This is a genomic window from Brevibacillus sp. 7WMA2, assembly GCF_010748895.1.
GTDB classification, from domain to species: Bacteria; Bacillota; Bacilli; order Brevibacillales; family Brevibacillaceae; genus Brevibacillus_B; species Brevibacillus_B halotolerans.
Map to the genome: position 1 here is coordinate 4175001 of NZ_CP048799.1, position 57671 is coordinate 4232671.

At 42.0% G+C, this 57671-nt stretch carries 56 protein-coding genes, 11 tRNA genes and 1 rRNA gene (2 of these 68 cut by a window edge); 63 read left to right on the plus strand and 5 right to left on the minus strand.

Going from position 1 to position 57671, the window contains the following annotated elements; all coding sequences use genetic code 11:
- From GOP56_RS17790 to GOP56_RS18020, 47 genes are all read left to right on the plus strand, one after another.
- Positions 1-1491 (plus strand): 23S ribosomal RNA (locus GOP56_RS17790) (it extends 1439 nt beyond the left edge of the window).
- Positions 1492-1537: 46 nt separating this feature from the next.
- A tRNA-Met gene (locus tag GOP56_RS17795) sits at positions 1538-1614 on the plus strand.
- A 12-nt stretch (positions 1615-1626) separates the two neighbouring features.
- Positions 1627-1703: transfer RNA gene (locus tag GOP56_RS17800), tRNA-Glu, on the plus strand.
- A gap of 7 nt (positions 1704-1710) precedes the next feature.
- Positions 1711-1786, plus strand: a tRNA-Val gene (locus GOP56_RS17805).
- A gap of 18 nt (positions 1787-1804) precedes the next feature.
- Positions 1805-1881, plus strand: a tRNA-Met gene (locus GOP56_RS17810).
- Positions 1882-1887: 6 nt separating this feature from the next.
- A tRNA-Asp gene (locus GOP56_RS17815) sits at positions 1888-1964 on the plus strand.
- Between the two features lie 36 nt (positions 1965-2000).
- Positions 2001-2076, plus strand: a tRNA-Thr gene (locus GOP56_RS17820).
- Positions 2077-2083: 7 nt separating this feature from the next.
- A tRNA-Gln gene (locus GOP56_RS17825) sits at positions 2084-2158 on the plus strand.
- A gap of 6 nt (positions 2159-2164) precedes the next feature.
- Positions 2165-2240, plus strand: a tRNA-Lys gene (locus tag GOP56_RS17830).
- Positions 2241-2343: 103 nt separating this feature from the next.
- Positions 2344-2419, plus strand: a tRNA-Gly gene (locus tag GOP56_RS17835).
- Positions 2420-2427: 8 nt separating this feature from the next.
- Positions 2428-2504, plus strand: a tRNA-Arg gene (locus GOP56_RS17840).
- Positions 2505-2508: 4 nt separating this feature from the next.
- A tRNA-Gly gene (locus GOP56_RS17845) sits at positions 2509-2582 on the plus strand.
- A 522-nt stretch (positions 2583-3104) separates the two neighbouring features.
- A complete protein-coding gene (locus GOP56_RS17850) occupies positions 3105-4232 on the plus strand; it encodes a hypothetical protein (protein ID WP_163246191.1) in 1128 nt (375 codons plus the stop codon).
- 652 nt (positions 4233-4884) lie between these two features.
- Positions 4885-5439 carry a signal peptidase I gene (lepB, locus tag GOP56_RS17855; RefSeq protein ID WP_121473312.1) on the plus strand — a complete coding sequence of 185 codons (555 nt, stop codon included), beginning with the start codon at positions 4885-4887 and terminating at the stop codon, positions 5437-5439.
- A gap of 215 nt (positions 5440-5654) precedes the next feature.
- Positions 5655-6479 carry a sensor histidine kinase gene (locus GOP56_RS17860; RefSeq protein WP_163246192.1) on the plus strand — a complete coding sequence of 275 codons (825 nt, stop codon included), beginning with the start codon at positions 5655-5657 and terminating at the stop codon, positions 6477-6479.
- Positions 6458-7108: a response regulator gene (locus GOP56_RS17865; protein WP_003333590.1), complete on the plus strand. Its 651-nt coding sequence runs from the start codon at positions 6458-6460 to the stop codon at positions 7106-7108. The genes GOP56_RS17860 and GOP56_RS17865 overlap by 22 nt, the downstream gene beginning before the upstream one ends.
- A gap of 316 nt (positions 7109-7424) precedes the next feature.
- Positions 7425-7670 carry a hypothetical protein gene (locus GOP56_RS17870; RefSeq protein ID WP_003344882.1) on the plus strand — a complete coding sequence of 82 codons (246 nt, stop codon included), beginning with the start codon at positions 7425-7427 and terminating at the stop codon, positions 7668-7670.
- Between the two features lie 109 nt (positions 7671-7779).
- Positions 7780-7956 carry a cold-inducible protein YdjO-related protein gene (locus tag GOP56_RS17875; RefSeq protein WP_003333588.1) on the plus strand — a complete coding sequence of 59 codons (177 nt, stop codon included), beginning with the start codon at positions 7780-7782 and terminating at the stop codon, positions 7954-7956.
- An 80-nt stretch (positions 7957-8036) separates the two neighbouring features.
- Entirely contained in the window at positions 8037-8417 is a 381-nt protein-coding gene (locus GOP56_RS17880; RefSeq protein ID WP_003344880.1) for a cupin domain-containing protein, read from the plus strand.
- 48 nt (positions 8418-8465) lie between these two features.
- A complete protein-coding gene (locus GOP56_RS17885) occupies positions 8466-9569 on the plus strand; it encodes an NAD(P)H-dependent flavin oxidoreductase (RefSeq protein ID WP_163246193.1) in 1104 nt (367 codons plus the stop codon).
- A gap of 19 nt (positions 9570-9588) precedes the next feature.
- Positions 9589-10488 (plus strand): LysR family transcriptional regulator, encoded by a 900-nt coding sequence (locus GOP56_RS17890; RefSeq protein ID WP_003333585.1) that lies wholly within the window; start codon positions 9589-9591, stop codon positions 10486-10488.
- 425 nt (positions 10489-10913) lie between these two features.
- Positions 10914-12014 carry a citrate synthase/methylcitrate synthase gene (locus tag GOP56_RS17895; protein ID WP_003344875.1) on the plus strand — a complete coding sequence of 367 codons (1101 nt, stop codon included), beginning with the start codon at positions 10914-10916 and terminating at the stop codon, positions 12012-12014.
- Between the two features lie 443 nt (positions 12015-12457).
- Positions 12458-14038: a sensor histidine kinase gene (locus tag GOP56_RS17900; RefSeq protein ID WP_121473315.1), complete on the plus strand. Its 1581-nt coding sequence runs from the start codon at positions 12458-12460 to the stop codon at positions 14036-14038.
- Complete coding sequence (locus tag GOP56_RS17905; RefSeq protein ID WP_041751910.1) at positions 14010-14633, plus strand: response regulator; 624 nt, start codon at positions 14010-14012, stop codon at positions 14631-14633. The genes GOP56_RS17900 and GOP56_RS17905 overlap by 29 nt, the downstream gene beginning before the upstream one ends.
- Before the next feature lie 45 nt (positions 14634-14678).
- Complete coding sequence (locus GOP56_RS17910) at positions 14679-15863, plus strand: HD-GYP domain-containing protein (RefSeq protein WP_163246194.1); 1185 nt, start codon at positions 14679-14681, stop codon at positions 15861-15863.
- Positions 15864-16154: 291 nt separating this feature from the next.
- Positions 16155-16628 carry a hypothetical protein gene (locus GOP56_RS17915; protein WP_163246195.1) on the plus strand — a complete coding sequence of 158 codons (474 nt, stop codon included), beginning with the start codon at positions 16155-16157 and terminating at the stop codon, positions 16626-16628.
- Positions 16629-16672: 44 nt separating this feature from the next.
- Positions 16673-17452, plus strand: a complete 780-nt coding sequence (locus tag GOP56_RS17920) for a hypothetical protein (protein ID WP_254068450.1) — start codon at positions 16673-16675, stop codon at positions 17450-17452.
- 68 nt (positions 17453-17520) lie between these two features.
- Positions 17521-18540: a hypothetical protein gene (locus GOP56_RS17925; protein WP_163246197.1), complete on the plus strand. Its 1020-nt coding sequence runs from the start codon at positions 17521-17523 to the stop codon at positions 18538-18540.
- A 49-nt stretch (positions 18541-18589) separates the two neighbouring features.
- Positions 18590-19168 carry a signal peptidase I gene (lepB, locus tag GOP56_RS17930; RefSeq protein ID WP_003333574.1) on the plus strand — a complete coding sequence of 193 codons (579 nt, stop codon included), beginning with the start codon at positions 18590-18592 and terminating at the stop codon, positions 19166-19168.
- Positions 19169-19562: 394 nt separating this feature from the next.
- The gene (locus GOP56_RS17935) at positions 19563-20879 is read left to right on the plus strand and encodes a cytochrome ubiquinol oxidase subunit I (protein WP_163246198.1); all 1317 of its coding nucleotides are present in this window, start codon (positions 19563-19565) and stop codon (positions 20877-20879) included.
- Positions 20880-20898: 19 nt separating this feature from the next.
- Entirely contained in the window at positions 20899-21918 is a 1020-nt protein-coding gene (locus tag GOP56_RS17940; protein WP_163246199.1) for a cytochrome d ubiquinol oxidase subunit II, read from the plus strand.
- Positions 21919-22038: 120 nt separating this feature from the next.
- Positions 22039-22350 carry a rhodanese-like domain-containing protein gene (locus tag GOP56_RS17945; RefSeq protein ID WP_003333570.1) on the plus strand — a complete coding sequence of 104 codons (312 nt, stop codon included), beginning with the start codon at positions 22039-22041 and terminating at the stop codon, positions 22348-22350.
- 19 nt (positions 22351-22369) lie between these two features.
- Positions 22370-22792: a hypothetical protein gene (locus tag GOP56_RS17950; RefSeq protein ID WP_003344855.1), complete on the plus strand. Its 423-nt coding sequence runs from the start codon at positions 22370-22372 to the stop codon at positions 22790-22792.
- Between the two features lie 10 nt (positions 22793-22802).
- On the plus strand, positions 22803-23423 hold the full coding sequence (locus GOP56_RS17955) for an SCO family protein (protein WP_003333568.1): 621 nt from the start codon (positions 22803-22805) through the stop codon (positions 23421-23423).
- A gap of 257 nt (positions 23424-23680) precedes the next feature.
- Positions 23681-24613 carry a phosphate ABC transporter substrate-binding protein gene (locus GOP56_RS17960; RefSeq protein WP_163246200.1) on the plus strand — a complete coding sequence of 311 codons (933 nt, stop codon included), beginning with the start codon at positions 23681-23683 and terminating at the stop codon, positions 24611-24613.
- 110 nt (positions 24614-24723) lie between these two features.
- Positions 24724-25650: a phosphate ABC transporter permease subunit PstC gene (pstC, locus tag GOP56_RS17965; RefSeq protein ID WP_051876135.1), complete on the plus strand. Its 927-nt coding sequence runs from the start codon at positions 24724-24726 to the stop codon at positions 25648-25650.
- A complete protein-coding gene (pstA, locus tag GOP56_RS17970) occupies positions 25650-26540 on the plus strand; it encodes a phosphate ABC transporter permease PstA (RefSeq protein WP_163246201.1) in 891 nt (296 codons plus the stop codon). The genes pstC and pstA overlap by 1 nt, the downstream gene beginning before the upstream one ends.
- 18 nt (positions 26541-26558) lie before the next feature.
- A complete protein-coding gene (pstB, locus tag GOP56_RS17975) occupies positions 26559-27335 on the plus strand; it encodes a phosphate ABC transporter ATP-binding protein PstB (protein WP_003333564.1) in 777 nt (258 codons plus the stop codon).
- Between the two features lie 377 nt (positions 27336-27712).
- Positions 27713-29311, plus strand: coding sequence for a ribonuclease J1 (gene rnjA / locus GOP56_RS17980; protein ID WP_254068742.1), 1599 nt, complete (start codon positions 27713-27715; stop codon positions 29309-29311).
- Positions 29312-29391: 80 nt separating this feature from the next.
- Complete coding sequence (locus tag GOP56_RS17985; RefSeq protein ID WP_003333562.1) at positions 29392-29823, plus strand: BrxA/BrxB family bacilliredoxin; 432 nt, start codon at positions 29392-29394, stop codon at positions 29821-29823.
- 215 nt (positions 29824-30038) lie between these two features.
- Positions 30039-30686 (plus strand): sporulation membrane protein YtaF, encoded by a 648-nt coding sequence (ytaF, locus tag GOP56_RS17990; RefSeq protein ID WP_003344843.1) that lies wholly within the window; start codon positions 30039-30041, stop codon positions 30684-30686.
- A 202-nt stretch (positions 30687-30888) separates the two neighbouring features.
- Positions 30889-33654 carry a calcium-translocating P-type ATPase, SERCA-type gene (locus tag GOP56_RS17995; protein WP_174250734.1) on the plus strand — a complete coding sequence of 922 codons (2766 nt, stop codon included), beginning with the start codon at positions 30889-30891 and terminating at the stop codon, positions 33652-33654.
- Between the two features lie 51 nt (positions 33655-33705).
- Positions 33706-33984 carry a hypothetical protein gene (locus GOP56_RS18000; protein WP_003344839.1) on the plus strand — a complete coding sequence of 93 codons (279 nt, stop codon included), beginning with the start codon at positions 33706-33708 and terminating at the stop codon, positions 33982-33984.
- A 126-nt stretch (positions 33985-34110) separates the two neighbouring features.
- A complete protein-coding gene (locus tag GOP56_RS18005) occupies positions 34111-35145 on the plus strand; it encodes an LCP family protein (protein WP_163246204.1) in 1035 nt (344 codons plus the stop codon).
- 227 nt (positions 35146-35372) lie between these two features.
- Positions 35373-36404, plus strand: coding sequence for a methionine ABC transporter ATP-binding protein (locus GOP56_RS18010; RefSeq protein WP_035319065.1), 1032 nt, complete (start codon positions 35373-35375; stop codon positions 36402-36404).
- Entirely contained in the window at positions 36404-37087 is a 684-nt protein-coding gene (locus GOP56_RS18015) for a methionine ABC transporter permease (RefSeq protein ID WP_003333555.1), read from the plus strand. Before GOP56_RS18010 ends, GOP56_RS18015 begins: the two co-directional genes overlap by 1 nt.
- A gap of 31 nt (positions 37088-37118) precedes the next feature.
- Complete coding sequence (locus tag GOP56_RS18020; protein ID WP_163246205.1) at positions 37119-37973, plus strand: MetQ/NlpA family ABC transporter substrate-binding protein; 855 nt, start codon at positions 37119-37121, stop codon at positions 37971-37973.
- 124 nt (positions 37974-38097) lie between these two features.
- On the opposite strand, the gene GOP56_RS18025 is transcribed toward GOP56_RS18020, so the two are convergent.
- Together GOP56_RS18025 and GOP56_RS18030 are read right to left on the minus strand one after the other, a co-directional pair.
- Complete coding sequence (locus tag GOP56_RS18025) at positions 38098-39321, minus strand: PqqD family protein (RefSeq protein WP_163246206.1); 1224 nt, start codon at positions 39319-39321, stop codon at positions 38098-38100.
- Between the two features lie 15 nt (positions 39322-39336).
- The gene (locus GOP56_RS18030; protein ID WP_163246207.1) at positions 39337-40497 is read right to left on the minus strand and encodes a HesA/MoeB/ThiF family protein; all 1161 of its coding nucleotides are present in this window, start codon (positions 40495-40497) and stop codon (positions 39337-39339) included.
- A 581-nt stretch (positions 40498-41078) separates the two neighbouring features.
- Here GOP56_RS18030 and GOP56_RS18035 point away from each other — a divergent pair.
- The 6 genes from GOP56_RS18035 (at position 41079) to GOP56_RS18060 (ending at position 47900) form a co-directional block, all read left to right on the plus strand.
- On the plus strand, positions 41079-42716 hold the full coding sequence (locus GOP56_RS18035) for a peptide ABC transporter substrate-binding protein (RefSeq protein WP_163246208.1): 1638 nt from the start codon (positions 41079-41081) through the stop codon (positions 42714-42716).
- Positions 42717-42897: 181 nt separating this feature from the next.
- Positions 42898-44514 (plus strand): peptide ABC transporter substrate-binding protein, encoded by a 1617-nt coding sequence (locus tag GOP56_RS18040; protein ID WP_163246209.1) that lies wholly within the window; start codon positions 42898-42900, stop codon positions 44512-44514.
- 147 nt (positions 44515-44661) lie between these two features.
- Entirely contained in the window at positions 44662-44919 is a 258-nt protein-coding gene (locus GOP56_RS18045; RefSeq protein WP_003333548.1) for a stage VI sporulation protein F, read from the plus strand.
- Positions 44920-44990: 71 nt separating this feature from the next.
- A complete protein-coding gene (locus GOP56_RS18050; protein ID WP_035319063.1) occupies positions 44991-45416 on the plus strand; it encodes a hypothetical protein in 426 nt (141 codons plus the stop codon).
- Positions 45417-45682: 266 nt separating this feature from the next.
- Positions 45683-47356: an N-acetylmuramoyl-L-alanine amidase family protein gene (locus GOP56_RS18055; protein WP_163246210.1), complete on the plus strand. Its 1674-nt coding sequence runs from the start codon at positions 45683-45685 to the stop codon at positions 47354-47356.
- A gap of 22 nt (positions 47357-47378) precedes the next feature.
- The gene (locus GOP56_RS18060) at positions 47379-47900 is read left to right on the plus strand and encodes a GerMN domain-containing protein (protein WP_003344815.1); all 522 of its coding nucleotides are present in this window, start codon (positions 47379-47381) and stop codon (positions 47898-47900) included.
- A gap of 107 nt (positions 47901-48007) precedes the next feature.
- Here the strand turns inward: GOP56_RS18060 and GOP56_RS18065 are convergent, their stop codons facing one another.
- On the minus strand, positions 48008-48202 hold the full coding sequence (locus tag GOP56_RS18065) for a DUF378 domain-containing protein (RefSeq protein WP_003333543.1): 195 nt from the start codon (positions 48200-48202) through the stop codon (positions 48008-48010).
- 194 nt (positions 48203-48396) lie between these two features.
- Here GOP56_RS18065 and pstB (GOP56_RS18070) point away from each other — a divergent pair, with 194 nt between their 5' ends.
- The 9 genes from pstB (GOP56_RS18070) (at position 48397) to GOP56_RS18110 (ending at position 56622) form a co-directional block, all read left to right on the plus strand.
- Positions 48397-49149 (plus strand): phosphate ABC transporter ATP-binding protein PstB, encoded by a 753-nt coding sequence (pstB, locus tag GOP56_RS18070; RefSeq protein WP_035319060.1) that lies wholly within the window; start codon positions 48397-48399, stop codon positions 49147-49149.
- Positions 49150-49334: 185 nt separating this feature from the next.
- The gene (locus GOP56_RS18075; protein WP_003333541.1) at positions 49335-49667 is read left to right on the plus strand and encodes an ArsR/SmtB family transcription factor; all 333 of its coding nucleotides are present in this window, start codon (positions 49335-49337) and stop codon (positions 49665-49667) included.
- 210 nt (positions 49668-49877) lie between these two features.
- The gene (locus tag GOP56_RS18080) at positions 49878-50204 is read left to right on the plus strand and encodes a gamma-type small acid-soluble spore protein (RefSeq protein ID WP_121473327.1); all 327 of its coding nucleotides are present in this window, start codon (positions 49878-49880) and stop codon (positions 50202-50204) included.
- A gap of 321 nt (positions 50205-50525) precedes the next feature.
- A complete protein-coding gene (locus GOP56_RS18085) occupies positions 50526-51557 on the plus strand; it encodes a DUF4367 domain-containing protein (RefSeq protein ID WP_003333538.1) in 1032 nt (343 codons plus the stop codon).
- A 225-nt stretch (positions 51558-51782) separates the two neighbouring features.
- Complete coding sequence (locus GOP56_RS18090; RefSeq protein ID WP_163246211.1) at positions 51783-52226, plus strand: hypothetical protein; 444 nt, start codon at positions 51783-51785, stop codon at positions 52224-52226.
- A gap of 3 nt (positions 52227-52229) precedes the next feature.
- A complete protein-coding gene (gene alr, locus GOP56_RS18095) occupies positions 52230-53435 on the plus strand; it encodes an alanine racemase (RefSeq protein WP_163246212.1) in 1206 nt (401 codons plus the stop codon).
- Positions 53436-53579: 144 nt separating this feature from the next.
- Entirely contained in the window at positions 53580-53879 is a 300-nt protein-coding gene (locus GOP56_RS18100) for a CopG family ribbon-helix-helix protein (protein ID WP_003333535.1), read from the plus strand.
- A gap of 3 nt (positions 53880-53882) precedes the next feature.
- A complete protein-coding gene (locus tag GOP56_RS18105; RefSeq protein ID WP_003333534.1) occupies positions 53883-54233 on the plus strand; it encodes a type II toxin-antitoxin system PemK/MazF family toxin in 351 nt (116 codons plus the stop codon).
- Positions 54234-54462: 229 nt separating this feature from the next.
- A complete protein-coding gene (locus tag GOP56_RS18110) occupies positions 54463-56622 on the plus strand; it encodes a Tex family protein (RefSeq protein WP_163246213.1) in 2160 nt (719 codons plus the stop codon).
- A 71-nt stretch (positions 56623-56693) separates the two neighbouring features.
- On the opposite strand, the gene cmpA is transcribed toward GOP56_RS18110, so the two are convergent.
- Together cmpA and GOP56_RS18120 are read right to left on the minus strand one after the other, a co-directional pair.
- A complete protein-coding gene (gene cmpA / locus GOP56_RS18115) occupies positions 56694-56819 on the minus strand; it encodes a cortex morphogenetic protein CmpA (protein WP_003333532.1) in 126 nt (41 codons plus the stop codon).
- Positions 56820-56930: 111 nt separating this feature from the next.
- Positions 56931-57266: a hypothetical protein gene (locus GOP56_RS18120; protein WP_022586369.1), complete on the minus strand. Its 336-nt coding sequence runs from the start codon at positions 57264-57266 to the stop codon at positions 56931-56933.
- Positions 57267-57384: 118 nt separating this feature from the next.
- Here GOP56_RS18120 and GOP56_RS18125 point away from each other — a divergent pair, with 118 nt between their 5' ends.
- Positions 57385-57671, plus strand: the 5' portion of a protein-coding gene (locus GOP56_RS18125) for a SprT family protein (protein ID WP_003333530.1). The gene runs 178 nt beyond the window's last position; the window shows 287 of its 465 coding nt (coding positions 1-287); the start codon lies at positions 57385-57387; the stop codon falls past the right edge of the window.

Here is a 57671-nt window from a genome sequence, read left to right on the forward strand (position 1 = left end):
AGTACCACCTCTGTTCCGCTTGAGCAATGGCGTGACGCAGGAGGATAGGGTGAGCGGCCTATTGGATGGCCGTCTAAGCAGTAAGTGTGGTGTGTAGGCAAATCCGCACACCAATAAGCACAAGCTGTGATGGCGAGGGAAATATAAGTACCGAAGTCCCTGATTTCACACTGCCAAGAAAAGCGTCTAGCGAGGAACAAGGTGCCCGTACCGCAAACCGACACAGGTAGGCGAGGAGAGAATCCTAAGGTGCGCGGGATAACTCTTGCTAAGGAACTCGGCAAAATGGCCCCGTAACTTCGGGAGAAGGGGCGCCTCGGTAGGGTTTATAGCCCGAGGAGGCCGCAGTGAAAAGGCCCAAGCGACTGTTTAGCAAAAACACAGGTCTCTGCGAAGCCGCAAGGCGAAGTATAGGGGCTGACGCCTGCCCGGTGCTGGAAGGTTAAGGGGATGGGTTAGCGCAAGCGAAGCTTTGAACCGAAGCCCCAGTAAACGGCGGCCGTAACTATAACGGTCCTAAGGTAGCGAAATTCCTTGTCGGGTAAGTTCCGACCCGCACGAAAGGCGTAACGACTTGGGCGCTGTCTCGGCAAGAGACCCGGTGAAATCATAATACCTGTGAAGATGCAGGTTACCCGCGACAAGACGGAAAGACCCCATGGAGCTTTACTGTAGCCTGGTATTGAAACTTTGTGCATCATGTACAGAATAGGTGGGAAGCTGTGAAGCGAGGGCGCCAGCCTTCGTGGAGCTGTCGTTGGGATACCACCCTTGATGTACGGAGTTTCTAACTTGCCGCCCTTATCGGGTGGAAGGACCATGCCAGGTGGGCAGTTTGACTGGGGCGGTCGCCTCCTAAAGAGTAACGGAGGCGCCCAAAGGTTCCCTCAGAATGGTCGGAAATCATTCGTAGAGTGTAAAGGCACAAGGGAGCTTGACTGCGAGACCTACAAGTCGAGCAGGGACGAAAGTCGGGCTTAGTGATCCGGTGGTTCCGCATGGAAGGGCCATCGCTCAACGGATAAAAGCTACCCTGGGGATAACAGGCTTATCTCCCCCAAGAGTCCACATCGACGGGGAGGTTTGGCACCTCGATGTCGGCTCATCGCATCCTGGGGCTGAAGTAGGTCCCAAGGGTTGGGCTGTTCGCCCATTAAAGCGGTACGCGAGCTGGGTTCAGAACGTCGTGAGACAGTTCGGTCCCTATCTGTCGCGGGCGTAGGAAGTTTGAGGAGAGCTGTCCTTAGTACGAGAGGACCGGGATGGACGCACCTCTGGTGCACCAGTTGTCACGCCAGTGGCACAGCTGGGTAGCTATGTGCGGACGGGATAAGCGCTGAAAGCATCTAAGCGTGAAGCCCCCTTCAAGATGAGACTTCCCATAGCGCAAGCTAGTAAGACCCCTTATAGACGATGAGGTTGATAGGTTCGGTGTGGAAGTGCAGTAATGCATGGAGCTGACGAATACTAATCGGTCGAGGACTTATCCACATTGCCTTTATGCTGACTTCATTATCTAGTTTTGAAAGAACAATATGGCGGTGTAGCTCAGCTGGCTAGAGCGCTCGGTTCATACCCGAAAGGTCGGGGGTTCGACTCCCTCCGCCGCTACCATTACAATTACAAGGCCCGTTGGTGAAGCGGTTTAACACAGCAGCCTTTCACGCTGTCATACAGGGGTTCGAATCCCCTACGGGTCACCATTTATTTGGAGGATTAGCTCAGCTGGGAGAGCATCTGCCTTACAAGCAGAGGGTCGGCGGTTCGATCCCGTCATCCTCCACCATTTTTATTTTCCCATTATCGCGGGGTGGAGCAGCTCGGTAGCTCGTCGGGCTCATAACCCGAAGGTCGCAGGTTCAAATCCTGTCCCCGCAACCAAAGTATGGAGCTGTGGTGAAGTTGGAGTTCACGCCGGTCTGTCACACCGGAGGTCGCGGGTTCGAGTCCCGTCAGCTCCGCCATTTTTAATTGAATAGGCTGTTGGTTATATTAAAAATGCCGGTGTAGCTCAATTGGTAGAGCACCTGACTTGTAATCAGGGGGTTGTGGGTTCAAGTCCTATCGCCGGCACCATTTTTATTGGGGTATAGCCAAGCGGTAAGGCAACGGACTTTGACTCCGTCATTCTCAGGTTCAAATCCTGATACCCCAGCCATTATATGAGCCATTAGCTCAGTTGGTAGAGCATCTGACTTTTAATCAGAGGGTCGAAGGTTCGAGTCCTTCATGGCTCACCACTTTTTTTATTTAGCGGTCATTATTGGTTTGAGAGACGAACTAGGTTGAGATTAAAGTGGTATATAGGTAACAAAAGCTTTAAGCAAATCATACAAAACATGTGCGGACGTAGCTCAATTGGTAGAGCGTCGCCTTGCCAAGGCGAAGGTCGCGGGTTCGAGACCCGTCGTCCGCTCCATATATTATGTGCCCTTAGCTCAGCTGGATAGAGCGTTTGACTACGAATCAAAAGGTCGGGAGTTCGAATCTCTCAGGGCACGCCATTACGCGGGTGTAGTTCAATGGTAGAACTCCAGCCTTCCAAGCTGGTCGCGTGGGTTCGATTCCCATCACCCGCTCCATAGCAAAAAGTCTTGTGAAGCAAGGCTTTTTTTATTTTTCGAGATACTTAGCGTATCATCTTAATTGTTGCCAGAAGTGGGACGGAAATTTTTTCAATAAAGTGAGTCGAGCTGTTATGATTCACGTATAGGGTTTACTGGCATGGTTGGATGCAAAAAAATTATATCTTTATGTGAATAAATATTAAACCCTGTTATTGGGTATCTTTTTCATAAGTAGAACACGTGAGAACGCCTGTCTCGTTTGAGAGGGGCGTTTTTTTATACCAAAATCTAAAACAGAGCAAGACTTTGACAAATGAATTGGTGCTTCATAAATCTTGTAAAACAAAACTCTTGGAAGTATATTTTTCATGGCCTGTACCGTCAGCCTCTATTTTTTAAGGGCAATTCATTTTTAGCTCTTTCAGAAATAATTAAAGTTCATCTCCAAATTTTTTAACCAATCATTTGAAATGAGGAATAACGAATTCACCAATTCCTACATATTATGGTATATGACATATAGGGAGGTGTGTTTTTTTGTTTAACGACAATCACGATGATTTACAAGGGATATTAAATAAAATTAATGAGCCTGATTTGCTTGACTTTATGAAACGGGATCCAATTAGTAATAACAAGTTCCTTGCACGTAGAAAACGGTCTTCCTCCTCAACGTCCTCCTCAACTTCTTCCTCAACTTCTTCCTCCTCATTTTCTTCTTGCTCAGACTTTACTACTCGTTGCCCAATTACAGGGATAACAGGTCCAACAGGTTCAACGGGAGCGACAGGAGTCACGGGGGCAACAGGAACAACGGGAGCAACGGGAGCACCAGGAACACCAGGAACACCAGGAGCACCAGGAGCACCAGGAGCAACGGGAGCACCAGGAACACCAGGAGCACCAGGAGCACCAGGAGCACCAGGAGCAACGGGAGCACCAGGAACACCAGGAGCACCAGGAGCACCAGGAGCAACGGGAGGAACAGGAGCAACGGGAGCGACAGGAGGAACAGGAGCAACGGGAGCACCAGGAACACCAGGAGCACCAGGAGCAACGGGAGGAACAGGAGCACCAGGAGCACCAGGAGCACCAGGAGCAACGGGAGGAACAGGAGCACCAGGAGCAACGGGAGCACCAGGAACACCAGGAGCACCAGGAGCAACGGGAGGAACAGGAGCACCAGGAGCACCAGGAGCAACGGGAGGAACAGGAGCACCAGGAGCAACGGGAGCGACAGGAGCGACAGGAACCACGGGACCAGGTTTGAATAGTTTTATTAGTGTATTTAGAAGTTTCACTGGAACAGGAACCGATACGGTAGCTGCCTTTTCTCCAATCACTTTTACAAACCTAAGTAGCAATGTTGGTGGAGCGTTTGTCTTTTCTCCTCCATCTGATACAATTTTAATTTTACAACCAGGTATTTACCTGTTTGATCTTGTCATTCATAATCAGGGGAATGCTTTATTTGACTTGAAAATAGGTGGGGTTAATCAAACGCCAACACCTCTCGCTGGAGATGGGGGAGGTCCAATTGCTGCAAGTATAATTATAAATGTTACTACTGCTCCGACTACTGTACAACTCGTGAATGCAAATAATACGCCAGCACAGCTTCATAACAATACAAACGCTACACTTACTATTATCAAACTAACTTAAACATAATACTAAGGTTCAGAATTATATACATCCTCGTAAGATAAACTGAAATGAACGACGATCGTTTTTATGAGTTGTAAAGCTGAACAATCATCCTAGGATTCCTGATTGATACGTGGAAAGCTTCTTTATACTAGATGTAAACGACCAGGGGTGGAACTTGCCCGCCAGTTATGCAACCAGACAAGAGACGCAAAACCTCTTCATGTAAACTTTAGCAATGCCACATATTCAATGGTGAGCCACCAAGCAAAATTGCAAGGTGGCTTATTTTAAGGTCTATTTCCTTCATCTAATCAGGATACATAAATATCGTTAGAACGACTGTATAAGACAATGCAGTTATAGTTTTTTATCGAAATAGAAGATAGGACTTTTCTTTGAGAATAGTTAGAGCATATAAGGCTAGAATAAAAAAATTCATGTTACATCTGGCTTATTGAAACCCTCATCCACTACTAGAAGTTCACGAACAGCCCATTTTAGCTGAATCTCGTGAATGAGTTCCGCTCACAAATTCCATCCCCCGTCCCCCGAACCATATACGTCAAAAGAGGGCAAAAGCACTATCTTTTTATAACGTTTTGAAACCTTTTTTTAGGAAGTACGTCCTTTATAATAAGACTAACCAAAAGGAGGCTGTTAATTCTTTATGAATCAGACAGAACCTCGCTCCGGATGGGGTAGAGCAATTAAGGAGTGGCTTACTTCCATCATAACAGTTTTTATTGTCACATTTGCTTTGTACACGTGGCTGGGAGCACCCTATGTTGTGTATGGAGAATCCATGCAAAGCACTTTGCAAAATAATGAGAAGGTCGTTGTAAATAAGGCGGTATACCGCTTGCATGAACCACAACGAGGAGAGATTGTTGTATTCCATGCGAACCAAAAGGAAGACTACATCAAACGTGTAATCGCAATAGCGGGCGATCGGGTAGAAATGCGTAACGATCAGCTATTTATTAATGGAAAACCTGTAGAAGAACCTTATTTAGAGGAGCAAAAAAAGAAAGCTCATGCAGAAGGTAAAAAGGTAACGGAGGATTTTCCGCCAGTAACGGTTGAGGCCGGTTATATGTTTGTCATGGGAGACAATCGACAAAATAGTAAGGATAGCAGAATGATTGGTCCTGTACCGATTACACAGGTTGTTGGCAGAGCCGATTTCGTGTATTGGCCACTTTCGAATGTGAGATCACCATAAGCTGTACTTCATAAGAGACTCAGTGAAAAGTTCTATTGCAAACTACTGCATAGGACTTTTTTTCTTTTGGCGATAAAAACGGCATGTAATTGTGGATAGTATTTGCTTTATTCAAAAAATCGACCCTACATGCTAATAAAGCGCTTCCTCTATAATAGAGTAGGGCATGATTATTGGTTATGATTGTAAATTACAGGTCAGTCAGGAGGATACGCTTGAATTATCGATGGCTAAAATTAACGAGCATTATGTTACCTACCATTATGATAGGCGGCTTTGAATATGCGCGACACGAGTTTTTGCTGCCTTATTTTACGATGGATGAAGGAAATGTCATCATTACGATTATGACTTTGGTTCTTTCATTTATATTTGCCACCTGGGTTTTTGGAAAAATCAAAAGAATGAGTGAGAAATTAGCAAAGGAAAAAGCCAAGCATGCAGTGTATGAGGAACGAGAACGCTTAGCCCAGGAGCTACATGATAATATTGCACAAGCGATTTTCTTTTTAAACGTAAAACTAAATCAAGAAAAGATTGAAGAAGCAAAGGCAACGATCTCTGAAATTGATAACCAGCTAAGACAAGCCATTTTTAATCTCCGTTCTCATCCAGAAGAGGGGGTATTATTAACGGATCGCTTGAGAAAGTGGCTACACGAATGGAGCCTGATCACAGGGATCGAGGTGAAACAGGAGCTTGATGGAATGGATCAATATTTTAAACCAGCGGAACAAGTCCATTTATTTAGCATTATACAGGAATCATTCACTAATATTCGCAAACATGCAGATGCGAGCCATGCAGAGATTCAATGGCAGTTTCAGGGGACAGGCTGGTATCTACTGATTAAAGACAATGGAATGGGCTTCGATACAGAAACATTAAAACGTGAGAGATATGGTCAGACCATGATGCGAGAGAGAAGCTGGAAATTAGGAGCCAGCTTTGAGATGCGATCAGGAACGCATGGCGGGACAGAAATCTTGATAGAGTCATTTAAAGGAGAGAGCGGAAGGTGCAGAAATACAGGGTATTAGTGGTAGATGACCATTTATTGGCTCGAACAGCGATAAAAAGTATGCTAGCAGAGGATTCTTCCTTTGAAATTGTAGGGGAGGCTGAACAAGGAGAAGAGGGTGTACGTCTCTGTAGCGAGCTACAGCCAGATGTTGTATTAATGGATATTAGCATGCCGGTATGCGATGGCTTGGAGGCAACAAGACGAATTAAACAGGCCTATCCCCATATAAAAGTCGTTATTTTGAGCGTATCTGATGATGTAGCTGATCTATTTACGGCTGTGCAATTTGGGGCACAGGGCTATTTACTAAAAAATATGAATCCACATGATTGGTTGGCATATTTACGGGCGTTGCTAGAAGATAATAGTGATATTTCACGTGAATTGGCAAGCAAGCTCTTCTTCAAATTTCGGTCGGGTCCAGTCATTGATGAACCTAGTCCGAGCGTGCTAACTCCAAGAGAAACTGAAATTTTAAAATATGTATCAAAGGGAGAGACGAATAAACAAATTGCTCAGCGTCTCATGATCACAGAGCATACAGTCAAAAATCATATGAAAAACCTATTGGAAAAGCTTTATTTAGAAAATCGAGTACAGCTAGCCTCCTATGCACTGCGTCATGGACTATCCTCTGAGGATTAGCAGTTCAATAGAGTAGAGTACAACCTACAAGCATCGAGGTTTCCTCCTCTCAGATGAGAAGGCAGAATAATAGGAGGTTTGCTGATAAAGGAATTGAACTCGAAGACAGGAGTTAGGAAGCTTTTATCGAATTACTACTATATAAGAGAGGGTGAAAAGAGTACTAGTTCACGGTGGACAATGCCGGCGACAATATAGAGCAATGTTTCCAGATACATGTGTAATCGTTATAAAAAACCAGCGAAAGAAAGGCTGGTTTTTTCTGCATGTAATTGGCTGAATTGTCCCTGTCCGTACATTGAAAGGAGAAGATTACATGAGCTCCATTCAAATCAGTAAAATCGTCATTTTGTTAGCCATTCTGGTGCATCTTCTTGGAATTGGAGAACTATTTGGGAAAGATGTGATGCATACTAGTCAATTACTCACACTTTGTTTACTTATTTTAGCTTTTATTAGTTTAGGCAAAAAAAAGGGAAAAAGAAAACGTAAAAAGTCATCGGCGGTAAGGACACTTCTGCATCGAGCCAAAGAGCAGCCAACTGATGCGGACCTGTCTTAAGCGGTCGGGTCATCAGTGGATTTAACACAAAGAAAAGGTGGAAAAGTTCTACATGTAACTTTTGCAGCATAAAGTAGTAAAGAATCTTGTGAAAAGATGGGGGGACACAATGGCATATCGTTCAAAACGTACGGTGAAGGAACACGTCTATGAGGATACCCTTGTATGGCAGTGTACAGCTTGTAACTGTTGGTCGCGAAAGGAATTTGTGATCGTTGAGGATCCACGTTGCCCATTGTGCAACAGCAAGATGGAAGAGGAAATGAAAAATATCAGGATTGAATAAACATGGAAGCTGGTTGCCACCTTAGCAACTGGCTTTTTGTTTGATAATCAGCATTCATTACGTACAAAGGGGAGAGTAGGATGAAGAGATTTTCGTTTGCTCTAACGTATGGGAAAAATGTCACTCATTACGATAGCCTGCATCTGATTATGTCACGAATTGGGAAGCTGCCAGCAGATACCTATATGAATTGTGCTTATTTATCTCCGCAGGGGAAAATTGGTTATCATCAGGCTACATTGCCTCAATTACTATTGGTGCTCAGTGGCGATGGATGGGTACGTACAGATACAAGTGACTATGTTTATGTACAAAGTGGAGATGCTGTCTATTGGGAATCGGGGGAATGGCATGAAACGATTACAGAGTCTGGTATGGTGTCCATTATTTTAGAAGCAACCGACTTGTTTAGGAGAATATCGATGTTAGAGTATACAGAAGAAGGAAATAGCCAGACGTAACGAGAATGATCTGAAAAGACAGAATAGTATACACGGGAGGAGAAGCTTATGTCTATGCAGTTCCAAACTAGGTTTTGCGATATCTTTGGAGTTGAAAACCCAATTATTCTTGCGGCAATGGCCGGCAATATAAATTCAGCGGAACTGGTGGCGGCAGTATCAGAGTCAGGAGGCTTGGGAACTATTGCTGGAGCATATGTTACGCCTCAAGCTCTACGAGAGAGAATCCGTGAAGTGAGGTCTTTAACCAACCGTCCCTTTGCTGTAAACCTACTCTTATTTGAACAACCAGAACAGCAAGAGGTAACACCTGCCTTTAGACAATGGCTCAACCAACAGAGGGAACGATTCAATCTTCCCCCATGGAAAGGCGACTGGCCAACCCTGCATGACGAGATTACCGATTGCTTTACGGTCATTTTAGAGGAGAAGCCGGCTGTATTTAGTTGTGCGATGGGGTTGCCAGGTAAATATGGAGAAAGTGCAAAGGCAGCAGGGATGAAGGTCGTAGGCATGGCGACCACACAAGCAGAGGCCGAACGATTAGTAGGTCAGCATGTAGATGCAATCGTAGCACAAGGCGGTGAGGCTGGTGGTCACCGGGGTACGTTTGATGCAGGAGAAGATGGGCCGGGAGAATGTATTGGTACGTTACCATTAGTGGCTCAGCTTTCTGCTGCTATTCGGGAGGTGCCTATCATTGCGGCAGGGGGAATTATGAATGGCCAAAGCATAGTGGCAGCTTTAGCGCTCGGTGCTGAAGCTGTGCAACTGGGTACTCGATTTCTAGGATGCGCAGAGAGTACAGCTAACAAGGCCTATAAGGAACGATTAATTCATGCAAAAGAGACAGATACCGCTGTTACCAGAGCTTTTTCGGGCAGACCAGCGCGTGGAATTGTGAATCAATTTATGAGAGATTTTGCTAAAAGTCAGATAGGATCGCTGGCGTATCCAGTTCAGAATGAGTTAACGAAGGAAATTCGCCAAGCAGCGGGAAAAGCCTTGGATGCTGACTATCTATCGTTATGGGCTGGTCAAGGGGTAGGTATGCTTCAAAAAGAAGAAGCCGCAGCAGATATCATGCATGCTTTATTGCAAGAGGCACAACAAAGCTTTAACCGATTACAAGGCCAGATGCATGTAAAATAAAAGCTTTGAGGTGAGTCATATGGATATAAAGCTTCTGCAAACGTTCGAAGTAGCGGCATCCTGTGAGAACTTTCATCAGACGGCAGAGACGCTATATATCGCTCAACCTACCGTGACGCAGCATATACGTCAGTTAGAGAAAGAGTTGGATGTTGCTTTATTTGAACGAGTAGGCAAACGGGTGAGGTTAACAGCAGCCGGAAAGCGCTTCTTGTCGCATGCAAAATTGATTTTATCTCAATGGCACACCGGTGTTGAAGAGATGGTGACGTGGAAGCAGGGATACAAGGAAATCTTGCGTATCGCAGTCTCTCCGATCATTGCTCGCACCTCGCTCCCTTCGCTTATTCATCGTTATACCAAAGAACATCCCGAGGTAGATATAACCATTAAAGTAGCGGACTCCATTGATATTGGTCTCTTGGTCCAAAGTGGACAGGCTCATTTGGGATTATCTCGAATGATTCCTAGCGAAGGCCAACTTTCTGCTTATTTGATGCAGACAGATCCGATCGTATTTGCTGTACCGCATTACGGTGGAGACATGGATGCCCCCTTACCTGATTGGGAGCAGGAGTTAATTACCAAGAGGTTGTTAACGCATAATCACCCCGTTTATTGGGAGCCTCTCTTAACATCGCTTAGACAACGTGGATTTGCTATTCGCACGATGGGGGTGACGCATGTGGATGTGACCAAACGCTTTATCGAAGAAGGGCTGGGGATTTCTTTCTTACCACGTTCCGCCATTTTACGTGAATTATTTGAGAATCGCTTTATGGAATTGCCAACCCCAGGCTTGGAGCTACCTAAAGTAGCCTCCTATGTTATTTTACCAAACAATAATTTGATCACATCGGGGCAACGATTCGTTGATATTCTAGCGACATTATATGCTCCTTTACCAAAAGTGACCTAAGCTTTAGGAAAGCTGGGTTAACGATTAAAAATATCAAGAACCATTAGAAGCCCCCACAAAGCACCCAGAAAAAGCGTGATACCAATAAAGATGTAGGCAATGTAGCGAAGAGGAGCTTGTTTTTCTTTTGCTGGCATATTGGAATCTTCCTTTCTAATTATTAGGAAAGCGAATTGTAGGGAATAGAAGTAATTCTGATTAGTTTGCCATACAGGTACAAGCTTCATACAGGCATCATGTTTAGAAAAAAAATCCAAAAAAGTCCCTAATTACTAATGCGTCAATTCGATATAAAATGAAGCGCATATAACCGTTTGAATGAGCGGACATTAATTACGTTTTGTAATCAATCAATCATTTACTATCTATTTCTACTTTTCAGAATATATTGGTATACTGTAATGAAAAGAAAGGAGTGGAAGTGGATGGAAAAAATGTTGGCGATTGGGCTTGAAGGAATAGTTGTTGCAGAAACTGATTTAAGTCTAGTCGACGGGCAAAACGGATTATTGGTTTATCGGGGGCATTGGGCTCAAGATCTAGCCATTTCTCATACATTTGAAGAAGTCGCTTACTTGCTATGGTTTGGCGCATTGCCTACAGAAGAACAATTATCCGGTTTCCAGACTGCATTAGCTCAGCAAAGAGCTTTACCTAAAGAGGTAAAAGAAGTCATAGATGCGATTCCCCATGATCGAGACATGATGACAGTTTTACGGACAGCGGTCTCTGCTTTGGGGGGTGCTGAGCAAAGCTGGCCTCCAACTTTAGAGCAATCTATTGCTATTACAGCTAAAATGCCGACTATCATTGCCTATCGGGAAGCTCGAAAAACTGGCAGGGAACCGCTAGAGCCTCGGATGGAGCTAAGTCACACGGCAAACTACCTGTATATGTTAAAGGGTGTAGTAGCTAGTAACGCGCATGTCAGAGCATTGGATGCGTATTTAGTATTGACTCAGGAGCATGGGATGAACGCTTCTACTTTTGCTGGACGGGTAGTAACTTCCACTCAATCGGATATTTATTCTGCACTGACAGCAGCCATAGGCGCTTTGAAAGGTCCCTTACATGGAGCAGCTCCATCTGAAGTTACAGAGATGATTAATGCGATTGGCAGTAAAGATCAGGCAGAGGGCTGGATTCGGGCACGGTTAGAGAGCGGTCAACGCTTAATGGGCTTTGGACACCGTGTATATAAAACCATTGATCCACGTGCTACAGCACTGCGTGTGGTAGCGGCAGAATTGGCGGAAGATGACCCATGGTTTGATTTAGCTACCCATGTGGAACAAGTAGGAACAAACTTATTGGCCGAGTATAAGCCAAAACGTAAACTGCATACCAATGTAGAGTTTTTTGCTGCTGCGGTTATGAGAGCAGTTGGTTTGAACGAAGAGTTGTTTACACCTACCTTTGCTGTTAGTCGCACAGTCGGCTGGTGTGCACACATTTTAGATCAAGCAGGACGTAATCGAATTATCCGTCCGGAATCAGAATATACAGGGAATATGCCGAAATCGTAATCGTTTGTCCTACAAACGGGAAATATGTAAAGTTCCTGAGAAAATTCTACATGTAAGTGATACGAATAAGGAATTGAACTAACGAGAAAAAAGCTTTCCAGCAAATAGGGCATTATACCTATTGAGGAGAAAAGCTTTTTTCTTTTTTATTTCCTTCTGATTGGATAAGGCAAATGATAAGTAGATGAAATGTAGCAAAAATGTAAAAGATACCAGAAGTGTAATTTGAATTTATTTTCTAGTCTATTAAGTAAACAAGTGCTGATAAAATAAGCTAAGGCATAATGTAGTGCTTTTCCATGTGGTATTCATTATGATAGGGAGTTTACGAATAATATCTACTTGGCTATGGGGGATCTGTAAGTCTTCTGTCACAAAAATATCTATTTTTATCTAGATATAATTGTTATAATTTACCTAAAAATTAAAATAATGGAGTTTTTATGGGCGTTAATCTGCTGTTTAAAAATGTGGAGTGGATCATCGTATTGTTTCGTTGGGTTCTGCTCATTATGTTATATGCTACCACAGATACGACAGATATTTACTTATCTATCCCGGTGTATGTATTGCTCGTGCTACAAACGGTACTAAGTATAGTAACACTGTATCGCATCATACTTGTCAGGCAAGTGTTAGTAACAGCTGAGTTTTTCTTTCTTTTATATTGGGAAGTCTTTCAGCAAATGTGGGGAATTTCTGATTTGTGGTTTACTTATACGTCTTTAGTACTATTGAGCTTGCGCTTATCTTTACGCTATATGCTAGGTATCCTTTTTCTAGGCTTTGGAAGCGCCATTCTCTTTGTACTCTATGGGGGACTACCTAGCACCGATATTTCTCATTTACGTGCAGAGGGACTTTTAGGTACGCATTTCGTTACTACTACGATTTTGTGTGGATTCATTCACATTGTTCGTAAAAAATGTAAAGCTTACTTTAAGCACTGGTTGGCGTTTATGTCCTATATTAAGCTGCTACGTAAAAATAAAGAGTCCACTGACTTATGCCGTGTAGGCGAACGTTTTTTACAGCGGCTCTTTCCTAAGAAAAGAGTGTTTGTTTTCTGGTTTAATCAAGTAAGAGGACAAAGGGACTGGCAAAGAGAGTTTTATCAGCTTGCCTTATTGGAAAGCAATTGGCAGGAATTGAAACAGCATAAAACGATTGCGGTACGTAACTTCACGGGCCAGCCAGAGGATGTGCTGTATTTTCCATTAGGTCAAAAAAGAAAACAACAAGGGGCTATTCTAATTATTGGACAGAGTGCAGAATTTTTGTCCATGGTTAATCTGCTTTTTTTACATAGCTTTGCAATCGTGACATCCAGCCATTTACACCATATTAAGGAAACCGAAGAATTGGTATTCCGTACGGACGCAGAGACTCGCAGGCAAATGGCGGAGGATATGCACGATAGCTTAGCACAACAATTATTTTTTCTATCTGCCCAGCTATATTATGTAAAACAAATGCTTTCTCCTGTGATGAATCAGGAAATGTCGGTCACCATTGATCGGATGGAAGAACAGATGAAGGAATGTCATCTAAAAGTACGCGGGTACATCCAGCATTTACGATTTAATCGAGAAGCGGAGCCTCTCTTAGATGCAATTCGTGACATGAGCGAACGTATCTTAAAAGGTACAGGGGTCAAGCTCGATTATGTGACCAAAGGAATTGTGCTGGAGGAGAGCTTAGCGGTAGAAGAAGCGATTTATCGTGTAGTAGAAGAAGCATTGTACAACATGCTAAAACATTCTAAAGCAGATCAAGTGGAAATATATTTAGAAGCCACCTCTGTACAATGGACGCTACAGATAAAGGACAATGGAATTGGGTTTTCTACGGATAGCGTAAAAGCTTCAAACGGATCATTTGGAATCTCAAATATGCGAGAACGTATGAAACGCGTAGGTGGTACGATTACAATTCGGTCCGCGGAGCTACAAGGTACGGAAATCACGGCGTTTATCCCTAGAGGAGGAATTAGTATTGGAGAAAATAAAGGTGCTTCTTGCTGACGATCATAGGATTGTTCGTGAAGGAGTCAAGATGATTCTACAGATGGCAGGTAAATTCGAACTAATAGGGGAAGCGGCTGATGGGGATGAATTGTACGGTAAAGCATTGGAGGTAAAACCGGACTTGATTATTTCAGACCTTAAAATGCCGGGGCAAAACGTGATCAGAAGTGGGAAGCTTTTGAAAGAACAGCTTCCAGCTATTAAGATTTTAATTTTGACCGCCTTCGATGATAGTGAGGATATCTTTCAAGCTCTTGATGGCGGAATTGATGGTTATATCATGAAAGATACGATGCCTGAACAGATTTTGCATACCATCGACATGATTTTGATGGGGTATTCCTGCTTTCAGCCTAAATTAGAACGGAAAAAGTCTACACAAACGACACAGCTTCAATTAACAGAACGGGAAAGAGAGATATTTGAGCTTATTGTTGATAATTTGAGTAATCATGAGATCGCTGAGAAACTATACATATCCGAGGCGACTGTAAAAACTCATGTAAGCAGTATCCTACGAAAAATGGGACAACCAAATCGGTCTCAGGCGGTGTTGTACGCATTAAAGCAGGGACTAGTCAAAATGAAATAAAAAGTTGGTTGGATAAAGGTAGGAATAGGAGAGGAGTTTCACAAAATGAAGTTTGAACAAGAGAAGCTGGCTAAACAGATGATGCGATATGCGGTTTATCTAGCTTCGTTGTTTTTAACCTTCACCCTATTGGCACATAGTTTTGAGCAGAAGGATATCTGGATTCCCTCTTTTCTTAGCTGGTTATTTTACCTCTGTGTATGCTGGGGTGTTTATCTTTTGTATTGCATATATGAACAGTCTTATACATATTCAGACTGGATGGTTTCGTTTTGTATATTATTTTTATTTTTGTTTGTATTGCTCACTCCGCCTCTTTCCACTATAAAAATGGGTTGCTTAGTTCTGGCCTACCCTTTATTACTCAGCATGACGAGACAAAGAAAGGTCATGCATACGGGAAGTATCGTCTATAGTGTAGTCGTAATCATTTCCCTTTCTTGGCAAGCCTATATGGGTCGAATAGAAAATGCGGTTCCTACCATTTTATCCGTAATCGTATTTGCGATTGTTGGGTATGTCCTTTCTCTATTGTGGATGCGTTTATTTGACTTGCAGGAGAATAGAATGAGAGAGGAGCAGGAGCGACAGCATTTAGCAACTTTATATCGGATGCTATACGCTTTTGTGCCGACAGTAGAGCGGAAATCCCAAACATCCAGCAGACAAATTGAGCAGATGCGTTACCTGTTGAAAAAAACGATTTCTCTGCTGAAGAAGCCTGTTGATGTACAGGACTGGGAGTTACAGTGCCTGTCGCTCATACACTTTGTCAGTAAAATAAAATGGCCTGACTATTTATTTGAGAAGAAAGAAAAGCTGACCGCGTATGAGTATGAAATGGTACAGAAGCATTGCATGATAGCCAAGGAGCTACTTGACGGTCTACCACAGTATCAACAAATCATCGAAACGATGCGCTATCATCACGAGAGGTATGATGGCAGCGGTTATCCCAAGCAATGGAAGGGTGACGAAATTCCTTTCCTTTCTCAGGTTGTTGGGGCTGTTGAAACGTATTTGGCTATGATAGAACCAAGACCTTACCGAAATGCCTTTAGTCCGGAAGAAGCGCTTAAAGAGCTACAATTATTAAAAGATCAATCGTTTCGGGCTGATATCATTGATGCATTACGACAAGCAGTAGAAGGTCAAGAGCTAGATGGAGCAGCTCATGGGTATTATTCCTCTATTTTTTCAAGCCATACGAATGTAGAAACCGATATGTAAACAACCCCGGGACCTTGTAGCCCGGTCTTTTTTTGTTTTGCAAACAAGTGTAAAAATTCACATAGTATGAGCTTTTCCTCATCCGTAAGGTGTAGACAAAGATCATCCTGATTATCTGCTTAAAGTACCTCTCACAGTGGAAGAAAAGATTCTGGGCTTTTCTTACAATAAGAGCAAGAAAAGTAAAGCGAGGAAGGCTGACGCTTTGAACGAGTGGATTTTTGTTTAGCCTGAATGCCGATCCTCCTGATCCCTTTTTGTCTCTATATTTTGAATGGAGGAAGTACCGTCATGTTAAAAGGAAAAGGAATCAAGATTATATCCATCCTCTTTGTATTGGCCTCCTCCGTAGCTGTGAGTTTAAGCTTTGCCGGGATTGATGTAAAAAATCAGTTAAGCATCTGGTACCACCAGAAGATGATGGAATCGGGTGACACTATTGAAGCAACTACTGACTCTTATAAAAAGAATAGTGACAACAAAGTAAAGAAAGAAGCTAGTGTCACAACTGATAAAACCCTTTTCTTACTAGATCAAGAAATGATTCAGATATCCAAAACAGGAGAAAAAGCAATTGATGAGTACGTAGATCGTCAGAAAACACGGCTGAATCATAAGCAAAACATATTAGAGCAGCGGGAATTGCCCAAGGACTTCAGACAATTTGTCCAAAAATCCAATGAAAACATCAATGAAGAACTAAATAAAGAAACAATTGAATTCCTTCATAAATTTACTTCAAAACAACAGGTGTTTGACAAATAGAAGGGCATTGTTTCCGTACATTCCCTTTAAAAAAAAGACAGGAGATGAAGAGGTTGAAAAAAGTAAAAAGTAAAATCGTGATTAGTGTGTTGGCAGTTGGTCTGATTGGTAGCTTAGGTACTGCATTTGCGGCGGTTGATGTAGGCGGGCAGCTAAAAAATTGGTATGATAAACAATTTGCTGCTTCATCGGCGTCTATTACGGCTGAAGCGCTTAAGTATGGAACGGAAAAAAAGGCAGCTACTGAAGCTGAACTTAATAAAATAAAGAATCAGGTTGCTGATCGTGTGAAGCAAGCAGGTAGTGAAGAAGCAAATCGTGCTGTTGCAGCAGTAACGGCAGCTAAAAACGATTATTTGAATGCTTTGAGAGGCAAAACGAATGAAATCAAGGGCAATATGCAGAACCAATACAACCAGAAGGTAGAAGGATTAAAGCAGGAAATTACTAAAGCAGCCAATCAAACAAAAGTCAATTCGATAGTCGATCTTACGAATAAAGTGAACCAAGCTGGAGAACTAGGAAGACAAGAAGTAAAAACGAATGTTACCAGTGCGCAAGACAAAGCAAAACAAGAGCTAACTAGTGCGATTAACGATGCTAAAAAGACAATTAATGGTTTGATTCGTGAGAAAGAAGCTAGCTCTAAAGAGGAAACAAAACGCTTTATCGACGAAAAAGTCGCTGAAATCCAAAAAGTAGTTGACGAATCAGCTAAATTATTGGAGAAACAAGCGAAGGATTCGATCAAAGATACAGGTGCTAAGGCTGAAAAGGAAGCAAAGAATAGCTTAGATCAACTAGTAGCAGATCAATTTAAATAAAGATTATTATCATACATTGTCAGAGCTTCTGTGTGAGCTCTGACAATGCCCATTAAGGGGGGAAAGATGTGTTAAGTAGATCAAAAAAGGAGAAGCAACGGCGTAATAAAGAACGAAAACGAATTTTCCTTGGATTTGTTTCTTTAAGCATGTGTTTTGGTCTAACGATGGGTGTTGCCTATGCTGATGTGGATGTTACGCAATTATTACAAGGGTGGTATGCACAAAGTACCGAGGTAGCCAAGCAATCGGTAACGGACGCCCTAAAAACGGAGACACAAGTACAAAAGGAGCGCTTGAAGGCAGAAATCCAAAGAAAACTTCTAGAATCGGCTGAAGATTTAAAGCAATTCACTTTGGAAGAGAAAGCGAAACGTCTTACATCTTTAGCAGATTATGCAGGTGACCTCATCGATAACTTAGATATCTCAAACGAAAAGGATAGACGGCAAGTAGAAAGAAAAATGGATGCTATTTTAAGTAGTGCGCAGCAGGCAATGAGGGACTTGGCTGACAGCTATGAGGCCCCTTCCTTGGAGTTTGTTCCAACAAAACCGACTCCATCGCAACCGCCTGTACAGGGAGGAGCGCCGGTTCCAACGCCAGAAGTGCCGCCAGCACCAAATCCGAGCAAGCCACAACCAGAGCCAAACTCGGGTGAGCCGCAACAGCCGGCGCCAAAGCCAAACCCGAGTGAGCCGCAACAGCCGGAGCCAGCTCCAAAACCAAGCGAGCCACAACAGCCGGAGCCAGCACCAAAGCCAAGCGAGCCGCAACAGCCGGAGCCAGCTCCAAAACCAAGCGAGCCACAACAGCCGGAGCCAGCACCAAAGCCAAGCGAGCCGCAACAGCCGGAGCCAGCTCCAAAACCAAGCGAGCCACAACAACCGGAGCCAGCACCAAAGCCAAGCGAGCCGCAACAACCGGAGCCAGCACCTGAACAGCATCAGGAAATGCCCCAAGTTTCTGTAACAGACGAGAAGCCAATCTCATCTGTAGAGAGGCCTGATCCAATAGAGAGCCAGGAACGCCCAGCAGATATTCCAGACCCAGCAAACGCAGAAAAGGAATCACTCCCGACACCATGATCTATTCAAAATGAGGAAACCACAACTTTATAGGAAAAAGGTGTTAAGGATGGAAATGATAAAACTAAAAACAAAAGAAAAAGATGCCGCACCTAACCAACCTAAAAAATCATTCCAAGCTGAGCTTTTCAGTTGGCTACGTTTTTTCCTGATATTAGCAGTCTGTTACTTTCTGATGATAAATAGTATTGGTCTAACAAGGGTGGTTGGCCATTCAATGGACCCTACCATGCAGGATGGAAGTATTGTACTGTTAAATAAAGTCCCTACCCATTTTACAAAGCCAGCCTTTGGTGATGTTGTAGTTATTCACGAGGAAGCGAAGGGATATGAAATCATCAAAAGAATCATTGGCTTGCCTGGTGATACGGTGAAAATTGAAAAAGGAGTCGTCTATGTAAATAATAGTCCGCTCCCAGAACTATATACGCAAGGTGTATCAGACGATATGGCTCCCCTAACAATTCTTCAGGATCACATGTTTGTATTAGGAGATAATCGAACATTGGGTGAAAGTATGGATAGCCGCGATCCTAGTATTGGCCAAATCCCTATTACAGACATTAAGGGATATGTTTCCTTATCGCTGTTCCCTTTTTATCGAGTAGCTAAGCCTTTAGAAGTCTAAAAGAATATGACAAAATCCAGCCTGAGACGTAGGCTGGATTTTTGTTTTCTTGAAACATATTCGTAGCGAAAGGTAGCTATACTAAGGAGGGCTAGTCCTTTCCTTACCCTGACACAATAGATGTTCACTTGTTAAAAATCCCGCTTGCAGGACCCTATTTTTTTATAAATAGGATATGGGCAATCGACGGAAATCAAGCATTATTTATTGATTTTTAGAAAAGAACACTAGTGCTAGACATAATTTATTCACAAATAAATACTAGCTACAAATTCGACAAAAATTCGCCCTGCATTGTTCACAACATAACGATAGTTTTTAACATAAAAGTTGAATATGTGTGATAAAATTCACACTGAAAGCGAACGATTTATGGTATGAGGGGGGAGTATGATTGGAACTGGATAGCACTATGCTGGCTCGAATACTAACATCCGTGACATTGGGGTTTCATATTATTTTTGCTTCAATGGGTGTCGGTATTCCTTTGGTTATCTCTATTGCCGAGTTTATTGGGATTCGAAAAAAAGACAAAGCTTATCTATTAATGGCACGGCGTTGGACACGAGGTTTTACTGTGACAGTAGCAGTTGGGGTCGTGACAGGAACCTGTATTGGTCTACAATTAAGTCTCTTGTGGCCGTCATTTATGAAATTGGCGGGAGAAGTAATAGCGTTACCGCTGTTTTTAGAAACGTTTATGTTCTTCTTTGAAGCAATTTTCTTAGGCATTTATATTTATACATGGGACCGATTTAAAAATCCGTATCTTCACTGGTTGATCTCTATCCCAGTGATAATTGGTTCCACAGGTTCTGCTTTCTTTATTATGACAGTGAATGCTTTTATGAATACGCCACAGGGCTTTACCCTCGTAGATGGAGTTTTACGTGATATTCAACCGATGGTAGCGATGTTTAATCCGGCTACTCCTTCAAAAGTGGGGCATATGGTTTTTGCTTCGTATGCCACTAGTGCGTATGTGATGGCTGCAATCGCTGCCCTAAGCATTTTGAAGGGGAAAACACATTCCTATCACAAAAAGGCACTTAACCTGTCGCTGACGCTTGCGTTTATCTTTTCGATGGGAACGGCTGTGTGGGGAGATATTGCTGGTAAGTTCCTAGCAGAGTATCAGCCTGTGAAGCTAGCAGCAGCGGAGTGGCATTTTGAAACCACTGACAAGGCCGAATTTGTTTTTGGTGGTATTTTGGATAAAGAAAAGCAAGAGGTTAAATATGCGATTAAGGTGCCCTATGCTCTTAGCATTTTAGCAACGAACTCTCCAAATGGCGTAGTAGTAGGGTTAAATGACATTCCTCGCGATGAATGGCCTCCACTGTTTATTCATTATTTGTTTGACAGCATGGCAGCTATAGGCGGATATATGGCATTGGTTCCAGTGCTTTACTTCTTAATTGTCAAGGTAAGGAAGCGGATGCCCCCTAAATGGATTCTGTGGGCTTCTGCTCTTGGGGCTCCACTTGGATTTTTAGCAATTGAATTTGGCTGGATGTTTGCGGAGATTGGTAGACAACCTTGGATATTAAATGGTTATTTACGAACGATGCATGCAGCGACAACGGCAAATAATGTTGGAGAAATGCTGATTCTTTTCTGCCTGCTGTACGCCTTCCTGGGAACGGTGTGCGCCCTTGTTCTTAAACGGATGTTTAAAGATAAACCAGTCGAATTGGAACTGGAAAAATAAGACGGGGAGGTAGAAATACATGACGCTTGCATTGCTTGGGATCACCATTCTGTGGATTTTCCTGTATGGTTATCTGATCGTTGCTTCCATTGACTTTGGAGCGGGATTCTTTGCTTACTATTCTAGACGCCGCAAGAAGGACCACATCGTAAACGGAATTATTCAGCGCTATCTGTCCCCTGTCTGGGAAGTTACAAATGTGTTTCTGATCTTCTTTATTGTAGGGATTGTCGGATTCTTCCCGGACACGGCTTACTATTACGGCACAGCGTTGCTAATTCCCGGTAGTTTAGCTTTAGTGCTGTTGTCTTTACGCGGTTCTTTCTATGCTTTTGCGCATTACGGGGCTAGGGATAGTACCGTTTATTATGGAATTTATGGAATTACGGGTCTGTTGCTTCCTGCTGCTTTATCTACCGTTCTGGTAGCATCGGAGGGTGGATTTATTGTAGAAGAGGGCAGGAAAATTCATCTATTAATGGGCAAAATGCTGGCAACTCCTTATACTTATGCGGTTATATTTCTTGCTTTAGTCAGCGTATTATTTATTAGCGCAACCTTTTTGACCTTTTATGCTAATAAAGCAGGAGATAAGGATGCGACCAAGATGTTACACTCCTATGCAATGATCTGGTCCCTTCCAACTATTATTGCCAGCTTGCTTGTGTTTTGGACCATTCAAATGCATAATCCAGAGCATTATGCCAAAATGGTGGAAAACGGATGGTTTTTCGTTGTTTCTTTTGTTTCGTTTCTGATAGCGACCTTTTTATTGTATAAACGACGTGCGTATGGATGGGCGTTTATTGCGGTCATGCTACAATTTTTCTTTGCTTTCTTTGGATATGGCAAAGCGCATTTACCTTACTTGTTGTATCCCTACATCACAATTAACGATAGTATTAACAGTCCAGAGATGGGGAAGGCGCTAGTCGTTGGGTTCATAGCCGGGCTATGTTTATTAGTTCCTTCGCTCATTTTGTTGATGAGGCTCTTCTTATTTGATGCTAAATACGTCAAAGGTGATAAGAAAAACTAGTAATTTGTTAACAATTTTTGACAAGAGAAGTACTCCAGCAGTTTGGGGCTGCTTCTCTTTTTTTTCTGTAGGAGACATATGATATATTTGAATTATCGTAAAATGAGGAGGATATTATTAATGAATAATTTCGTAAGGGAAGTTACACCTGAAGAGGTGTTGACGAAATTAAAGGAGGAGGCTGCTATTCAAATTATTGATGTGCGAGAGCCAGAAGAGTGGGTGGCAGGTCACATTGAAGAAGCGATCCTAATTCCCTTAAATGATGTTCCAGCATCTCTGGACCGATTTGATACTTCCAAAGAAATCATCATGGTATGCCGCAGTGGAGCAAGAAGCTACCATGCTTGCGAGTTTTTAAAGCATAATGGAATTGAAGCAGTCAATATGGAGGGCGGCATGCTCGCTTGGCCAGGAGAGATTGCTCGCTAAAGTAAAGTGGGGGAGTAACATGCCGAAACAACAGATAAAATGGTTGGGCTGGCTAGGAGCAATGTTTCTGTTACTCGTCGTAACCGGTTGTGGTGGCAGTGATAAGAAGGAAGGGACCATCGAATTACAAGCCACCCAAGATGGTTATCAGGCGAAGCTGGAAATAAAGCCGGGAATAGCTGGAGTTAATACGTATACAGTCACGATTACCAATGACAAAGCACAGACAACTGCAGGGCAAGGAGCTGTGTTGCATTTTGAAATGCCTAACATGGATACGCATGGTAAAAGTGAAAAGGAGCTAAAGAAGCAAAAGGAAGCAAACTGGCAAGAATCCGGCCCGCATATTATGATGCCTGGTGAATGGCAGAGCATGCTGGAGTGGAAAGATGATCAAGGCCAAGTACACACGTTTCTATACAACTACGAGATAAAAGAGTAGGGGGATAAAAATGGAGGATGTAACAGCAGGGAGTCTCTATCGAAAGTGGTTGCCCATCTTTGGAGTCATTATTATTCTGATTGCTGTAGGCAGTGTTTTGTACAAAAGCTATTTTTCAACGGCTGATATGCCAATTATTAAGAAAGTTCAAGATTTTACACTGGAGCGGATGGACGGGCAGAATGTCAAGCTTTCCGATTCCAATGGTAAAGTCCGTCTCATCTCATTCATTTTTTTGCGTTGTCCCGATGTCTGTCCGCTAACCACACAGCATATGGTGGATTTACAGAATGAATTAAAAGAAACTGGGATGTATGGAAAAGACATAGAATTCATTTCTGTCACTTTTGATTATGAAAACGATACTCCTGAAGCTTTACAGAAATATGCGAAAGCAGTTCAAGCCGATCCTAGCGGCTGGCAATTCCTACGTGGTCCAGATGATATTATGAAGCCAATATTAAATGATTTTTGGATTGGTGCAGAGAAGCAAAAGGATGGCCTCTATGTACATACTATGAAAACATTCCTTTTAGATAAAAATCAAAATATTCGTCAGATATACGGTATGGCGGATGATATGGACAAAGAAAAGATTTTACGTGAAATGAAAAAACTAGTTAAAGAGTAAGCGGTTCTATAACGGTTGAGGTAGGTTTACTATTTCCATTTCGTGAAAATAACTAGATAAATAGTTGAGAAGGCTGCCATGAGATATGGCAGCTTTTTTTCTTACCCAAAAATCCGCTTCTTTAAACTCACCTACATGAAACCTTAACAATCCTTAACACTCCTTTTACGTTACGTTCATTCTAGCTTTAAGCTCGGGATGTAGGATGAGAGTGTATAAGAAATCAAATGATTTGAAGGTGACGAGGGGGATTTCCTTTGAAAAAGATTTCATCCATTTTTATGGCAAGTATGCTATCTGTAGGGTTATTGTTAACTGGCTGTGGAGCAGGAGGCACTTCTAATGTGACAGCACCGGCTACACCAGCACCAGCTACAACCGAAACGAAACCAGATACGAATACAGCCAGCAGCGGTTCTATTACAGCTGTAGGGTCCACAGCCATGCAACCGTTAGTAGAGCAGGCAGCTAAGAAATTTATGGAGAAAAATCAGCAAGTGCAAATTCAAGTGCAAGGTGGAGGGAGTGGCACCGGTTTAAGCCAGGTGGCCAATGGTGCAGCTACTATTGGAAACTCTGATATTTTTGCAGAAGAAAAGAAAGGCATTCCTGCTGACCAATTAGTAGATCACAAAATTGCTGTAGTAGGTATGGCAGCCGTGATTCATCCTAAGGCAGGTGTAGATAATCTAACAAAGCAACAAGTAATTGATATTTTCACAGGTAAAGTAACCAACTGGAAGGAAGTCGGTGGAGCAGACCAAAAGATTACATTGGTCAACCGTCCGAAGAACTCTGGTACTCGTGCTACATTCGTGCAATACGCTCTGGATGGTGCAGAGGAGGCTGAAGGAATCACGGAGGATTCTTCCGGCACGGTTCGCAAAATTATCGCAGAAACTCCAGGAGCAATCGGTTACCTTGGCACTTCCTATCTCAATGATACTGTAAAAGCAGTAAAACTAGATGGTGTAGAAGCAACGACAGAAAACATCGTAACAAATAAATATAAAGTGTGGGCTTATCAGCACATGTATACAAAAGGTGAGCCAACAGGCGCGCAAAAAGATTTCTTGGATTTCATGACAAGTGACGAAGTACAAACAGGAATCGTACAAGAGCTGAAATATATCCCAGCATCCGCCATGAAGGTGGAAAGAACAGCGAAGGGTGAGAGTACACAAAAATAGAGAAACGTGTAGCTCAAAAAAAGGTGAACGAAATAAAGGGGGAGCGTTTAGTGAGCGCTGAACAAAGAACAACACTGTTACAGCAGGGAACAACAGTAAGAGCGGGGCAAATGAGAAACCCCGCTACTGCCAAAAAACTTTCCGACCGGTTCCATATCAATAAAAAACATGCATGGGAAGAAAAAGCAGGGAAGCTAATTACAGCTGTCTGTGCGGGATTGTTAGGCCTTCTAACGCTCTCCATCCTCTATTTTATTGCTTCACGCGGCCTCGCTACCTTTATGGTGGACGGGGTTAGCGTGTCGCAATTTTTTACCGGTACAAAATGGGACCCAGAAGCAGAGCCCGGCCAATTTGGGGCAGTAGCTTTTATACTAGGTTCCTTTGGGGTTACCCTGATTGCAACATTAATTGCAGCCCCACTAGGCATAGGAGCGGCTGTGTATATGACAGAGATTGCGCCAAGATTTGGCCAAAAAGTATTGAAGCCAGTTATGGAGCTGTTAGTTGGAATACCATCGGTGGTGTACGGCTATGTAGGTCTTACCTTGCTTGTTCCGTTTCTTCGCAGTCAATTTGATATTTTAGGATTTAGCTTACTTGCAGGGGGAATTGTTCTAGCAGTTATGATCCTGCCGACTGTGACCAGTGTTGCCGCTGATGCAATCGCAACTGTGCCACAGGAATTACGCAATGCCTCGCTTGCATTAGGTGCCACTCGCTGGCAAACAATTCGCCATGTTGTGCTATATACGGCACGGTCTGGCTGTCTGACAGGTGTTGTTCTTGGTATGGCTCGGGCCTTCGGTGAGGCGCTAGCTGTTCAAATGGTTATTGGAAATACGTTGAAGCTACCTGGAGGTTTATTCGATCCGTCGATTACACTGACAAGTGGTATCACATTAAATATGGGAAATACGATCCCAGGTACTCCTTATCATAATGCGCTTTGGTCCATGTGCTTGGTTTTGTTGGCTATGTCCCTATTATTTATCCTAGTGGTTCGCTTAATCGGTAGAAAGAAGGGGGCCAAATAATGACTAACAAGCAAAAGGATAAGCTCGCCACCTTCTTATTAACTGGAATTGCTGTTCTCTTAATTGCTATGTTGCTCGGTCTTTTGGGTTTTGTGATCAGCAAGGGGGCAGCAAAATTAAATTGGTACTTTATCACTTCCCCGCCAGACATGCTAAACGCAGGTGGAGGAATTGGTCCTCAGCTATTTAACTCGCTATATTTATTGGTCTTAACGATGTGCTTCGCTGTTCCTATTGGGCTTGGTGCAGGAATTTATCTGGCAGAATATGCGCCAGACCGCAAGTGGGTGCAAATGATTCGCATGTCTATTGAGGTGCTGTCTTCGCTACCGTCGATCGTTGTAGGTATGTTTGGGCTGTTACTGTTTGTAAGCATGACAGGCTGGGGATATTCATTGATCTCTGGGGCGTTGGCTCTGACTGTATTTAATCTGCCGTTACTTGTTCGGATTACAGAGGATGCCCTGCGTTCTGTCCCGCAGGATCAGAAGGAAGCTAGCTATGCATTAGGTGTAACGAAATGGAAAACAATCGTTTCGGTTCTATTGCCTGCTGCGTTGCCCGGCTTGGTTACGGGATTTGTACTTGCTTCAGGTCGCGTATTTGGGGAAGCGGCAGCACTACTGTTTACAGCGGGTATGACCTCTCCTGATATTCAATTTCATAATTTGGATCTAAGCAGCCCATCTTCTCCATGGAATGTATTTCGTCCAGCAGAGTCATTAGCTGTACACATCTGGAAAATTAATGCGGAGGGTCTCGTTGCAGATGCGCGAGAAATTGCGGATGGAGCGGCGGCCATTCTGGTGATCGCAGTTCTTCTGTTTAATGGTGGGGCACGTTGGTTTGGTCGTTGGTTGCACAAGCGTTTGACCAAAATTGCCGTCTAAGGAAAAGGAGAATCAATCATGCCAATAACAATTGCCCAAACAAAAGCAATTATTGAAGCAGAGAGCTTGTCCGTTTTTTATGGCGACAAGCATGCTGTAAAAAATATTCATATCCAAATGCAACGCAATACCGTAACAGCCTTAATCGGTCCGTCCGGCTGTGGGAAATCTAGCTTTCTACGCACGATTAATCGCATGAATGAAGAGATTAAAGGCTGTCGTGTGACAGGGAGACTTTTGCTAGATGGAGCGAATATCTATGAGCCTTCTGTAAAAAAAGAGGGATTGCGTCAATCGGTCGGAATGCTGTTTCAACGTGCTAATCCCTTTCAAAAATCCATTTATGAAAACATTGCATTTGCACCGCGCCATCACGGGACTACTAATAAAGCTGAATTAAACGATATAGTGGAAGAAAGTTTACGAAAGGCTGCCTTATGGGATGAAGTGAAGGATCGGCTGAATGATTCCGCTCTAGCTCTGTCAGGAGGTCAACAGCAACGGCTGTGCTTAGCACGTGCAATCGCAATGAAGCCGGAAATCCTGCTTTTAGATGAACCTTGTTCAGCGTTGGACCCAATCTCTACCTCGAAGATTGAAGAGCTCATCATCCAATTGAAACACGATTATACGATTGTCATTGTGACTCATAATATGCACCAGGCTGTACGAGTAGCAGATGAGACGGCTTTCTTTCTCATGGGAGAGCTAGTGGAGAAAGCCTCTACTGACAAATTATTCAATAACCCTAAGAGAGCAGAGACAGAAGATTATCTGAGCGGTCGTTTTGGGTAAGAATAAGGTGGTACAACAGAAAAAACCAGCATGGCTTTACGTCATTGCTGGTTTTTTTATATAACGGGAAATCATAACGATATAGGCTACTTGTTTGAGTACAAATCAATCTTTCATGCGTTAGGCATGGGAAAGACCTGTTTTCACGGATTCTTGCTTTTTTTAGTCTGTTTTATAGTCGAAATGAGTATACTAATTTTTTAGTGGAAGAAAAGTGAAAGTGTGAAAGCCTTGGGAGAATACAACTATCCATATGAAAATTATGTTACTATAAAGGCAGAGTGCATAGAACGGCCCACATCGTATTTGTAGGAGGTATTTTTTTGAGTGAGGTTAAAATTTTTGGTTTAGGTGGTCTGGGGGAAATTGGTAAAAACATGTATTGCGTAGAGTACGAGGATGAGATTATCATCATCGACTGTGGCGTAAAGTTTCCTGAGACCGAAATGTTTGGGATAGATTTGGTGATACCAGATGTTTCCTACCTAATTGAAAACCAGCATAAGATCAAGGCTATGGTACTTACTCATGGACATGAAGACCATATTGGTGCTATTCCCTATGTGTTAAAACAAATCCAGACAACGATTTATGGCGGACGCCTGACACTTGGTTTGGTAAAGGCTAAGCTTGAAGAGCACCGTATGCAAAATGACGTAAAGATGGTACCTGTGTTTGAGGATACGATTTTGTCATTTGAAAATCTCTCTGTTTCTTTCTTCCGTACTAATCATAGTATTCCTGATTCGTTTGGTATTGCGATTGAGACACCAGAAGGAACAGTGGTTCATACAGGGGATTTTAAATTTGACCTGACACCAGTAGGACGTCCTACAGAGTTTGGAAAAATTGCCCGCATCGGAAAAAATGGTGTACTAGCTTTGATGTCTGATAGCACCAACAGTGAACGTCCAGGCTTTACAATGTCAGAGCGTACGGTTGGCGATAGCATTATGGATGTCGTTAGCAAGGCGAGAGGTCGTATCATTCTGGCAACCTTTGCTTCTAATGTACACCGTTTGCAACAAGTTGTAGATGCAGCAGTAGCGGATGACAGGAAGATTGCTGTTATCGGCCGAAGCATGGAAAAAGCCTTCATGATTGGCCAGGAGCTAGGCTATATCCAAATACCTGAAGGATGTCAAATCGACATTAAAAACATTGATAATTACTCTGATAACAAGGTATTAATTATTTGTACAGGTAGTCAGGGAGAACCGATGGCAGCGCTAACGCGTATTGCGTCTGGTTCACACCGTTCCGTTCAGATCTATCCAGACGATACAGTCATTATCTCTGCATCGCCGATTCCAGGAAATACAGTTAATGTAAGTCGCATTATTGATAAGCTATACCGTGCTGGAGCTAACGTAGTACAAAACACAGCGTTTGATATTCATGCTTCCGGTCATGGCAGTAGTGAAGAATTGCGTCTTATGCTGAGTTTTTTGCGTCCTACCTACTTTATTCCAATCCATGGAGAGTATCGGATGTTAAAACAGCACGGTAGATTAGCTGAACAAGTGGGTGTAGAGTCTGATAACATCTTTATTATTGATAATGGCGATGTAGTTTCTTGTACCAGAGAATCAGGGCGTGTGACAAGCAAGGTGACAGCAGGTATCGTGCTTATTGATGGCAGCGGTATTGGTGATGTTGGCAATATCGTATTGCGCGATCGTAAACATCTTGCCGAGGATGGATTAATGGTTGTTGTCGTTAGCATCGATATGAAACAATTTAAGCTTCTAACTGGTCCAGATATCGTAAGTCGTGGTTTTGTCTATGTGAGGGGTTCCGAATCGCTGATCCAGGAAGCTACTGCTTTAGTCAAACAGAAGCTATTGGAAGCATTAGATCGTAAAGTCAGAGAGTGGTCTGAATTGAAATCTCAGATTAACCAGGTATTAAAGCCGTTCATCTTTGAAAAAACGGGACGCAACCCGATGATTCTTACCATTGTAATGGAAGTGTAATAAATGTAGATCCGCTGTACTCGATTGATACGAGAACAGGTATAATAGAAGAAATGTATTCAAAGGAGAGTTGAACGATTATGATGTCTTATGAAGCATATATGAGCCAGGTTATACAACCAATGCGAGATGAGTTAACGAATGCTGGGTTTGAAGAACTTCGCACAGCAGAAGAAGTAGAAGCAACTATCTCGAACCTAAAAGGAACTGCATTGGTAGTGGTTAACTCTGTATGCGGCTGTGCAGCAGGATTGGCTCGTCCCGCAGCTATCTATTCGACTCGCCATGAAGCTAAGCCAGACCATTTCTACACAGTGTTTGCTGGCCAAGATAAAGAAGCAACTGCGAAAGCACGCGAGTATTTTGAAGGGTACCCACCTTCTTCTCCTTCCTACGCACTATTGAAGGATGGTAAGCTGGTAGCGATGGTTGAACGCCACCAAATTGAAGGCAATGAGCTTGAATCCATTGCGAATCTCCTAACTGATGCTTATGATCAACATTGCAAATAGATAGCAGGGAATTAGAACGTCCATTCCATAATAGGAATGGGCGTTTTTTATTCTGAACATCCCCGGTTTTACAGGGAATGCGAGAGAATAAGACACGATGGCCTAGAAAGCGAACAGTGGTGCATAGACAAGTGTAAAAATACTTTAGGCACTAAAGGTAACCGGCCCCCCGCTATCTTTCATATGATGGGATGAAAGAAGAGGTGGATATAGATATGGGGCTAGTGTCGTTATTGCTGATTTGTTTAGCAATCAGTCTGGATGGTTTCGGCGTTGGGATGTCATATGGCTTACGTAAAATGAAAATGCCGTTTCTTTCGTTTATGGTAATTGGTCTGTGTTCCTTTACCGTGATCTTTGCTTCTATGACAATAGGAAAATGGCTTCAATATTGGGTAACTTCTGAACTTAGTTCTAAAATTGGAGCAACCGTGCTTATTCTGATAGGAGGTGTAACCTTTTGGAAAATGATGGTTAGTAAACAGAAGCAGTCAGATATCCTACCGGTAAAGGAGAAGGCAACATATCGGGAATTTCGCTGGACAATAAGAATGTTTGGTTTAATGATACACATTTTACGCAATCCTGCCAAAGCGGATACAGATCATTCGGGGCATATCGTAGGAACAGAAGCGGTCATGCTAGGTTTGGCGTTGTCCCTTGATGCATTTGGTTCTGGAATTAGTTTAACTCTATTGGGGTTTGCACCTCTCTTGACCTCGGTCTGGGTGGCTTTAACTAGCATGATCTTATTGTGGGCGGGGATCAAGGTGGGACGGCATTTTTCGTCGGTTGGATGGTTTCAGCGGCTATCATTTCTCCCGGCAATCCTTTTAATAGGAATAGGTCTTTTCAAATGGTGAGGGAACGAACGGAGGGCTTCGGTATCTTAGTTTTAAGAGAAGAAACCGAAGCTTTTTCGATTCCATGGACGATTAGCTATCCGAGGGATTGAGGCGACAGAAGTGCTTCGTGCATCCGCTGTTTTTCATTTCAAGCTTTTTTCATACTAGTCGGCTTGTCTGCATAGATATGAGAATAAGTTGATGAAGAGCATTGGAGGAGATTGTATTGAAGCCGAATAAACCGTGGTACCAAGTCCCTCTAGCGGAAATACCCAGAATGATAGGCAGTGACGTTCAAAACGGTTTAACACAGGAGGAAGCGGCTACTCGTAGACAAAAATATGGTAAAAACCAGCTTGCTGAGGCCGAGAAAATCCCACTTTATGTTGTGTTTATGAATCAGTTTAAAGATTTTATGGTGGGAGTGCTAGTGGTTGCCACCATCCTCTCCTTTTTCTTAGGAGAGTACCTAGACGCTATCGCCATCATTGCCATCATTTTTTTAAATGGCGTGTTAGGCTTTATTCAGGAAGCGAAAGCAGAGAGGTCGCTCAACGCTTTAAAAGATATGGCAGCCCCTATGGCCCGTGTCATTCGCAACGGAAATTTGGACATGATCCCTGCTACCCTATTAGTTCCAGGCGATCTTATCCTTCTTGAAGCAGGTGATCGTGTTCCTGCTGATATGAGACTGATTAATGCCAATCGGCTAGAGATAGAGGAATCTACGCTTACGGGAGAATCGATAGCAGTAATGAAAACTGCGAATGTGATTGAATCAACAGGAGCTGTTCCACTCGGCGACCAGAAGAATCTAGCTTTTATGGGAACGATGGTAGCCGGAGGAACTGGAAGGGGAATTGCTATTGAAATAGGCATGTCTACCGAGATCGGAAAAATTGCGCATTTGATCAATCAAGCTGACAAGATAGAAACTCCTTTACAGATTAAATTGGAACAGTTGGGGAAAACACTCGTCTGGATTGCATTGCTACTTACGATCTTTGTCATTGTAGCAGGGGTTTGGCATGGACAAGAATTGATGACAATGTTTCTCTCAGGGGTTAGTCTTGCTGTAGCGGCTATACCGGAAGGATTGCCTGCAATCGTTACAGTAGCCCTTGCTCTAGGCGTGCAGAGAATGATTAAAAGAAATGCCATTGTTCGCAAGCTCCCCTCTGTCGAAACGCTTGGTTGTGCGTCAGTCATTTGCTCTGACAAAACAGGGACTCTTACTGAAAATAAAATGACAGTGACTCACCTGTGGCATAGCGGAAAAAGCTTTGATGTAACGGGGAATGGCTACGAGCCCAATGGGGAAATTACATGGCAAGGAAAATCTATCAAGGCAACGATCGATCAAGGACTAACTCAGATTTGTCAAATTGCCGAAAAATGCAATAATGCAAAATTAGTAAATGCTCAGCAAAAGGAGAGGTCCAAGCTCATTTTGTCTAAAAATATTTCCACATGGAATGTGATTGGAGATCCTACTGAGGGAGCCCTGCTTAGCTTAGCCTACAAGGCATTAAAAGAGGGGAAAAAACAAGGCGACCCCACCATTCGCATTGACGAATTACCATTTGATTCTGAGCGTAAAATGATGTCTGTAGTAGAACAATCTCCAGATGGAAAAACAGAGCTATTAACAAAGGGAGCTGTTGAGGCTCTGTTAATGAACTCCTCTCACATCTATTGGCAGGGAGAAATTATACCTCTGACAAATGCACATCGTATAGAAGTTGCTAAGCAAACAGAAGAGATGGCAAGTAGAGCTCTGCGAGTCCTAGGCTTTGCTTACCGATCACTCCAAAACTATAAATCAGGTGAAAACTCATCAATCTTGGAAACGAATCTTACATTTTTAGGGATGGTTGGCATGATTGACCCCCCACGTCAGGAGGTAAAGTCTGCTATCCAGCTATGTCGTCAAGCAGGTATTAAAACAGTAATGATTACAGGGGATCATAAAATTACCGCAGAAGCGATAGGACGTCAAATTGGTCTGATGCCGGGAGGGAACAGCCATGTGCTGGAAGGAGCCACTATTGATGAAATGACTGAGGAAGAATTGATGCAAACGGTTGAAAAGGTATATGTTTATGCACGTGTGTCTCCAGAGCACAAGCTACGTATTGTCAAAGCGTTGCAAAACTGTGGTCATATTGTAGCAATGACAGGTGATGGTGTAAATGATGCACCTGCCATCAAGGCTTCTGATATAGGGATTGCAATGGGAATTACGGGAACAGATGTTACGAAGGAAGCGGCATCCCTGGTATTGCGAGACGATAATTTTACTACGATTGTTTCTGCTGTTGAGGAAGGCCGAAACATCTATGATAATATTCGAAAGTTTATTCGCTACCTACTTGCATCCAATGTAGGAGAGATATTAGTTATGTTTTTCGCTATGCTAATGGGACTACCCTTACCCTTACTTCCGATCCAAATCCTATGGGTGAATTTGGTGACGGACGGACTACCGGCTATGGCATTAGGGATTGATCCGTCTGAGGGAGACACAATGCGACATAAACCGCGTAAAAAACATGAAAATATTTTTGCCCGTGGATTGGGCTGGAAGATTATTAGTCGGGGGTTTTTAATTGGAACGATGACCCTAGGAGCTTTTATCGTTGCGTATTATGAAAATCCGAATGATCTTACTCATGCCCAAACAGTGGCGTTTGCTACTTTAGTTCTGGCACAACTCATTCACGTATTTGATTGCCGTAGCGAGCATTCCGTTTTTCACCGCAATCCATTTAGCAACAAGTTCTTGGTCTGGGCAGTGCTCTCGTCAATGGCTATGGTAATAGTGGTTATTTATTGGGATGTCATGCAGCCAATCTTTAAAACCACCTCCCTCTCCCTACGAGATTGGGCTTTAATCTTTGTTGCAGCAGGAATTCCTACTTTTGTTGCTGGTATGGGTGGAGTTTTTCGTTCCTCGCAGCCCAAAGAAGCTTATAAAGCCAACTAATAGAAGCGTACTCTCCTCGGCATGCATACAGTAGCAACAGGAGGGGGTGCTATGGAAACATTTTTTCTTGTGATGACGCTGGCCTGTTCGCTCATCGCTTATCTATTTGAGGAGCGATTATGGGTAACCCTACTTCGAACTACTGATAAGACGGAATTTGTCCAATGGTGCAAGCACTTGGAGGAACGAGGCATCGAGTATCATAGTCAAAAACATTTGATTCATGAAAATCACGCTTGGGTAAAGGTATACAAGGTTAAAGTTCCGAAAGAACTGGAATCACGAGTGAATACCCCATATCATGAAGAGAAAATGCAAAGAAGGAGCTGACCATCAGGTAGCTCCTTTTTCTTCTATTCTCCAAAAGTGGTAAAGAAAAATGATTCGCAAAACAGCCGTTTCGAGTATACTAGTAGGATGAAACAAGCCAACAAATTTTGACACGGACTGACAAGGATGGTGAAATCCAGTTTGAGCATTCGAACTAAGCGTATTCTATTATTATGTGTATTTCTTATTTTGATTACGGCGGCTTTTTTTGCATATAAAATCTTTGGTTTTTTGTCAGGGATTCAAGACACGACAATCTTTCCATCGAATCCGGCTGCTACAAAGCCAGAGGCTCCACCTGTATGGACGGGAACCGAGCGTGTTAACATTCTATTAATGGGTGTAGACAAACGTGAGATGCGTCCAAATGAACTTCCACGCTCTGATAGCATGATGCTAGTGAGCATTGATCCAAAAAAGAAAACGTATGACCTATTCTCTATTATGCGTGACACGCTGGTACGTATACCTGGACATGGCAAAACGCGTGTGAATGAAGCTTTAGCGTATGGCGGCCCAGAGCTTGCCATGGAAACAGTCAGTGATTTTGTAGGACAACCAGTCCATTACTATGTAATCACTGATTTTGAAGGCTTTAAGAGCTTGATTGATGCTGTTGGGGGTGTTGAGATAGATGTAGAAAAGAACATGCGCTATCATGACCCGACAGATAAAGGAAAGTACGATATTAATTTAAAAAAGGGATTGCAACGCTTAGATGGTGAGAAAGCATTGCAATATGCTCGCTTCCGACATGATGCCACTTCTGACTATACGCGTACAGAGAGACAGCGTAAGCTATTAAGCGCAGTGGCTACCGAATTAAAATCTACCACTACTATTCTTCAAATTCCTAAGATTTTGGATAGTGTACAGCCTTATATCCAAACCAATCTTGCCACACTTGATATGATCAAACTAGGCTCATTGGGGATGTCGCTTAAACAGGCAGGAGAAGGTGGTCATCAATTGCCACCGATGCATAAGTTCCAAGAAGCCCATGTTCCTGGCAAAGGTGCTGTGCTAATTCCATCTGAAAAAGACGTCATCAAATATGTGGACGAGCAGCTAAATAAAAGTGACGCAGCAGAGGATGAAGAAGGAAAACAGAAAGATTCCTCTAACACCAATCAAGATTCCTCTGTAAAGCATGCTTCTTAGAAACGCAATTTATTTTGATAGAGATGGTTTATCATGAACCATCTCTATTATTTTTCCATTGACACAGGATGCCTAATTCTTTATTCTTATAGATGATTTAGCCAATTCCTAGTGATTGTGTAGGAATTGATATATATCTTAAAATTTCGAAGATTCCGAAATATTTAACGTAATTTATTGCCCGTTCGGTTAAAGCCGCGGGTGAAACAGGGGGCGATTCTACTCTCATGATTAAACTAACAAACATTGTAAAGGTTTTTAAAAGTCGCTTTGGAACCTTTACGGCCCTAAATGGTGTCGATTTGACAATCCAGCAGGGAGATATTTATGGCATCATTGGATACAGTGGAGCTGGAAAATCAACGCTAGTCCGTATGATTAACCTACTAGAATCGCCAACAAGTGGTGAGGTTACTGTGGGTGACACACATCTCCATCATTTAACGCCAAGAGAATTACGTAAGGCAAGACGCAAGATCGGTATGGTTTTTCAACACTTTAATCTGCTGTGGTCGCGGACAATAGCAGACAATGTAGCATTGCCATTGGAGATTGCGGGCGTGCCAAAGTCACAGCATCAAGCAAAGGTAAAAGAATTATTAGAATTGGTAGGGTTGTCAGATAAAGCAGATATGTATCCATCTCAATTATCTGGCGGTCAAAAGCAACGTGTAGGTATTGCTCGTGCATTGGCCAATCAGCCTGATGTGCTGTTGTGTGACGAAGCAACATCAGCTCTGGATCCGAAGACAACCGATTCTATCTTGGAATTATTACAAGATATTAATCGCAAACTAGGGTTAACCATTATTTTAATCACGCATGAGATGCATGTGATCGAAAAAATTTGTGATAAGGTAGCTGTAATGGAAAGCGGGCGAATTATTGAAGCGGGTGATGTCGTAGAAGTCTTCTCCCATCCTAAAACAACTACAACCAAAGAATTCCTAAGTCAAGTATCTGGTAATGATCAGCTATCTGCTGAATTTTTGGATGGCTTGGGACCGGGTGCAGTCCTGCGTCTAACCTTCTTGGGTGGTTCTGCTAGTCAATCTATCATTAGTCAGTTAGTCAGTGAGGTTGGGGTACAGGCAAATATTTTACAGGGACAGATTAAGCGTTTAAAAGATGTTGCCTTTGGTACTCTATACATTCAGATTCCAGGTGATATTGATGCCGAATCAAATGCTATTGCCTACCTAAAGAAGAGTGGCATTATTGTTGATGTCATTCGAGGTGCAGAAGGAGGTAATCGCTGATGAATGATTTCTTGCTAACTTATTTACCGAACGTCGTTAAATTCTGGGATTTAATTCAGAAGGCCATTTGGGAAACAGGTTACATGGTCTTGTTTTCATTACTATTTGCGGCACTTATTGGTATACCATTAGGCATTTTACTCGTTGTGACAAGCAAAGGACATCTAAAGCCGATGCCAGCTTTATATCAATTACTTAGTTTTATTGTGAATATCTTTCGATCGATTCCTTATATTGTATTAATTATTATCCTTATCCCAGTCACGCGCGTACTCATACAGACTTCAATCGGACCTAACGCGGCGATTCTCAGTCTTGTTGTTGGATCAGCACCGTTTATTGCCCGCTTGGTGGAAACCTCCATTCGTGAAGTAAATCGAGGCGTGATTGAAGCGGCGCAATCCATGGGTGCTAGCAACTGGCAAATTATCTATAAAATCTTGATTCCAGAGTCGCTTCCAGGTATTGTCTCAGGTATTACGGTTACTGCTGTTAGCCTGGTAGGATATACAGCGATGGCAGGTGTCGTAGGTGCGGGTGGCCTAGGAGCGATGGCATTCAACTATGGCTTTAATGGGTTTAAGCCAGATATCATGCTGGTTACGACTGTCTTGCTGATTATTCTTGTCCAAATCATTCAGATGATTGGTGACGCGATTGCGCGGAAGCTGGATCATCGTTGATTATAATGCATGAAAATAGGGGGGTAAAAGGATGAAAAAGATTTTTTCTACACTAGCGATTGGGGTATTAGCTTTAAGCTTGGCGGCGTGCGGTGCTGGTAATAAAACCGATAATAGCACAGCTACACCACAGGAAGGACAACCAGTCACACTAAAGGTGGGAGCAACGGCTGTTCCTCATGCGGAGATTTTAAATGAAGTGGTTAAACCGATGCTACAGAAGGAGAATATTAATCTTGATGTTGTCCTGTTCCAAGACTTTGTCATGCCTAACACTCAGCTTGCTGAGAAGGAATTAGATGCGAACTATTTTCAGCACATTCCTTGGTTAGAGAAAACGAATAAAGAAAAAGGGTTAGACCTTACGTATGTAGCAGGCATTCACATTGAGCCAATGGGAATTTACTCTAATAAAACTAAAGCTTACAAGGATTTAGCAGCTCTTCCGCAGGGCGCAGTAGTAGCAATTACGAATGCTTCTGCAGAGCAAGGCCGTATTCTTGTCCTTCTTGAAAAAGCGGGTCTGTTAAAATTAAAGGATGGAGTGGCTACCAATGGCACTGTAGCTGACATCGTTGAGAAAAAAATAGAATTAAAAGAGCTAGAACCAGCGATGCTGCCACGTGCAATTGACGATCCGGGTATTGATGCAGCCGTGATTAACTCTAACTTTGCGATGGAAGCTGGATTAAAACCAACAGAGAACTCTATTTATATCGAAGAGGGTAAAGATAACCCAAATGTAAATGTATTGGCGACTCGTCAAGACAATAAAGATAGTGAAGTAATTAAAAAGCTTGCTAAAGCTATGACTTCCCCTGAAGTGAAAGACTTCATTGATAAGAAGTATAATGGTGCTGTAGTGTTTGTAGGACAGCTTAAATAACAATGTCGAAAAAACTGTCGAATAAAATCGGCAGTTTTTTCGTTGAAATGAGCATAGAGGATATAAAAAAAGATGACCCAGGATTTTCTCTAGGTCATCTTTTTGTGCTCATTAGACGGAAGGGTTACGATACCTGACGGGTTACATTGCGGGTTATTTTTCTTTGCCGATTCCATGACCAGATGACAATGCCAAATGGGAGCAACGTTAAAAGAAGTAAGAGAATACCATCCACGAATTGCCAGGAGAGGATAGGGTATTGTAAGAAATCAGTCGTAATTCGGCGAATAATCTCGATTGACTGGAGCAAAAAGAAATTGAAGAAGAAGTAAAGCGCAAAACAAAAGCCCAGCAAAAAGAAAATAGAGTACCAGCGGATCACCTTTTTTTCTCGCATATCTACAGAGTCCCATGTCTCTTGTTCGTCAGGCGTCCATTTTCGGTAAAATTTACGTAGAAATAGTTGTGTATTATCAAATAAATTATTACAGCCAAAAAAGGTAGTAAAGACATAATAAATATCCGTTCGCATAAAGAACATGAATTGAAAGCCCAGAGCCATTAAGAAATTCAAGTTCATTAATTTAATAAAGGGGAGTAGAAAATCAGATAGCAGGATGACTCCTACATCATTAGCGTACAGAAGCCAGACACCCATACTAAAAAAGAGGGCATCTCCAGCCATCCCCGCCAGATAGGCTGTATAACGCTTATTGGGTTCCACTAGCACGATGTCTGACATATTTGTTTCTGCCACAGGAAAGAATAGGCGATGGCTAAAACCGATTCGGCTTCCTACCCCAAGAGAACGCACAGCAGTTAAGTGGGCTGTCTCATGGATGAACAAAAACAGATAGTTAACAACAACTGCTAGCAAAAGAGAAGTGGTCAAGGATGGCGAGCTAAAAATATCGGTAAACACGGGAAAATATTCATGATGAACTAAGAGAAGAGTAACAGCAGATAAAAAGCAGGCAATAGAGAAAGAGAAGGTACATTTATTAAATAATACTTTCCCAACACGTTCGGATATCCATGGTAAATGATCGACGCGTATCTCTTTTTCATTTACGACTACTCCATCTACTGTGTATACAAATTGATATTCGTTAATCAGATCGAGTGCAAAATCGCGAACATCAACAGGCTCACCAAAGCGCTTTTCCATTTCTTCAGCTACCTGAATGATGGTTTGCCCCTGATCTAGCATCTCAATGATTTCGACTGCGAAGGTAGGCAGCATGATATATTCACTTTTATCGGGTCGACCAATTATGGTTTCTTCTTCATTGACCTGACGTTTTTGTAAGGGATGCATACGCAGCTTACTGGTATTTGTTAATTTCATTCGTTCGTTCCTCCGTTAGCTAAGCACTTCTTCGGCTGATTGCTTCAGCGAGAAGATAGAAAGTGTTCGATTTCCTTCACCGCAGGTCGGGCAATCCAGCTCTTTTCTTTCCGTTTCGGAAATGATTTTTGTTTCATAAGTTAAGAAGTTGATCGACACGAATTTTCCCTGAGATTGAACTTGGCTTGTACCTGTGAGAATTTTGCATGCTTCAGAAGCAATAATTCCTGTAATAATGGATAAATTCGGAGCAATAGTAGCTGTAGGAAGATGATATCCTGAATCCACCAAATATCTGAGATCCTGTTCATATTGATCTGGGTTTTGATCATAGTGATACAGATGGAAACAATCCAAGCAAGGCGTTTTTTTAGGGGAAATATGATAAAAGGTTCCTTCTGTTACATTAACTCCACCTGCAATATAAGGGATTTCTAATTCAACGCATGCTGTGTTTACCCATCTTTGAATGAAGAAAAAAGGGGTATCAGCAGCTAAAATAACAAGATCACTATCTGCTATAAGCTCCTTAACATCGTCAACAGAGGAGATTTTCTTCCGAATGGTTTCTACTGACATGCTTGAATTGCGTTCTGTAACAAATTCCTCCGCTACTTCGATTTTTAACCGCCCGATATCACTTTCTTTAAATAATAATTGGCGATTTAAATTACTCAGCTCCACACGGTCAAAATCTGCAATTCGGACATTTGTAACACCCAGACCAGCAAAGCTAGAGAGAAGAGTAGAGCCAAAGGCCCCTGATCCAAGAATAGTTACTTTCTTTTGCAGCAAATCTTCTTGAATCTTACTAGGAGGATTGTCTATATCCGAATAAATCGAAAAGAAGCGAAGATTTGCCCGATACCGATCCTTTTGAGCCGTTGAGAGAGAAGTTGTTTCTTCCCAGGTCTGATCTTCAAGATAACCCAGAGAGTTCAGGGCAGTAATCGCCTCTGTTAACTCCTCAAATGTGACCTCTGGATGCTTGCTGACTAGCTCCTGGTGTATCTGCTTACTAGTGCGGGTACCATCAAGTAGCTGAAGTAATGTTTTTATAGACCCCGTTTCATCGGGAATATGATTGAGGAAGCCAGATACTTGTCCAATTTGGAGAGTGTCAGAGCCAATTTCGATAATAGGGTGGATTTCTTTTAAGATAGGTTTTTGTTCCATACAATACATCTCCTTATAGGTATAGAAACGACGATAAGAGTAGCGTAACAACGATCCATAATCCACTTGCAATCATAAACAGGAATAAAACAAATAATTGTCAGAATTATCTAACGTAGATTGTATCGTTTCGTTAAGCGTATTTCAACATAAATTTACAATTTTCAGTCATTTACTTGAAACTGTATAAAGGACTGCTTTTTTCATTCATGTCATTCAGGATGTCTCATGTTGGTGGTCCCAAAGTTCGTAAGAAAACGAAAACGGTTCACAAGGATACTTATAGGAGAAAAGGATAAAACTAGGAGTAGAACAAAATGTTTTGGCACCTAACCGGAATCGATTTTTGCAATTTGACAGAATTACCGAATTGCAAAACTATTTCATTTTTAGTAAATTAGAACCATAAAAACCTATTACAGTAATTTTTAGTTCTGTATTACCAAAAATACACTTTATTTTTATTTATTTATCTTGATAATTAATAAAAAATAATTAAATGTAAAAGAAAATTATATTATATTATTCTGAAAAAGAGTATAGTAAAGCAAATGAGAAAGAAAAAAGGGGGACACAAAAAGATGAAAAAGAATATCTTTGTACTAATGAGTTCCGTTTTGGTTTTGGGCGCAGCTTTAGCAGGATGTGGAGGTAACACAAGCACATCAGCACCGGCAGCTACTGATGCGTCGAAACAAGAAGCTTCAAAAGGTGAGAAGAAGGTATTGCGTTTGAACATGCATACTGAACCACCAACAGCAGACCCTGGGATTGCGGAGGACACCACTTCTGGTGCAGTGATCCGTGCAATCTTTGATGGCTTGACTCGTACCGACAGCGAAGGAAAACCACAGCCATCCGTAGCTGAAAAAATTGATGTTTCAACTGATGGCAAGAAATATACCTTCCATTTAAGAGATGCTAAATGGAGCAACGGCGAGCCGCTGACAGCGCACGATTTTGAATTTGCTTGGAAGCGTGCATTAGATCCAGCGACAGCATCCAACTATGCTTACCAACTGTATTACATTAAAGGTGGGGAAGCATTTCACACAGGAAAAGGTAAAAAAGAGGATATAGGTGTTAAAGCGACTGACGATAAGACCTTGGAAGTAGAATTGGAAAACCCAACACCATTCTTCCTGGAGCTTACTAGCTTCTATACGTATTATCCTGTAAATAAAAAGCTGGTTGAATCCAACAAGGATTGGGCTAAAGAAGCTAAGACCATCGTTGGTAACGGACCATTTAAAATGACGAACTGGGAACATAAGAGCAAAATGACTCTTGAGAAAAATGAACACTACTGGGATGCCGATGTTGTAAAAATCGACAAGCTTGAATTCTCTATGGTAGAGGATGAAAATACCGAGCTTTCCATGTATGATAACGGTGAGTTGGATTGGGCAGGTAACCCTCTAAGCAATATTCCGTTGGATTCAATTCCTGCTCTGCAACAAAATAATACTTTGATTACAAAGGCAAAAGCATCTATTTATTGGTATAAAATGAACACGGAGAAACCTCCATTTAATAACGCCAAAATCCGTAAAGCATTTGCCTATGCTGTAAATCGTGATGCGATCGTTAAGAACGTAACACAGTCCGGACAAATTCCAGCAATGGGAATGCTACCACCTACTATGGCATTTAAAAAAGAGGGTTACTTTAAAGATAATAATGTAGACGAAGCTAAAAAGCTCTTAGCAGAGGGTATGAAAGAAATGGGCTGGGATAAGCTGCCTCCAGTTATGATTTCAATCAACACCTCTGAAAATCATAAAAAAATTGCAGAAGCTGTTCAAGACCAATGGAAAAAAGGTCTGGGCGTTGATGTGAAGATAGAGAATTCCGAGTGGAAGGTATACTTGGATAAACTACACCAAGGTAACTACCAAATCGGACGTATGGGCTGGAATGCTGACTTTAACGATCCAATTAACTATATTGAGTTGTTCCGTGATAAAAAGGGTGGAAACAACGATACTAACTGGGAAAATGCTGAATACAAACGACTTGTGAACGAGTCTCAAAAAGAGCTAGACAAAGCAAAACGTGATGCGTTATTACAAAAGGCAGAGGAAATCTTCATGGACGAACTGCCAGTTATCCCAGTCTACTTCTACACTGATTCTTGGGTGCAAAATCCTAAGCTGAAGGGTGTAAGCTTCGATGCTATGGGTAACATTGACTGGAAATGGGCAGATTTAGAACAATAAGATTACTAGAAATCAGATGGATAAAAGAGGGGCAAATGATGCTCCTCTTTATTTTTTTGAACATATAAATGTAAATTTTGTAACATAAATTAAAATTAATTTTCGTTATAAAAGTGTTTGTTACCGAAAAAAACAAGGTATATTTAATTCTATATATCTTTTTTTAGGGGGCATAATACACATGAATAAAAGCGTTTTTGCAGCTGTAAGCTCCATTTTAGTTCTTAGTACAGCATTGGCCGGCTGTGGTGGCAATGCAGCCTCTGAGAATAAAACAGGAGCGGCTAGTGGTACTCATGAGCAAGTCCTACGTGTGAATCTGCATTCTGAACCACCTACTGCGGACCCTGGCCTTGCGGATGACAATGCTTCCTCTGCCATTTTGAGAGCGACTTTTGATGGCTTGATGCGCTCAGGTAAAGACGGGGACATAACAAAATCTGTAGCGAAAGATTATAAAATTTCTGAAGATGGCAAAACTTATACATTTACTTTACGCGATTCACTATGGTCTAACGGTGAAAAATTAACAGCAAAAGATTTCGAATATGCCTGGAAACGTGTACTAAATCCGAAAACAGCGGCTTCTTATGCCTATCAATTGTATTATTTGAAAAATGCAGAAGCTTATAACAAAGGGCAAGCCAAGGCTGAGGATGTTGGTGTAAAAGCGCTTGATGAGCACACGCTTGAAGTCACCTTGAACAATCCAACTCCGTTCTTCCTAGAGCTAACAGCATTCTATACGCTTTATCCTGTAAATGAAAAAGTTGTAACATCTAGCGAAAAATGGGCAGGAGAGGCAAGTACGCATGTTGGTAACGGACCGTTTAAAATGGAATCCTGGAAGCACAAAAACGAAATCGTTCTTGTGAAAAATGATAATTACTGGGATAAAGATAACGTAAAATTGGAAAAAATCGTCTATCAAATGATTGATGATGAAAATACAGAGCTGTCCATGTTTGAAAATGGAGACCTTGATTGGGCAGGTCAGCCTAATGGTATGCTGCCAATTGATGCAATCGCTCATAACATGGCATCCGGCAAATTGCATGTTCAGCCAAAAGCAGGTATCTATTGGTACAAATTTAATACGGAGAAGGCACCGTTTAATAATGTAAAAATCCGTAAAGCATTTGCATATGCAATTGATCGCAAAACAATTACAGATAACATTACACAATCTGGCCAAACCCCTGCTACTAATCTGCTGCCTCCAACTATGGCTTTAGCAAAAGAGGGTTTCTTTAAAGATGGCGATGTAGATACAGCGAAAAAGCTTCTTGCTGAAGGTATGAAGGAAGAGGGGTTAACGAAGCTTCCACCAATTGAAATTTCCTTTAATACTGCGGAAAAGCATAAGAAGATTGCGGAAGCGATTCAAGATCAATGGAAAAAGGCTTTTGATATTGACGTGAAGCTGACTAACAAAGAATGGAAAGTATTTATTGATGACCTACACAGAGGTAACTACCAAGTAGGTCGCAATGGCTGGAATGCCGATTACAATGATCCAATTAGCTTCTTACAGATCTATAAAGATAAAACTGGTGGAAACAACGATACCAAATGGGAAAATGCAAAATACAAAGAACTGTTAAATAAAGCTGATGCTGAAACAAACCCAGAGGTACGCAAAGGGTATTTAGCAGATGCAGAGAAAATTATTATTGATGAAATGCCAGTTATTCCGATCTACTTTGATTCCAATGTTTGGCTACAAAATGACAACCTCAAAGGTGCTGTTGTAGATGCTATGGGTAATGTAGATTTCAAGTGGTCTTCTTTTGAATAAACGTTAAAAACCAAATAAATGGTAACAGAAAAAAGCAGAGTTCCAGAGGGAATTCTGTTTTTTTCGTTTTGATAGGACAAATGACCAAGCGAGTTTACCATCTATTTCATAGAGTAAAGAGAACGATGATATCAGGGGAGGATGATTATGGACTGGGGAAAAATTTTGAAATTGGCGGCGACAGTTGACAAGAATAAATTAAAAACGGAATCAGGAATTCGTGAGGTTATCAAGGATTTAGCAAGTAGATCAGGTAAAGATTTATCAAAAAGGGACTTGGACAATTATACAGAGCAAGTAAAGAAACTTATGCAGAAAAAAGACATTGGCAGCATGCTGGATCAATTGAAGAAAAAGGGCCTAGACCAAAGTGATTTAGACAGAATCAAAAAAGGGATGAAGTAAAGGAGAGGGTTGTCATTTCAAAGAAGACACCACTAAAACGTCGAAACTCAACCCAAAGCAATCAACTAAGGATGCTATCCACAATTCAGCAAAACCAACATGCACATGTTCAACAAGAAATGGCCCATCTCCGAAGAGAAATTCAAGAAATAAAGATGATGTTAGGAAGGCTACGACCTGTCGAGCCAGAACGTAAACGGCTTAGCTTTAGTCTTTTTCCTAGGAGAGGGAAGCCGCCAGAGCCTGTCATTGTGCAAGAACCACCCAAACCAAGTCCCGGAATTAATTTGGAGCAAGTGCTACCGTTGCTCCCCCAGCTATCTTCCATAATGCCGGAAATTAGCAAAGTGATGCCAAAGATATCGAAATCTAAGATGAAGGATACCATGCAGATTCTTTCTAATCCTGCCGTAGCTAATGTAATCCAACAGATATTAGGCAACCTCCAAACAAATAACTTACCTATTCCAGTTAAATATGAGACAAAAAAACGGTAACGAAAATGGTTTATAAAAACCAAAAAGATAAAAGTGAATTTTGTAAAAAAGATTACGGTGAAAAGCTGCCCCCATGTCTTTAACTTGAGGGGGCAGTTTTTTTTACTGTTATACGGCTAATAATGAACCACTAGCCCAATTGTTTTGCTATTATAAATTATCGTCACTTGAAGCTAGTGTGAGGATTTTTAGTACCAAAAGCCTAAAAACTTTTCTCATCAAGTAACGTCTAAAGTAATGAACAGCAAGATAGGGGAGGAGAAATTTTGAAAAAGTTTGTTTTAGGCTTGGTTGCCTTGAGTAGTTTTATTTGGATGGCGCCTCAAGCAATAGATGCCGCAGGACAGTCGACACAGGGCAATATACAATTACGGATCGAGGGTAGGAGCGTTAATGCGGAAGTTCCTCCGCTCATCTCTAACGGACGCACCCTTGTCCCTGTTCGCGTTATTGCAGAGGGCTTGGGAGCAAAAATTGATTGGAACCAACAGGAGCGAAAGGCTAAGATTACGAAAGATAATCGAGAGGTAATTTTGCAGTTAAGCAGCAAGAAAGCCTACATAAACGGGAAAGCACAGACCTTAGAGGCCACGCCCGAGCTCATTAATAATCGGATGCTACTACCGCTGCGATTTGTGGGGGAAGCATTAGGAGCGACGGTAGGATGGGATAATGACAGCCGGACCGTAATTGTCAACCAACCTGTTCAGACGCAAATTAATGGACAATCTTTACCGGCTACTGAGAAAGTATATCACTGGGAGGATAAGGTTTTATTACCAGTGAAGACGATTGCAGACAGATTGGGAGTTTCCCAAGACGAGCTGACTGCCAAGGCCAGCTTGAAGAAAGTAATTGATTCGACGACCGTTATATCCTTACAAGATATAACAGACAGTATCGGAACAGATGTAGCCGAATGGGACGAAAAGCGCAATGAAGTGGTTATTACTCGCATGAACAGATTGACAGATATTGAGCCACAGGATGAAAGTGTTCAGATTCAAACCAGATATAAGGTATCGCCAACTGTGTCAGTCTTACAAAATCCCTATCGGATTGTCATGGATTTCCCGGAAATGGAACTATCCAATAAAATGCGTGACGAGGAAAACAAAGAGATAGTGATTGATCAAAGGAAAGAGAGCAGTTCCTCCAATTATTCCTCCTCTAATATGGATAGTCCAGAAAAATTGGAGCTAAGTGATGGAGATTCCAATGATGCATCCATTAGCGCAGTCAGCCAACAAACTCAGCCGCTTATCCGATCGATTCGATACAGCCAATATCAGGACAATCCTAAAACGGTCAGAGTTGTAGTGGAATTGAATCGCTCAAGTAAATATCAGCTAGTGTCGACAAATGATGGTGTAAAGCTGCAATTACAAGCTAAACCGCAAAAAACGGGGTATCTCATTGTTGTAGATGCGGGGCATGGTGGTCATGATGTAGGAGCTAAAGGAACGGTCGGCAACTATGAAAAGGATTTTACTTTATCTGTAGCTAATCGTCTAGTTGAATACCTAAAACAGCATAAAGAATTTCAAGTCATCGCAACCCGCAGCACCGATACGTATTTGACGCTAAAGGAGCGTACAGATATAGCCAATGAGATAGATGCTGATGTATTTATCTCCGTACATGCCAACTCCTTTAATCCGGAAACGCGCGGAACCGAAACCTATTATTACAATCAGAATAGCTTGGATTTAGCGCGTGTGGTTCATAAGCACCTATTGGCGGCCACTCAATTCCCTGATCGGAAAGTGAAACAAAACAACTTTTATGTTGTAAAGAACACGAAAATGCCTGCTGTATTAACAGAAACAGGATTTCTCACGAATCAAATCGAAAATACTCAATTAATGTCCCCACAGTTTCAAGATAAAGTAGCAAAATCATTAGCAGATGCGATCTTTGAGTATTACCAAACCTACTAAGGAAACGAAAGGAAGGTGTGAGATGAAACGAATAGCTCTTATCATGTGTGCCCTTCTAGCCTTACTAGTGGCTGCATGCAATAACAATTCTACGCCAGTGGAACCATCTAAAGATGCCAAGACAGAACAACCTGTGAAGGAAACACAACAGCTAACTCTTACCCTTTACTATGCAGACAATGATCTAACCAAGCTAATAGAAGAGAAGCAGCAGATTACAGCGCCTGCATCTGACAAGGACAAGTATGCAAAGGCAATGGAATTGCTGGGGAAACCATCCAAGCCAGAACATAATGCACTGTGGAAAGATTTTGGTTACCACTCCATTACGTTTGAAAACGGTACGTTAACCATTGATGCTAAGGGGACAAACCAATATAATATGGGCTCTAGTGGTGAAGCCTTTGCTATTGATGCATTGAAACAAACCATGTTTCAGTTCCCAGAGGTTATGAAAATCGTTGTTTTAGTAGATGGGAAAAAGACAGAATCCCTCATGGGGCATGTTAGCATTGATGAACCATTAACTCGTTCTACACCCTAACAGAACGAACCTGAATAGAATATGAGGTAGAAACAAAAAAACGGTGTGTCTAGCATGACGCACCGTTTTTCGTTTTATATGAGTCGGCTTGTACACATAGCTGATTTCTAGGTACGTTGACGGTCGCTCCCAAAAAACTTGATAGCATAAATTCCGGAAATACCAATAATCGTGTAAATAATACGACTTAAAGTAGAGTTCATACCCCCAAACAAGGTGGCAACCACATCAAGTTGGAATAAGCCAACTAGCCCCCAGTTGATAGCACCGATAATAACAAGAAGCAATACTAATTTATCCATGCCCCTACTCACTCCTTTCTTTATAAGTAGTTTCATGATTTCCTTTTCAAATTTAGATTATTCATGCTGGCTTTGACCCAAAAGGAAAGCCCGCTGTTTCTTGTACACCTTTAAAAAAAATTTACATAAATCTCATACAGGCTTCATGTCTGTCGTGTAATCTGTGAATACAAGCAAGGAGAGGAGCGAAGTTCTTGAGCATGATTAAGGTGCAAGACCTGCATGTCTATTACGGATTAACACATGCTTTAAAGCATATTGAAATGGAGATTGAACCAAAATCAATTACCGCTTTAATCGGTCCTTCCGGCTGTGGGAAATCAACCTTTTTACGGACAATTAACCGCATGAATGATATGATTCCGCAAGTGAAAATCACCGGAAGCATTCAGATTGCAGGTAAAAATATATATGATGCCAATTGGGATGTGGAGCAATTACGTAAGCAAGTCGGAATGGTGTTTCAAAAGCCTACTCCTTTTCCAAAAAGCATTTATGAAAACATTGTATATGGTCCGAAATTACATGGGATTCGAGATAAGAAGCAACTAGAGGAATTGGTTGAGGCTAGCTTGAGGCAGGCAGCCTTGTGGGAAGAGGTAAAGGATAGTTTGCATAAACCCGCCCATGGTTTATCAGGTGGACAGCAGCAACGCTTATGTATTGCACGGGCTCTAGCCGTAGAACCAGAGATCATCTTGTTGGATGAACCGACATCTGCCCTCGACCCTATTGCTACAGCTAAAATAGAGGAGCTGTTGATACAATTAAAGGAAAGCTATACGTTGGTGATGGTAACGCATAACATGCAACAAGCTGCTCGTATTTCTGATAAAACAGCATTCTTTTTACAAGGTGAATGCATTGAAATGAACCAAACCACTGAGGTGTTTGAGAATCCTAAAGATCAACGCCTGAAGGACTATATCTCCGGCCGTTTTGGCTGATTATGAGATACAGCTATACCCCCCTTTATTTTGAAGAGCGGCTAAAGCCGTTCTTTTTTTTCTCCAATTCAAGTGTAACTGTAAAAATCGTGTTATTACTCAGAGAAATCAAAACCTTGGATTCCAATTTTCACTATCCATATAGTATACTTGGTGAAGAAAGTTTATACAAAGGTGGGAAGAATATGGAGACCACAGATATGATTCAAATGATGGTGCTTGCTGACTTATTCAAACTACTCGGTGACAAGACGAGATTAACCATTATGGCTTTGTTACAAGTTCAATCTCTATGTGTACGTGATTTGGTAGAAATTTTACAAGCTTCTCAGCCATCCGTTTCCCAACATTTAGCGAAACTCAAAGGACAAGGATTGGTAAAGGAAGAACGCCGTGGGGCCTGGGTATTTTACTCCCTAAACAACGAGGCTGCTCCAGTTATGAAGATCATTCTTGAGCATTTGCCTGATGTTAAGCCACTTGTTGAAAAGCAACAGCGTGTTACCTTAAGCAGTTAGATAGAGAAGACCATCATACGAAAAGGAGTGCTAGTAAAGGCTCCTTTTTTGTATATTCATACGGAAATGACGAAGATATTCCGGGTAAAATATTCGATTTAAATGATCGTTTAAAAGTTCATTTTGAGATATACCTGTTAAAATAAGGTGTGGATACGCTCTCTTGATTACGCACAAATTATATGTGTCATCAAGGGAGGTGAGATATCCATGAGAAACAAACAACAAGATTTGAACAATGCTGCTCGTGCTGCTGCACAACGAAATACAGCAACTGAGTTTGCAAGTGAAACAAATGCTGCTCAAGTACAAAGACAAAATCAAGCTTCTGCTGCTCGTGCTGCTGCACAACAAAATACAGCAACTGAGTTCGCAAGTGAAACAAACGCAGTTCAAAATCAAGCTTCTGCTGCTCGTGCTGCTGCACAACAAAATACAGCGACTGAGTTCGCAAGCGAAACGAACGTAGCTCAAGTGCAAAAGCAGAACCGAGTTTCTGCTGCTCGCGCTGCTCAACAAAACAACGCTACTAAATAATAGGTTTCGCGAAAGACCTTCACCCCTGGGGTGAGGGTCTTTTTAGATTTTTGCAGGCTATCCAAGACAAACTCTAACTTGTCTGCATATTGGGATGAGAAGGCTCATAGATATATAACGCATAGAGCAGGAGGGGAAACTGTTAGCTCTACAGACTTTACTAAAGTTCTGTTAGCGCAGGAATATTTGCGGAATGTGCAAGATTCAGTCGGCTTGTAGAATATGTTGACTGGAGCTGGCTGGATAGCTATCTGACAAATTTCCTAGGAAATAGACAGTCAAGCCCTTCATTGTCGAAACTAGACAAGGGGAGTTGAGGTAATGAAACGTAGAGCTTTAGGTTTAGTCATGCTATTGGTGCTCTCGTTGCTCGTGACGGGATGCTTCGGGACAAAGACACCAGAGGATGTAGTGAATGAATTAGGAGGGAAGATGGACAAAATTACCGGTTACAAGACCAATGCAGTGTTAACTCTGCAAACCGGTACCACACCACAAGAATATGATGTGGAGGTCTGGTATTCTAAACAAAATAATTATCGTGTAGCTCTCACATCTAAACAGCGCAACATTACACAAATTATTTTACGTAATGATGAAGGTGTTTTTGTCTTAACTCCACATCTGAAAAAAAGCTTCCGTTTTCAAAGTGGATGGCCAGAAAACAATGGACCTCTCTACTTATATGAAACGTTGGTTAACAGTATTGTAAATGATGCTGATCGTAAATTGAAAATGGATGATAAGGAGTATGTCTTTGAAGTAAAAGCGAACTACAGTGGCAATCGTTCCTTTAGCAAGCAAAAAATTTGGATGAGCAATGATTTGAGACCAACGAGAGCCGAGATTATGGACAATAATATGAATAAGCTGGTAGAAATTAATTTCACTGAGTTCAACTTTAACCCTGAATTTCCGAAGGACGCGTTCGATAAAGATAAGAACATGACTAGTGCCCTCCCTTCTGTTCCTACTATGGGTCAAACTGAAACAGGTGTGAAGAAGCCTACGAGCCAATTTGGGGTTATACAGCCAACTTATGTACCAGCAGGAATTAAACTAAACAACATTGAACCAGTGACTCATAATAATGAGAAGAGCGTATTGTTACAATATAAAGGAGAGTACAACTACTCCTTGATGGAAAGCCGCCCAACGGCTGCTACCGTTTCTTATGAACAAGGAATGCCTGTAGATCTTGGTTTTACCATTGGTGTTCTGTATCAGACTGCTGAAGAAAAACGCATTCTTAAATGGGAGCTGGATGGTGTCGAATTCACACTCTCTGGGGACTTGCCTGAAGATGAAATGCTAAAAGTAGCACAATCTACTTATGGTGTAGGCGGTAAATAAAGCATCGCAGCTACAAGAGGCGAAGTGTCTTCGTCTCTTTTTCTATGTATCATGAGGAAAGAAGAGTATATGTACGAACTAGAGACATTACTTGCCCACTCAAGCAGTATATAATCGGCAAATATAGACAAATTTTTCTGACAGTTCATGTTGCTTCATTGACAGGCTCCCCAAAAAAACGGTAAGATACGTAACGAGTTATTTATAAGGGGTGATTCAACTCAGATGAAACATGAATATGGTGAGGTACTTTATCATGAAAAAGCGACCTATTCAGATTTATTCTTACGTAAGGATGCTAAAATGCGAATTATGGAAACGGTACTTTTTGTGATAATCATGATTTTGCTGTCGAATTTTTTTGGTGATCGGGATAGCACAGTATTTAAAGTAATCGCCATAGCAAGTGCTGTAGCACTGGTGGGCTTGGCTCCGTTCTTTTATAAGTGGAGACTTCGACCAACTTACACTGTGACGAAATCTCATCTCATTATCAATATTCGTGGACAGGAAACAGCGTATCCACTGACGCAAGTAGAGCCGATTATTGAAGGGAGACATATGTATCGTATTAACGGAAAACGTATGCCCCTCATGATATCTCATAAATTTCTAGCTCATTTAAACGAGAGACTACATGTTATTAACAGAAAGAATAAGAGGCGATAATTCATGAAGCCATATGCCCGCGATACATGGATAGAAGTTGATCTGGATGCGATTGCGGCTAATGTCTCTGCCCTGCGCCAACATATCCCTGCCCACTCAGAAATAATGGCAGTAGTTAAAGCGGATGGATATGGTCATGGTTCAGAATATACGGCCAGAGAAGCACTTGCGCATGGAGCTACCAGACTGGCGGTAGCTGCTTTAGACGAGGCGCTTGTGCTGCGACGAGCAGGTATTACAGCACCGATCCTTGTTTTAGGTTATACCCCCGTAGATGCTATGCAAACCGCTGTAGAAGAGAATATTCAATTGACCGTTTATCATCTTCAGTGGCTGCAAGATGCTGCCCGTCTTTTGGTAGGCAGTTCTAAAAAGTTGGAGATTCATGTCAAAGTTGATACAGGTATGGGACGCATCGGGGTAAGTGATGAAAAAGAATTACTGGAGCTTATCCATACGATAACTACAAATGATTCCATGCGTTGGGTTGGAATATTCACGCACTTTGCTTGCGCAGATGAGGAAGACACTACACATGTAAAAGGACAGCACACCTTATTTCAGGAACGTCTGAAAGCTGTTGAGCAAGCAGGCTATAAGCTTCCTCTCATTCATTGCAATAATACGGCTGCAGCTATTGTTTTTCCAGAATGGAGTTATGATTTGATTCGATTGGGCATAGGCTTATACGGATTGTATCCTTCCGACTTCATAAAACAACAGCATGTACTTGATCTAAAACCAGCTCTCAGCTTAAAAACCCGAATTTCCCATGTGAAAAATATGCCCCCGCATTCCACAATCAGCTATGGAGCCACCTATACAACCACCGATCAAGAACAGATAGCCACTGTGCCAATCGGATATGGTGATGGCTTTCCCCGTTTATTGTCTAATCGAGGTGTCGCCTTATGTCATGGCAAACGAGAGCCTATTGTAGGCAGAGTGTGTATGGACCAAACCATTCTTCATATTCACTCAGGAGATGCCCAGGTGGGGGACGAAGTGGTTTTGTACGGAAAACAAGGGAATGAAGAAATTACGCTCGATGAGATAGCCGAGTGTTTGGGAACAATCAATTATGAAGTAACATGTATGCTCAATTATCGCATTCCTCGCGTTTACTTACGAAATGGGAAAATTGTCGGTATCTGTCATGGAATTGCCAATAAATTCTTGGAAGAATATCGAAAAATGGCAGGAATTTAGCGGAAAAGATCGAATACCTTTTAAGGTGGGCATCATGCATCGGTGAAAAGCATCAAAAAGGTATATTTTTGCATATGGTTCGACATAATGGTACTGATAAGATCAGAAGAGAACGGAAAGCGTTCGAGAACAGAGGGTACGGTCATGGCTGGAGGTGGATTTGTCTTGTCTAAAAGCAATACAAAACGTATCATGATCAGTTTGCCGCAACATTTATTGCAAGAGGTAGACGGCGTCGTGCAGAAAGAGAGATCAAACCGAAGTGAATTGATTCGTCAAGCGATGAGTCTCTACCTCAAGGAACGAAAAAAACGCTTTATACGAGAAACAATGCAACGTGGCTATTTGGAAATGGCTAAAATCAATCTCAATATGGCATCGGAGGCTTTTGAAGCAGAAGAGGAAGCCGATCTTACCTTAGACCGCTTAGTTAGCGGGGTGTAGTATGTGAATGTTAAACGTGGCGATGTATTTTTCGCGGACCTTTCCCCTGTGGTTGGCTCCGAGCAAGGTGGAGTTAGACCGGTATTAGTTATACAAAACGATATTGGAAATCGATTTAGTCCGACGGTTATCGTCGCTGCGATCACTGCTCAGATTCAAAAGGCAAAGCTGCCTACGCATGTGGAAATCGATGCAAAAACATATGGGTTTGATCGTGACTCTGTCATCTTATTGGAACAAATAAGAACCATTGATAAGCAAAGGTTGACTGATAAAATCACTCATCTAGACGATGAGATGATGGAAAGAGTGAATGAATCACTTCAGATCAGCCTCGGATTAATAGATTTTTAATAACGGATGAAAAAAGGATCTTTCGCGATTAAAGGCGAAGGGTCCTTTTTTCATCAAGAGTAGATTTCAGAGCTGGAAGTCTCTTTATTACAACGTAGATCCTTACAAAATCTAGGGGAAACCCTGTCCTCCAGCCTAGGTAAACTTGTAAACGAAACCTCAGGGGGCTATCATACTAGTTAGATGTAAAAAGATTGAGAACTTCTGTAAACCTTGGGAGGATAGGTACATGGATGTTAAACAAATGGCTGCCACCCTTGCACGAGAACTAGGTGTAGGTGTTCAGCAGGTCGTACACACAATAACCTTACTTGATGAAGGAAATACCGTTCCATTTATTTCTCGCTATCGAAAAGAAATGACTGGTCAATTAGACGAGACACAAATACGGACTATTGAAGAACGTGTACGTTACTTACGAAATTTAATTGTCAGAAAAGAAGAGGTTCTTCGTTTAATTGAGGAGCAAGGAAAGCTAACAGAAGAATTATCAATCGCAATTCAAAAAGCCACCAAGCTTCAGGAGGTGGAGGATCTTTATCGTCCTTATAAGCAAAAACGCCGTACACGTGCTACGATTGCCAAAGAAAAAGGATTAGAGCCTCTTGCCGCTTATATACTGTCCTTACCGCAGACAGGTGATCCTTCCTCAGAAGCTAGTCGTTATATAGACACCGAAAAAGGTGTTGAAACAGCAGAAGATGCCTTGCAGGGGGCAATGGATATTATTGCTGAACAAATCTCCGATGATGCAGAATATCGGAAATGGATTCGTGAAAAAACGTTCATGAAAGCTATCCTGCTCACGGAGCAAAAGGAAAAAGAAGAAGACGGAAAAAATGTTTATGAAATGTATTATAGTTACTCCGAGCCGGTCAAAAAAGTGGTTCCTCATCGCGTTCTGGCCATCAATCGTGGTGAAAAGGAAGGGATTCTTAAGGTTTCTTTAGAAACGCCTGGGGAGGATATCATTGCATTTCTACAAAGAAAAATACTAACCCAGAAGACGGTCGTTGAGGATGCAATCAAGCAAACAATTGAGGATAGCTACAAGCGTTTAATTGCTCCTTCTATTGAACGTGAGGTAAGGAATGAATTGACAGAGGTAGCTGAGGAGAGAGCGATTCACATCTTTGCTGAGAATTTACGCAACTTGCTGCTTCAGCCTCCGTTTAAAGGAAAAGTGGTATTGGGTGTTGACCCTGCGTTTCGTACTGGCTGTAAGCTTGCCGTGGTGGATGATACGGGTAAAAAGCTTTACATAAATGTGATTTATCCAACGCCACCAGTAAGCAAAGTCAAAGAAGCTAGTGAAACCGTGAAAAAAATTATTGATGAATATCAGGTAGATGTAGTTGCAATCGGGAACGGTACAGCTTCTAGGGAGACTGAACAGTTTATCGCTGATGTATTAAAAGAAGCAAAGCGTGATGTCTCCTATATCATTGTGAATGAAGCAGGAGCATCTGTGTATTCGGCGTCAGCGTTAGCGAAGGAAGAGTTTCCTGAATTGGATGTAGCAGAAAGAAGTGCTATTTCTATCGCTCGCCGTTTACAAGATCCGCTGGCTGAATTGGTAAAAATTGATCCAAAATCAGTGGGTGTTGGACAGTATCAGCATGATGTATCGCAAACTCGTTTAGCGGAAAGTCTTGAATTCGTGGTATCATCAGCAGTTAATCACGTCGGAGTGGATGTGAATACAGCTTCTGCTTCTTTGCTTCAATATGTATCCGGAGTAAACAAGCAAGTAGCATCAAATATTGTGAAACTTCGTGAAGAGAATGGGAAATTTTCAAACCGATCCCAATTAAAAAAGGTACCTCGGTTGGGTGCTAAAACCTATGAGCAATGCATCGGCTTCTTGCGTGTTATGGACGGAGAGAACTCTCTTGATCGTACTCCTATTCATCCAGAGTCATATGAGGTTACGTACAAGCTGTTAACACATTTACAAATCCAGCCTGAGGAAATTGGCAGTGAGGCTTGTAAGAAGCAGGTCATGAATATTTCTTTGCCACAAATGGCAGCAGAGCTTGAGATTGGTGAACCAACCTTAAAAGATATTGTAGATAGCCTTTTACGCCCAGGACGTGATCCGCGTGATGAGCTGCCTAAGCCGCTGTTAAGTAAAGATGTTTTGAAAATAACAGACCTGAGCAAGGGAATGAAGATGCAGGGTACGATTCGCAATGTGGTTGATTTTGGTGCATTTGTTGATATCGGGCTAAAAAATGATGGGCTGATCCATATTTCTCAGTTGAAAAAGGGATTCGTAAAACATCCTCTTGATGTTGTAGCAGTTGGAGATATCGTTGATGTCTGGGTAATGGATATTGACGAGAAACGTCAGCGGGTTGGTATGACCATGATTTCTCCCGAAGAATAGTGCCAATCATTATTTTGTAAAAGAGCAGGTTTTTTTACTAGTTAATGTCTCTAAGCGGACAAAAAGCCGTCCTATTCCTCAGGGCGGCTACTTTGCTTTTCTAAATATAGAAACCAACAGCTGTTTAGCAATCGAATTTGTCTTACATCCTTCCCAAAGAAGGCGCGTTGTAGCTGTTTACGCATCCATTGTGGCATAAAAAATACCTCCTGCGCTTTCTTACTGGCATTGTATGCAGGAAGAAAGGTGAAGGTACCTGTCTGTATAGGTCATTACCTAATTCTAATGTCTGGGTACAAGATAGCATTCTATTCGTCTTCTGCTAACCCTTCTAATTGTGCTTGCAGAGCGCGAATTTCGGTTAATAAGGAACGGAGGGGGTACTCTGTTTCATTCAAACAGGAAAAGCTGGACTCTAATTCATTCAGATAGGAAAGACCATCTACAATCTTTAGTTCTTTTGAAAGAAGTTCAAGATCACTACATTCGCATAGCATATACGGTAATTCGGGTCTAGTGACTACGGTTAATTTGTTATGTTCTTTTTGTAGCCGTTTAAGCAGGGCTAAAAGCTGATACATATGTGATGACGGCATTTGTACAAAAAAAAGCTCGCTCTTCTTTTGCAAAAGTAGGTAGCGCATGAAAGCCTCCATCTGTAAATTGACTTGCGTTCATGCACAAGTGTAGCGTATCCTTCAAGCAGAATTCAAGAGATTTTGTTATAGTAAGTACAGTCGGAAAGACTAGGGGGAGACGTGTGTGAACGATAAGGAATTGCAAAAACTAGTGGAAGAGATATCGGTAGGTGATTTTGCCAAGCCGTTTCGTCATCATGCTCGTTTTAACTCACGTTTGCGCACGACTGGTGGTAGATATTTATTGCGTTCGCATGATCTTGAGTTTAATCCCCTTCATCTTCAAGAACATGGTAAGGAAGAACTGATTGGTATCATTAAGCATGAACTATGCCATTATCACCTTCATCTGGAAGGAAAGGGCTATCGACATCGTGATCCGGATTTTATTCAATTATTACAGCAGGTAGG

Bases quoted from the DNA above. Each gene is read 5' to 3' on its own strand.
- lepB (WP_121473312.1), top strand. From the start codon at position 4,885: ATGAATCAGACAGAACCTCGCTCCGGATGGGGTAGAGCAATTAAGGAG.
- GOP56_RS17870 (WP_003344882.1), top strand. From the start codon at position 7,425: ATGAGCTCCATTCAAATCAGTAAAATCGTCATTTTGTTAGCCATTCTG.
- GOP56_RS17875 (WP_003333588.1), top strand. From the start codon at position 7,780: ATGGCATATCGTTCAAAACGTACGGTGAAGGAACACGTCTATGAGGAT.
- GOP56_RS17880 (WP_003344880.1), top strand. From the start codon at position 8,037: ATGAAGAGATTTTCGTTTGCTCTAACGTATGGGAAAAATGTCACTCAT.
- GOP56_RS17885 (WP_163246193.1), top strand. From the start codon at position 8,466: ATGTCTATGCAGTTCCAAACTAGGTTTTGCGATATCTTTGGAGTTGAA.
- GOP56_RS17890 (WP_003333585.1), top strand. From the start codon at position 9,589: ATGGATATAAAGCTTCTGCAAACGTTCGAAGTAGCGGCATCCTGTGAG.
- GOP56_RS17895 (WP_003344875.1), top strand. From the start codon at position 10,914: ATGGAAAAAATGTTGGCGATTGGGCTTGAAGGAATAGTTGTTGCAGAA.
- GOP56_RS17900 (WP_121473315.1), top strand. From the start codon at position 12,458: ATGGGCGTTAATCTGCTGTTTAAAAATGTGGAGTGGATCATCGTATTG.
- GOP56_RS17910 (WP_163246194.1), top strand. From the start codon at position 14,679: ATGAAGTTTGAACAAGAGAAGCTGGCTAAACAGATGATGCGATATGCG.
- GOP56_RS17915 (WP_163246195.1), top strand. From the start codon at position 16,155: ATGTTAAAAGGAAAAGGAATCAAGATTATATCCATCCTCTTTGTATTG.
- GOP56_RS17920 (WP_254068450.1), top strand. From the start codon at position 16,673: ATGAAGAGGTTGAAAAAAGTAAAAAGTAAAATCGTGATTAGTGTGTTG.
- lepB (WP_003333574.1), top strand. From the start codon at position 18,590: ATGGAAATGATAAAACTAAAAACAAAAGAAAAAGATGCCGCACCTAAC.
- GOP56_RS17940 (WP_163246199.1), top strand. From the start codon at position 20,899: ATGACGCTTGCATTGCTTGGGATCACCATTCTGTGGATTTTCCTGTAT.
- GOP56_RS17945 (WP_003333570.1), top strand. From the start codon at position 22,039: ATGAATAATTTCGTAAGGGAAGTTACACCTGAAGAGGTGTTGACGAAA.
- GOP56_RS17950 (WP_003344855.1), top strand. From the start codon at position 22,370: ATGCCGAAACAACAGATAAAATGGTTGGGCTGGCTAGGAGCAATGTTT.
- GOP56_RS17955 (WP_003333568.1), top strand. From the start codon at position 22,803: ATGGAGGATGTAACAGCAGGGAGTCTCTATCGAAAGTGGTTGCCCATC.
- pstC (WP_051876135.1), top strand. From the start codon at position 24,724: ATGAGAAACCCCGCTACTGCCAAAAAACTTTCCGACCGGTTCCATATC.
- pstA (WP_163246201.1), top strand. From the start codon at position 25,650: ATGACTAACAAGCAAAAGGATAAGCTCGCCACCTTCTTATTAACTGGA.
- pstB (WP_003333564.1), top strand. From the start codon at position 26,559: ATGCCAATAACAATTGCCCAAACAAAAGCAATTATTGAAGCAGAGAGC.
- rnjA (WP_254068742.1), top strand. From the start codon at position 27,713: ATGTATTGCGTAGAGTACGAGGATGAGATTATCATCATCGACTGTGGC.
- GOP56_RS17985 (WP_003333562.1), top strand. From the start codon at position 29,392: ATGATGTCTTATGAAGCATATATGAGCCAGGTTATACAACCAATGCGA.
- ytaF (WP_003344843.1), top strand. From the start codon at position 30,039: ATGGGGCTAGTGTCGTTATTGCTGATTTGTTTAGCAATCAGTCTGGAT.
- GOP56_RS18000 (WP_003344839.1), top strand. From the start codon at position 33,706: ATGGAAACATTTTTTCTTGTGATGACGCTGGCCTGTTCGCTCATCGCT.
- GOP56_RS18005 (WP_163246204.1), top strand. From the start codon at position 34,111: ATGGTGAAATCCAGTTTGAGCATTCGAACTAAGCGTATTCTATTATTA.
- GOP56_RS18010 (WP_035319065.1), top strand. From the start codon at position 35,373: ATGATTAAACTAACAAACATTGTAAAGGTTTTTAAAAGTCGCTTTGGA.
- GOP56_RS18015 (WP_003333555.1), top strand. From the start codon at position 36,404: ATGAATGATTTCTTGCTAACTTATTTACCGAACGTCGTTAAATTCTGG.
- GOP56_RS18020 (WP_163246205.1), top strand. From the start codon at position 37,119: ATGAAAAAGATTTTTTCTACACTAGCGATTGGGGTATTAGCTTTAAGC.
- GOP56_RS18025 (WP_163246206.1), bottom strand. From the start codon at position 39,321: ATGAAATTAACAAATACCAGTAAGCTGCGTATGCATCCCTTACAAAAA.
- GOP56_RS18030 (WP_163246207.1), bottom strand. From the start codon at position 40,497: ATGGAACAAAAACCTATCTTAAAAGAAATCCACCCTATTATCGAAATT.
- GOP56_RS18035 (WP_163246208.1), top strand. From the start codon at position 41,079: ATGAAAAAGAATATCTTTGTACTAATGAGTTCCGTTTTGGTTTTGGGC.
- GOP56_RS18040 (WP_163246209.1), top strand. From the start codon at position 42,898: ATGAATAAAAGCGTTTTTGCAGCTGTAAGCTCCATTTTAGTTCTTAGT.
- GOP56_RS18045 (WP_003333548.1), top strand. From the start codon at position 44,662: ATGGACTGGGGAAAAATTTTGAAATTGGCGGCGACAGTTGACAAGAAT.
- GOP56_RS18050 (WP_035319063.1), top strand. From the start codon at position 44,991: ATGCTATCCACAATTCAGCAAAACCAACATGCACATGTTCAACAAGAA.
- GOP56_RS18060 (WP_003344815.1), top strand. From the start codon at position 47,379: ATGAAACGAATAGCTCTTATCATGTGTGCCCTTCTAGCCTTACTAGTG.
- GOP56_RS18065 (WP_003333543.1), bottom strand. From the start codon at position 48,202: ATGGATAAATTAGTATTGCTTCTTGTTATTATCGGTGCTATCAACTGG.
- GOP56_RS18075 (WP_003333541.1), top strand. From the start codon at position 49,335: ATGGAGACCACAGATATGATTCAAATGATGGTGCTTGCTGACTTATTC.
- GOP56_RS18080 (WP_121473327.1), top strand. From the start codon at position 49,878: ATGAGAAACAAACAACAAGATTTGAACAATGCTGCTCGTGCTGCTGCA.
- GOP56_RS18085 (WP_003333538.1), top strand. From the start codon at position 50,526: ATGAAACGTAGAGCTTTAGGTTTAGTCATGCTATTGGTGCTCTCGTTG.
- GOP56_RS18090 (WP_163246211.1), top strand. From the start codon at position 51,783: ATGAAACATGAATATGGTGAGGTACTTTATCATGAAAAAGCGACCTAT.
- alr (WP_163246212.1), top strand. From the start codon at position 52,230: ATGAAGCCATATGCCCGCGATACATGGATAGAAGTTGATCTGGATGCG.
- GOP56_RS18100 (WP_003333535.1), top strand. From the start codon at position 53,580: ATGGCTGGAGGTGGATTTGTCTTGTCTAAAAGCAATACAAAACGTATC.
- GOP56_RS18110 (WP_163246213.1), top strand. From the start codon at position 54,463: ATGGATGTTAAACAAATGGCTGCCACCCTTGCACGAGAACTAGGTGTA.
- cmpA (WP_003333532.1), bottom strand. From the start codon at position 56,819: ATGCCACAATGGATGCGTAAACAGCTACAACGCGCCTTCTTTGGGAAG.
- GOP56_RS18120 (WP_022586369.1), bottom strand. From the start codon at position 57,266: ATGCGCTACCTACTTTTGCAAAAGAAGAGCGAGCTTTTTTTTGTACAA.